This is a genomic window from Burkholderia sp. BCC0097, assembly GCF_902832985.1.
GTDB lineage: Bacteria > Pseudomonadota > Gammaproteobacteria > Burkholderiales > Burkholderiaceae > Burkholderia > Burkholderia orbicola.
Window position 1 is genome coordinate 115,344 of sequence record NZ_CADFDM010000006.1, and the last position, 56,521, is coordinate 171,864.

The window sequence follows — 56,521 nt, forward strand, 5'->3', positions numbered from 1 at the left end:
CTGCGCGATCATCTCTCGGCGCAGTTGCGCGTCACGCAGGCCGGCCCGCGCGATCGCGCGCTCGTGATGTTCCTGATCGAATCGCTCGACGACGACGGCTACCTGACCGCCACGCTCGACGAAGTGCTCGCCGACCTGCCGCCCGAACTGGAAATCGACGGCGACGAACTGAATGCGGCGCTCGCGCTGCTGCACAGCTTCGACCCGGCCGGCGTCGGCGCGCGCTCGGCCTCCGAATGCCTGAAGCTGCAGCTGCTGCGCCTCGATCCGTCCCCCACGCGCACGCTCGCGCTCGAGATCGTGTCGCAGCATCTCGAACTGCTCGCCGCACGCGACTTCACACGGTTGCGCAAGCACCTGAAGGCGAGCGACGACGCGCTGCGCGACGCGCACGCGCTGATCCGCTCGCTGGAGCCGTTCCCCGGCGCCGCCTACGGCAAGGCCGAGGCCGACTACGTCGTGCCCGACATCATCGTGAAGAAGGCAGGCCAGGGATGGCTCGCGGAGCTCAATCCGGAGGTCGTGCCGCGCCTGCGGATCAACAACCTGTACGCGAACATCCTGCGCAACAGCCGCGGCGATCCGTCGGCCGGATCGTTGAAACAGCAGCTCCAGGAAGCGCGCTGGTTGATCAAGAACATCCAGCAGCGTTTCGACACGATCCTGCGTGTCGCGCAGGCTATTGTCGAGCGTCAGAAGAATTTCTTTGCGCACGGTGAAATTGCCATGCGCCCCTTGGTTTTGCGGGAAATAGCTGATACGCTGGGCCTACACGAGTCGACTGTCAGCCGTGTGACAACCGGGAAGTACATGCTGACCCCGTTCGGGACGCTTGAATTTAAGTACTTCTTCGGATCTCACGTCTCGACCGACACCGGTGGCGCCGCCTCGTCGACCGCCATCCGAGCCCTCATCAAGCAACTGATAGGAGCTGAAGACCCAAAATCGCCACTTTCGGACAGCCGCATTGCCGAGCTGCTGGCAGAACAGGGTTTCGTGGTCGCGCGCCGCACGGTTGCGAAATATCGCGAAGCCCTCAAGATCCCGGCAGTGAATCTGCGCAAGTCTCTTTAAGCCTGCTGCCTGCCCGGCGGCAGGCGTGTCCCGGCCACCGCGCACACGGGGAACAGGCCGGACGATCTGTCCGCGATACGCCGCTTCGTGCGGCACGGGCAAGTCGACCGGAGCGCCGCCTCGATGCGGCCGGGTGGCCACTCGCTTGGAGAAGCACTATGAACCTGAAGATCAGTGGACATCATCTCGAAGTCACGCCTGCAATTCGCGAATACGTGATCACCAAGCTGGACCGGGTGCTACGGCATAGCGATCAGGTGATCGATGGCACTGTGATCCTCTCGGTCGACAACCACAAGGAAAAGGACAAGCAGCAGCGCGCGGAAATCAACCTGCACCTGAAGGGCAAGGACATCTTCGTCGAAAGCGCGAACGGCAACCTGTACGCCGCGATCGATCTGCTGATCGACAAGCTGGATCGCCAGGTCGTCAAGCACATGGAGCGCCTGCAAACGCACGCGCACGACCCGATCAAGCTGCAACCGTCGATCGACCAGATCGAACTGCCGCCGCAATAACCGTCACCGCAACACGCACGCCGCCCGGTTCGCCGGGCGTTTTTTTTGCCACTCCGCGCGGAGGTGCAACCGGTCCGTCCGTGCTGCGCCACGCACGCGGCTGTGCTCTATAATGTTCCGGTTATCGCCGGGGGGTGTTGGATGCGGTAGCTGCGTTGCAGGTTGCCATGCCACATGCCTTGATATCGCCGAACATGGAAAATCAGTCCGCCGCCGCAAGGAGACCCCAGGCCGCCCAATCGCCTGCCAACATGAATCGCCTAGCCAAAATCCTGCCCATAGAGAACGTCGTCATCGACCTCTCGGTCACCAGCAAGAAACGCGTCTTCGAACAAGCCGGGCTGATGTTCGAGAATCAGAACGGCATCGGCCGCAGCACCGTCACGGACAACCTGTTCGCGCGCGAGCGCCTCGGTTCGACCGGGCTCGGCGAAGGTGTCGCGATTCCGCACGGCCGCATCAAGGGCCTCAAGCACCCGCTCGCCGCGTTCGTCCGCCTCGCCGATGCGATTCCGTTCGAAGCGCCCGACGGCCAGCCGGTCGGCCTCCTGATCTTCCTGCTCGTCCCCGAGCAAGCCACCCAGCAGCACCTCGAGATCCTGTCGGAAATCGCGCAACTGCTGTCCGATCGCGACGCACGCGAGCGTCTGCACAACGAAACGGATATCGCCGAGTTGCATCGCCTGCTCACTCAGTGGCAACCTTGAGTTGTTCCGGGCGGAATATTTCCCCGTACGAGGCGGCACACGCCGCCGTCCAGGGCCGCCCGGCGCCGGCCCGGCATGGCGACGTCCGTCGCCGCGCGCCCGCACCGGCCCATTGGAGTGACGAGAGTCATGGATACGTCCAGCATCAACGCCCAGAGCATCTTCGACGACAACGCAGCCACGCTGAAACTGAGCTGGCTGACGGGGCATGAAGGCTGGGAACGCGGCTTTTCGGCCGACACGGTCGGCAACGCAACGTCGAGCGCCGACCTCGTCGGCCACCTGAACCTGATCCACCCGAACCGGATCCAGGTGCTCGGCGAAGCCGAAATCGACTACTACCAGCGTCAGACCGACGAAGACCGTTCGCGCCACATGGCCGAGCTGATCGCGCTCGAACCGCCGTTCCTCGTCGTGGCCGGCGGTGCCGCGGCGCCGCCCGAACTGGTGCTGCGCTGCACGCGCTCGTCCACGCCGCTGTTCACGACGCCGATGTCGGCCGCCGCGGTGATCGACAGCCTGCGGCTCTACATGTCGCGCATCCTCGCGCCGCGCGCGACGCTGCACGGCGTGTTCCTCGACATCCTCGGGATGGGCGTGCTGCTGACCGGCGATTCGGGCCTTGGCAAGAGCGAACTGGGCCTCGAGCTGATCAGCCGCGGGCACGGCCTCGTTGCCGACGACGCGGTCGATTTCGTCCGTCTTGGCCCCGATTTCGTCGAAGGGCGCTGCCCGCCGCTGCTGCAGAACCTGCTCGAAGTGCGCGGCCTCGGCCTGCTCGACATCAAGACGATCTTCGGCGAAACGGCGGTGCGGCGAAAAATGAAGCTGAAGCTGATCGTTCAGCTCGTGCGGCGTCCCGACGGCGAATTCCAGCGCCTGCCGCTCGAAAGCCAGACCGTCGACGTGCTCGGGTTGCCGATCAGCAAAGTCACGATCCAGGTCGCGGCCGGCCGCAACCTCGCGGTGCTCGTCGAGGCGGCCGTCCGGAACACGATCCTGCAGTTGCGCGGAATCGACACGTTGCGCGATTTCATGGATCGGCAACGACTCGCGATGCAAGATCCCGACAGTCAGTTCCCCGGCAAACTGGTGTAACCCGCACGCGCCGGCCGCGCAACGCCGACGCGTCGAGCCGGTGCTATGATGAAACGTCAGGATTCTCTGTTCCCATGCGCATCGTCCTCATCACCGGCATCTCCGGCTCAGGCAAGTCCGTCGCGCTGAACGCGCTCGAAGACGCAGGCTATTACTGCGTCGACAACCTGCCGCCGCACGTGCTCCCCGAACTCGCCCGCTACCTCGCGCAGGACGGCCAGCGCCGGCTCGCGGTCGCGATCGACGCGCGCTCGAGCGCGTCGCTCGACGAAATGCCCGGCCTGATCCGCGAGCTGTCCCGCGAGCACGACGTGCGCGTGCTGTTCCTCAACGCGAGCACCCAGGCGCTGATCCAGCGCTTCTCCGAAACGCGCCGCCGCCATCCGTTGTCCGGCTCGCGGTCGCACGATGCGGACGTCGGCCTGCTGTCGTCGCTCGAGGAAGCAATCGAGCGCGAGCGCGAACTCGTCGCGCCGCTCGCCGAATTCGGCCACCAGATCGACACCAGCACGCTGCGCGCGAACGCGCTGCGCACCTGGGTCAAGCGCTTCATCGAGCAAAAGAACAACGACCTGATGGTGATGTTCGAATCGTTCGGCTTCAAGCGCGGCGTGCCGCTCGACGCCGATCTGATGTTCGACGTGCGCGCGCTGCCGAATCCGTACTACGACCACCAGTTGCGCCCGCTCACCGGGCTCGACCAGCCGGTCATCGCCTTTCTCGACGCACTGCCGATCGTCCATCAGATGATCGACGACATCCATGCGTTCCTGATGAAATGGCTGCCGCACTTCCGCGATGACAACCGCAGCTACCTGACCGTCGCCATCGGCTGCACGGGCGGCCAGCATCGCTCGGTGTTCATCGCGGAAACGCTCGCCGCGCGCCTCGCACGCGACGCGAACGTGATCGTGCGGCATCGTGACGCGCCAGTGGATGTCGACGCGTCGTCGCGGCTCGTCTCCGAGGTCGACCGACCCTAGCGACACCCGCCCCCACGCCCGCGCGCCATGTCCTCCCTATCGACCACCCTGATCGACCTGCCGCTGTTTCCGCTGCACACGGTGCTGTTTCCCGGAGGGCTGCTCCCGCTCAAGGTGTTCGAGGCGCGCTATCTCGACATGTCGCGCGCATGCCTGCGCGACGACGCACCGTTCGGCGTGTGCCTGCTGAAGAGCGGGCCCGAAGTCGCGCAGGACGGCGCGGTGTCGGTGCCCGAAACCATCGGCTGCATGGCGCGCATCACCGAGTGCGATACCGGCGAATTCGGGATGCTGTATCTGCAGGCGGTCGGCACGCAGCGTTTCGAGCTGCTGTCGTATCGCGTCGAAAGCAACGGGCTGCTGGTCGGTATCGCGGAGCCGCTGCCCGACGACATCCCGCTCGAAGGCGAACAGGCGCTCGCCCAGTTCGGCTCGTGCGCCGAGGTGCTCGAGCGCATCATCGACGCGCTGAAGAAGTCCGATCCGGAGAAAATGCCGTTCGGCGAACCGTTCCGCCTCGACGATCCGAGCTGGGTGTCGAACCGCCTCGCGGAGTTGCTGCCGCTCGACCTGCGCGCGCGGCAGAAGCTGATGGAGTTTCCGGACGTGGGCGCGCGCATCGACGCCGTGCACCACGTACTCGACCGCCACGGCTGGCTGTAACTGCCGCGCCTGAGCCGCCGCGCATCGCGTGCCGCGCCCGCCCGACGACCTGTCCTGCGCGCGGCCACACGGCACCTTTCCAAACGCGGCCTGCGCCGCGCCCTTCCCGTTCGTTACAGCAGTGGCCCGCTCAGCGCATCGAGCAGCTTGCGCACGGGCGCCGGCACGCCGTACGCGTCGAGCCGGCTCAGCGGCACCCATGCGGTGTCCGCGTCGCGCGCCTGCGACGGCAGGCCACCGCCGTCCGCCAGATCGCTCAGCCGCGGCTCGATCTCGAGCCGGAAATGCGTGAACGTGTGCGTGAGCGGCGCGAGCGGCACCGTGCCGCCGCCGCCGAAGCCGCGTGCAAGCTCCGCGAGCGCGGCATCGCCGTCCGCTTGCGGCAGGCTCCACAGGCCGCCCCAGATGCCGGTCGGCGGCCGTCGCTCGAGCAGCACGGCGTCGCCGTCGCGCAGCACGAGCATCCAGGTCTTGCGCGTCGGCACGGCCTTCTTCGGCCGCGCGGCCGGCAGTTCGCGCTGGCGGCCGGTCGATTGCGCGACGCAGTCGCCCGCGAACGGGCAGCGCGCACAGTCGGGCTTGCCGCGCACGCACAGCGTCGCGCCCAGATCCATCAGCCCCTGCGTATAAGCGCTCACGTCGGCCGGGTTCGCGGCATCGGGCAGCAGCGATTCGGCGAGCGCCCACATGTCGTTCTCGACACGCTTTTCACCCGGAAAGCCCTCGACGCCGAATACCCGCGCAAGCACGCGCTTCACGTTGCCGTCGAGGATCGTCGCGCGCGCACCGTACGCAAACGACGCGATCGCGGCGGCCGTCGAACGGCCGATGCCCGGTAGTTCGGCCAGCGCGTCGGGCGTCGCCGGAAACACGCCGCCGTGTTCGGCGACGACGACCTGCGCGCAGCGGTGCAGGTTGCGCGCGCGCGAGTAGTAGCCGAGGCCCGCCCACAACGCCATCACGTCGTCGCTCGGCGCGGCCGCGAGCGCGGCGACGTCCGGAAAGCGGTCGAGAAAGCGCGTGTAATACGGAATGACGGTCGATACCTGCGTCTGCTGCAGCATGATTTCCGACAGCCAGATCCGGTACGGATCGCGGGTGTTCTGCCATGGCAGGTCATGGCGGCCGTGCGCGCGCTGCCACGCGACGAGACGCGTGGCGAACGTGCGGTGCAGCGGCGTGACGGGGAACGGAGCGGGGGCGATGCGGGGCGGCTTCAAGTTATCGAATTGCGGAAAAGGGTTTCAACGCTGGCACGTCGGGCAGTAATAGGTCGACCGCTGGCCCTGCACGATCTGGCGAATCGGCGTGCCGCAAACGCGGCACGGCTGGCCGGCACGATCGTAGACGAAGCAGTCGAGCTGGAAGTAGCCGCTTTCGCCGTTGCTGCCGACGAAATCGCGCAATGTGCTGCCGCCGCGCTCGATCGCGTCGGCGAGTGTCGCGCGCACCGCGTCGGCCAGCCGCTCGTAGCGCGGCAATGAAACCTTGCCGGCGGCCGTCGTCGGCCGGATGCCGGCGCGAAACAGGCTCTCCGACGCATAGATGTTGCCGACACCGACGACCATGTCGCCCGCGAGCAGCGCCTGCTTGACCGACACCGTGCGCCCGCGCGTGCGCGCATGCAGCAGCGCGCCGGTGAACGCCGGCGAGAACGGCTCGACGCCGAGGCTCGCGAGGAGCGGATGCGCATGCACGTCGCCTGCTTCGCGCGGGTGCCACAGCACGGCGCCGAAGCGGCGCGGATCGCGAAAGCGCAGCACGAATTCGTCGAAGATCCAGTCGATGTGGTCGTGCTTCGCGGCGACCGGCACGCCGGCCGCGGGCAGCACGCGCAGCGTGCCCGTCATCCCGAGATGGACGATGAACCAGCCCGCATCGACTTCGAACAGCAGGTACTTGCCGCGGCGCTCGACGGCGAGCACCTCGCGCGCGCGCAACTGCTCGGCGAGCCCCGCCGGCACGGGCCAGCGCAGCATCGCGGTACGGACGTCGACACGCTCGACGCGGCGGCCCGCGACAAAGGGCTCGATGCCCCGGCGCGTGACTTCGACTTCTGGCAACTCTGGCATGTTTTGCGGGTCTGAGGCTACGGTCTGTTTACATGGGAAACGCGCATGCGCGGCGGCGAGAACGGCCGTTCTCGCGACGCCCCCGAATTAAACACGGGAATGCCCGAAACCGCCCGCCTGGCAGCACGCGAGGCGAGCGATTTCGGGCATTCGCATGGGGATTCCACAGGTAAACGGACCCTATCACGATCGTGCGTGTATTGTAGCGAGCGCGTTACAATCGGTTGAAACATCGAACGGATTTCCATGACTCTGCCCTCGAAGCTGCTTCAGAAGCGCCCCGCCGCCGTGCGCGGCGCGCGCGCCTTCCCGGTCCGCCGTGCACTCGGTGCCGCGCTGTTTGCCGCCTGGACCCTCACCGCCTTTGCGGCCCACGCGCAGGATCCGGCATCGGACGACGCGGAGCCGCAGGGTGCGTTCGAGCATGTGCTGCCGGACGAGCAGAAGAATCTCCCCGGCGTGCCGCTGACGAGCCAGATCGTCTACCAGGTGCTCGCCGCCGAGGTCGCGCTCCAGCGCAATCAGCCGGCGCCGGCCTACCAGACCTACCTCGCGCTGGCCCGCGACACGCGCGATCCGCGCATGGCGCAGCGCGCGACCGAAATCGCGCTCGGCGCGCAGAGCCCGGCCGACGCGCTGTCCGCCGCGAACCTGTGGCGTCAGTACGCACCGGATTCGAACCGCGCGTCGCAGGTCGACGCCGCGCTGCTGGTGCTCGCCGGCAAGCCGGCCGACGCGCAGCCGATGCTCGCGCGCGAGCTGGCCCGCGCGAGCGGCGACACGCGCGGCCCGGCGATCCTCGCGCTGCAGGCGCTGCTGGTGCGCGGCCCCGACCGCGTCGGCGGCCTCGCGGTGCTGAAGGACATGCTGAAGAACGACATGAATCGCCCCGAGGCGCAGCTCGCGATCGCGCGGCAGCAGCTCGCGGTCGACGACAAGGACGGCGCCGCGCAGTCGCTGAAGCAGGCGCTGCAGCTCCGCCCCGACTACCTGCCGGCAGCGCTGATGCTGTCGCAGATGGGGCCGGCGGAACGTGCTGCGGGCATCGCGTCGTTCGAGAAGTATGTTCAGCAGAATCCGAAATCGCGCGACGCGCGGCTGGCGCTGTCGCAGCTCTATCTCGCCGACGATCGCCTCGACGACGCGCAGAAGCAGTTCGAGACGATGCGCAAGCTCGACGCGAAGGACCCGACGCCGCTGATGGCGCTCGCGCTGATCAAGATCCAGCAGAAGAAACTCGACGAGGCGACCGGCTACCTGAAGCAGTACGTGCAGCTCGGCGACAAGCAGCCGAACCTCGACGTCGGCCAGGGCTACATCTACCTCGCGCAGATCGCGATCGACCAGAACAACGACGCGCAGGCGTCGCAATGGCTCGACAAGGTCGACCAGACGAGCCAGCACTACCTGCCCGCGCAGATCACGCGTGCGCAGCTGCTGCAGAAACAGGGCAAGACCGACGAGGCGCGCAAGGTGCTCGACAACCTGCCGATCTCGGATCCGCGCGACGCGGCCGTGGTGGCGCGCACCGATGCGTCGATCCTGTTCACCGCGAAGCGCTATCCGGAAGCGGAGGCGCGGCTCGGGCAGGCCGTCCAGGACTTCCCGGACGACCCCGACCTGCGCTACGACTACGCGATGGCGGCCGAAAAGACCGGCCACTACGCGACGATGGAAAAGCAGTTGCGCGAACTGATCCGCACGCAGCCCGACAACCCGCAGGCCTACAACGCGCTCGGCTATTCGCTCGCCGATCGCAATCAGCGCCTGCCCGAGGCCAGCAAGCTGATCGACAAGGCGATGGCGCTCGCGCCGAACGATGCGTACATCATGGACAGCCTCGGCTGGGTGAAGTACCGGATGGGCGACACGGCCGGCGCGACGAAGGTGCTGCAGCGAGCATACGAACTGCAGCCGAACGCCGAAATCGGCGCGCATCTCGGCGAAGTGCTGTGGAAGAGCGGCGCGCAGGACGATGCGCGCAACGCGTGGCGCGCCGCGCAGAAGCTCGAGCCCGACAACGAAACGCTCGTGCAGACGCTGAAACGCCTGCAGATCAACGGCCTCTGATGCAGATGTTCCCGATGTTTTCCCTGTCCTGCCGCGCGCAGCGCACGCTGGCCGCGGCCGGCGCGGCGCTCGCGCTCGCCGGCTGCGCGAGCACGCCGCCGTCGGCCAATGCACCGACTGGCGCCGTACTGCAAACGGCCGCAACGCATGCCTACCATGGCCGCTTCGCGGTGCGCTACGACGATCGTCTCGGCAACCCGCAGAACGTGTACGGCAACTTCGACTGGCAGGAGCACGGCGACGACGTGTCGCTCGAACTGCGCAGCCCGCTCGGCCAGACGCTCGCGGTCGTGAAGGCGACGCCGCGCGCGGCGTCGCTTGAATTGCCGAACCGGCCGACCCAATATGCGCCTGACGTCGGCGACCTGATGCAGAAGACGCTCGGCTTCGAGCTGCCGCTCGCGGGCCTGCGCTACTGGCTGCTGCCGACCGCCGCGCCCGCGACGCCCGCCGAAACCGTGCGCGACCCGGCCGACGGCGCGCGCATCAAGCAGTTGCGCCAGGACGGCTGGACGATCGACTACCTTGCCTACGCGGATGCCCCGGCCACGGGCGTCAAACGCGTCAACCTCGTGCGCGCGACGCCGCCGCTCGACATCAAGCTCGTGCTCGATCAGTGAGGGGCAGCGCTGCATGAGCGTTTTTTTGTTTCCGGCGGTGCCTAGCCGCCGCCACACTCCTTACGCCATTGTCTAAAGGAGTATTCTCTTTGAGCAGTTCCGTCATGGATTCGACCCGCTCGCTGCGCAACTGCCTGGCGCCCGCGAAACTCAACCTGTTCCTGCACATCACCGGCCGTCGTCCGAATGGCTATCACGATCTGCAGAGCGTATTCCAGCTGCTGAACTGGGGCGACACGCTGCACTTCACGCTGCGCGACGACGGCCGCGTCGCACGCGTCACCGACGTGCCCGGCGTGCCCGAGGAAAGCGATCTCGTCGTGCGCGCAGCCAACCTGCTGAAAGCGCATACGGGTACCGCGCACGGTGTCGACATCGAGATCGACAAGATCTTGCCGATGGGCGCCGGCCTCGGCGGCGGCAGCTCCGACGCGGCGACGACGCTGCTCGCGCTGAACCGCCTGTGGCAACTCGATTTGCCGCGCGCCGAGCTCCAGTCGCTCGCGGTCAAACTCGGTGCCGACGTCCCGTTTTTTATTTTTGGAAAAAATGCGTTCGCAGAGGGTATCGGAGAAGAATTAGCTGAGGTAGAATTGCCGACTCGCTGGTTCTTGGTTGTGACGCCACGCGTTCATGTCCCGACCGCTGAAATATTTTCAGATGAGTTGTTGACAAGAGATACGAAGCCCGTCACAATTGCTGACTTTCTTGCACAGCAAACCAGCGATGCGGAATGGCCAGATAGCTTCGGCCGGAACGATATGCAGGAAGTTGTAACAAGGAAGTACGCGGAAGTTGCGCAGGTGGTCAAATGGTTGTATGATGTGACCCCCGCGAGGATGACCGGCTCCGGAGCAAGCGTGTTTGCAGCGTTTCACAGCAAGCACGAGGCAGAAGCGGCGAAAGCCAAACTGCCCGCCAGTTGGAATGGCGCAGTTGCCGAGAGTCTGAACGAGCATCCGCTCTTCGCTTTCGCGTCATGAAGTTTTACTTTGCCGAACGGCCTACACAAGTTCGGTGAAGTTATCAGTTAAGTGTAGGGGAGTCGCCAAGTTGGTCAAGGCACCGGATTTTGATTCCGGCATGCGAGGGTTCGAGTCCTTCCTCCCCTGCCAAAAATTTTCCCGCATTTCCCGCCCAAGCCTGAAGCAGGTGCACGATGAGCAGCCACAGCCATGATGGCCTGATGGTCTTTACTGGCAACGCGAATCCCGCGCTCGCCCAGGAAGTCGTCAATATCCTTGGTATCCCCCTCGGCAAAGCAATGGTCAGCCGTTTCTCCGACGGCGAGATCCAGGTCGAGATCCAGGAAAACGTGCGCGGCAAGGACGTCTTCGTCCTGCAATCCACGTGCGCACCGGCGAACGACAACCTGATGGAACTGATGATCATGGTCGATGCGCTCAAGCGCGCATCCGCCGGCCGGATCACCGCTGCCATCCCCTACTTCGGCTATGCGCGTCAGGATCGTCGCCCGCGTTCGGCGCGCGTCGCGATCTCGGCGAAGGTCGTCGCGAACATGCTGGAAATCGCCGGCGTCGAGCGGATCATCACGATGGATCTGCACGCCGACCAGATTCAGGGCTTCTTCGACATCCCGGTCGACAACATCTACGCGACGCCGATCCTGCTGGGCGATCTGCGCAAGCAGAACTACTCGGATCTGCTCGTCGTGTCGCCGGACGTCGGCGGCGTGGTGCGCGCGCGGGCACTCGCGAAGCAGCTCAACTGCGATCTCGCGATCATCGACAAGCGTCGCCCGAAGGCGAACGTCGCCGAAGTGATGAACATCATCGGTGAAGTCGAAGGTCGCACCTGCGTGATCATGGACGATATGGTCGATACGGCAGGCACGCTCTGCAAGGCCGCGCAAGTGCTGAAGGCGCGCGGTGCAAAGCAGGTGTTCGCGTACGCGACGCACCCGGTGCTGTCGGGCGGCGCCGCCGAGCGTATCGCCGCATCGGAGCTCGACGAGCTGGTCGTCACCGATACGATTCCGCTGTCGGCCGAATCGCTGGCGTGCTCGAAGATCCGCTCGCTGACGAGCGCGAGCCTGCTGGCCGAGACGTTCTCGCGAATTCGCCGCGGCGATTCGGTGATGTCGCTGTTCGCGGAATCCTGATCGCGAATCGACGGAACGAAGCATGCGCGGAAAGCGAAGCGGCAACGCTTCGCTTTTTGCACAATCGGACGGGATAGACGAAACCCCGGCCGTTTCATCGGGGGCCGCTTGATGGCCCCGTTTTACTGCCTGGTCGCGGGCAGCACATGGAGAATCACATGAAAGTCGTCGCTTTCGAGCGCCAACAGCAAGGTACGGGTGCGAGCCGCCGCCTGCGCAACGCCGGTAAGACCACGGGTATCGTCTACGGTGGCGAAGCAGCCCCGCAAAAGATCGAACTGGATCACAACGCGCTGTGGCATGCACTGAAGAAGGAAGCCTTCCACTCGTCGATCCTCGACCTGGAAGTGGCTGGCCAGTCGCAACAGGTTCTGCTGCGCGACGTGCAATACCACCCGTTCAAGCAACTCGTGCTGCACGTTGACTTCCAACGCGTCGACGCGAAGAAGAAGCTGCACACGAAGGCACCGCTGCACTTCCTGAACGCAGAAGTCAGCCCGGCCGTGAAGCTGTCGAGCGCGATCGTTTCGCACGTCGCGACGGAAATCGAAATCGAGTGCCTGCCGGCCGACCTGCCGGAATTCCTCGAAGTCGACCTGTCGAAGATCGAAGCCGGTCAATCGCTGCACGCGAAGGACATCACGCTGCCGAAGGGCGTCGCGCTGGTCGCGCACGTCGACGCGGAAAACCCGGTCATCGCTTCGGCGACGGTCCCGGCTGGCGCCGTATCGGACGCAGCAGAAGGCGAAACGCCGGCTGCCTAAGCGGCTGCGTACGCGCCCCATCGATCCGTTTCACGAAACGGTCGACGCAACCCGCCGCGGCTTGCCCGGCGGGTTTTTCTTTTTCTGCGCCCAGGCGGCTGCCGCCGCCTTCGAAACGTCATGATCAAACTGATCGTCGGCCTCGGCAATCCCGGGGCGGAATACACCGCGACGCGCCACAACGCCGGTTTCTGGCTGATCGACCAGCTCGCCCGCGAAGCCGGCACGACGCTGCGCGACGAACGCCGCTTCCACGGCTTCTACGCGAAAGCGCGCCTGCACGGCGAGGAAGTCCACCTGCTCGAGCCGCAGACCTACATGAACCGCTCCGGCCAGTCGGTCGTCGCGCTCGCGCAATTCTTCAAGATCCTGCCCGACCAGATCCTCGTCGCGCACGACGAGCTCGACCTGCCGCCCGGCACCGTGAAGCTGAAGCTCGGCGGCGGCAGCGGCGGCCACAACGGCCTCAAGGACATCACCGCGCACCTGTCGTCGCAACAATACTGGCGGCTGCGGATCGGCATCGGCCATCCGCGCGACTTGATCCCGGAAAGCGCGCGCGCCGGCGCGAAGCCCGACGTCGCGAACTTCGTGCTGAAACCGCCGCGCCGCGAGGAACAGGACGTGATCGACGCATCGATCGAACGCGCGCTCGCGGTGATGCCGATGGTCGTCAAGGGCGAACTCGATCGCGCGACGATGCAGCTGCATCGCAACTGATCGCACTGCGCACCGGCCCGGTGCGTCGGCCGTCCGGCGCAACCGGGCGACCCCGCCCGCCCCACCGCGATGCGCACATGCGGTAATCTCGACGTTTTGCCCGACAGGAGCCACGCGGTGAGCCGTTACTGGAGCGACGTCGTTCAGCAACTCGTGCCTTACGTGCCGGGCGAACAGCCCGCGCTCGCGCACCCCGTCAAGCTGAACACCAACGAGAATCCCTATCCGCCGTCGCCGCGCGTCGTCGCAGCGATCGCACGCGAACTCGGCGAGACCGGCGACACGCTGCGCCGCTATCCCGACCCAGTCGCCCGCGGGTTGCGCGAGACGGTCGCGGCCCATCACCGCATCCAGCCCGAACAGGTGTTCGTCGGCAACGGCTCCGACGAAGTGCTCGCGCACGCGTTCCAGGCACTGCTCAAGCACGACCGGCCGCTGCGCTTTCCCGACATCACGTACAGCTTCTACCCGACCTACTCGCGCCTGTACGGTGTCGACACCACGGTCGTGCCGCTCGCGGACGATTTCTCGATCCGCGTCGACGACTATCTCGACGACGCCGGCGGCGTGCTGTTTCCGAACCCGAATGCGCCGACCGGGCGCGCGCTGCCGCTCGCGGACGTCGAGCGGATCGCGGCCGCGAATCCGTCGTCGGTCGTCGTGATCGACGAAGCGTACGTCGATTTCGGCGCGCAGTCGGCCATCACGCTGATCGACCGTCATCCGAACCTGCTCGTCGTGCATACGACGTCGAAGGCGCGCTCGCTCGCGGGCATGCGCGTCGGCTTCGCGTTCGGCGATGCGGCGCTGATCGATGCGCTGAACCGCGTGAAGGACAGCTTCAACTCGTATCCGCTCGACCGGCTCGCGCAGGTCGCCGCGCAGGCCGCGTATGAAGACACCGATTATTTCAACGCCACCTGCCGGCGCGTGATCGACAGCCGGGCACGGCTCACGCACGCGCTCGACGCACTCGGCTTCGAGATCGTGCCGTCGGCCGCGAATTTCGTGTTCGCGCGCCATCCCGCGCACGACGCAGGCGCGATCGCGGCCAAGCTGAAGGAACGGGAAATTTTCGTGCGGCACTTCCGGCTGCCGCGGATCGACCAGCATCTGCGCATCACCGTCGGCACGGATGCCGAATGCGATGCGCTCGTCGCGGCGTTGCGCGAACTGCTGGCCTGACACGGAAGCATCGGCGCCGGGCGGCGCCGATCATCTGAAAGCACGACGCGCGCGCCGATCAATCGAAGCGCGCGCGTCAGCGCAGGATCACGATGCGTCGTCGCCCTTCACGGCGATCAACGCGTGGTACTTCTCCATCAATTGCGCGTGCGATTCGTCATACTGCGGATCGCGCGGAATGCATTCGACCGGACACACCTGCTGGCACTGCGGTTCGTCGAAATGGCCGACGCACTCGGTGCACTTGTTCGGGTCGATCACGTAGATGTCCGGGCCCATCGAAATCGCGCCGTTCGGGCACTCGGGCTCGCACACGTCGCAATTGATGCACTCGTCGGTAATCATCAAAGCCATACTGATCTCACTTCTTCAGGCCGGCGGCCGGCTTCGCAACCGGCCGCGCCGCGTCACGCGGCAGGGCCTCCCATCGCCGTGACTTTCTCGGTCAGCCACTTCTCGACGGACGGAAACACGAATTTGCTGACATCGCCGCCCAACTGCGCGATCTCGCGCACGATCGTCCCCGAGATGAACTGGTACTGGTCGGACGGCGTCATGAACATCGTCTCGACGTCGGGCAGCAGATAGCGGTTCATCCCCGCCATCTGGAACTCATATTCGAAATCGGACACGGCGCGCAGCCCGCGCACGATCACCCGCGCATTGTTGACGCGGACGAAATCCTTCAGGAGCCCGGTGAAACTCATCACCTTCACGTTCGGATAATGGCCGAGCACCTCGTTCGCAATCGTCAGACGTTCTTCGAGCGAGAAAAACGGCTTCTTCGCGCGGCTGTCGGCAACGCCCACCACCAGCGTATCAAAAATGCTCGACGCACGCCGCACGAGGTCTTCGTGCCCGCGCGTCAGCGGATCGAACGTACCGGGATACACGGCGACTACCATGTCGCTCCTCCTGTCATCACGCAAACGGGATGGCAGCCGCGCGATGCACGCGCCGCTGCCGAGATGGGCATGCGTCGCCTTTGGGGCGCGCCGCCTCGTATGGAACGCGCATTATTCATCATTTTCGCGGCGCAGCAAATGATAGTGAACCGCACCGGCCTTGCCCTGCTTCACTACCTGCCAGCCCGCGAGCGCGTCGTGCGCGGCCGGATCGAGTTCCGCCCCCGTTTCGACATACAGCGCGCCGCCCGCCGCGACGAGCGGCGCCGACAGCGCGATCGCGCGCTCGAGCGCGGCCAGGTCGTCGAACGGCGGATCGAGGAACACGACGTCGAACGCGCCCGGCGTGAGCCCGGCCGCGAGCCGCAGCGCATCGGCTTCGGCGATCTCGACCGAACGGGCGCCGAGTTTGTCCTTGATCGCACGCAACTGCTGCGCGGCGCGCGGATGGCGCTCGACCATCACGACGCTCGCCGCGCCGCGCGACGCGGCTTCGAAGCCGAGCGCGCCGGTGCCCGCGAACAGGTCGAGGCAGCGCCGGCCTTCGAGATCCTGGCCGAGCCAGTTGAACAGCGTCTCGCGCACGCGATCGGGCGTCGGGCGCAGGCCATCGAGATCGAGCACCGCGAGCGGCGTGCGTTTCCAGTCGCCGCCGATGATGCGGATCGTGTGCGGCTTGCCGCGACTGGAAGGGGCCGCCGGGCGGCCGGAAGAGGAACGGGACATACGGGATATCGACGACGGAGGGACCGGGCACGCGCAGGGGCGCGCCGCCAAACAGGCGCACGTTACCACAGCGGCGACGCGCACTGACGCGAGGGCCACGCCGCACTGATAAAATGCACGGTTTCGGCCGCCGTGCGCCGCGCCCGCGCGAACGCAGAACGGCCCGTCCGGCGCCCCGCTCTTGGCGGCGGCCCGCCCTCTTCCCGACGCCACACCATGTTCAGTTTCTTCAAACGATTCAAGAAAACGCAGGAGCCCGATCCGGCGGAATCGCAATCGGCCGACGCGCAACAAGCGGACGATGCGTCCGAGGCGGCGCCCGTGCTCGACGCGCCGCCCGCGGCCGACGTGCCGCACGCGCCTGCGCAACCCGCCGCGCCGGCCGTCGTGATGACGGTCACGCCGACCAACGACGGCCGCGACGAAGTCGTCGAGACGGTCGAGATCGTCCCGCCGCCGCTGCAGGACGCGTCCGCGAAGAAGTCGTGGCTCGCGCGCCTGAAAACGGGGCTCGCGAAGACGGGTTCGAGCATCACCGGCGTGTTCGTCAACACGAAGATCGACGAGGATCTGTACGAGGAGCTCGAAACCGCGCTGCTGATGTCCGACGCGGGCGTCGACGCGACCGAGTACCTGCTCGGCGCGCTGCGCGAGAAGGTGCGCGCGGGCCGGCTGACCGATCCGCGGCAGGTGAAGGATGCGCTGCACGACCTGCTCGTCGAGCTGCTGACGCCGCTCGAGAAATCGCTGATGCTCGGCCGCGCGCAGCCGCTCGTGATGATGATCACCGGCGTGAACGGCGCGGGCAAGACGACCAGCATCGGCAAGCTCGCAAAGCATCTGCAGAGCTTCGACCAGTCGGTGCTGCTGGCCGCCGGCGACACGTTCCGCGCGGCCGCGCGCGAACAGTTGGCGGTCTGGGGCGAGCGCAACAACGTGACGGTCGTGCAGCAGGAAAGCGGCGATCCGGCCGCGGTGATCTTCGACGCGGTCAGCGCCGCGCGCGCGCGCAAGATCGACGTGATGATGGCCGACACGGCCGGTCGCCTGCCGACGCAGCTCCATTTGATGGAAGAGCTGAAGAAGGTGAAGCGCGTGATCGCGAAGGCGCACGACGGCGCGCCGCACGAAGTGCTGCTGGTGATCGACGCGAACACCGGCCAGAACGCGCTCACGCAGGTGAAGGCGTTCGACGACGCGCTGGGCCTGACCGGCCTGATCGTCACGAAGCTCGACGGCACCGCGAAGGGCGGGATTCTCGCCGCGATCGCGCGGCAACGCCCGGTGCCCGTCTACTTCATCGGCGTCGGCGAGAAGGTCGAGGACCTTCAGCCGTTCAGCGCGGTGGAATTCGCGGACGCACTGCTCGGCTGAACGCCGCCGGCTCGCATCCCACGGGGCGCCTTCGGGCGCCCCTTTTTCATGCGCGCCGCGGGCGCGCCCCGCTCATTCCGCGTCCGGCTGCGCGCCCGGCTCGGCGGCCTTGAACGCATCGATCGTCGCCGCATGGTCGACGATCCGCTGGATCGTCGGGAAACGCGTCGTGTCGATCGAGAAGCGGTTCGCGTTGAACACCTGCGGCACGAGGCACACGTCGGCGAGCGTCGGCGTGTCGCCGAAACACAGCTTGCCGGTGCGCGGATCGTTCGCGAGACGCGTCTCGAGCGTGTCGAAGCCCGCCTCGATCCAGTGCCGGTACCACGCGTTCTTCGCGTCCTCGGGCACCTTCAGCGTGTGCTTCAGGTACTTCAGCACGCGCAGGTTGTTGAGCGGGTGGATCTCGCACGCGATCTGCAGCGCGACCGCGCGCACGTACGCGCGATCGACCGGCTGCTTCGGCAGCAGCGCGGGCTCGGGATGGGTTTCGTCGAGATATTCGATGATCGCGAGCGACTGCTGCAGCGTCGCGTCGCCATCGATCAGCGTCGGTACGACCCCATCCGGATTCAGTGCGCGGTACGCGTCCTTCAGTTGCTCGCCGCCGTCGCGCAGCATGTGGACGGGGGCATAGTCGAACGGCAGCTGCTTCAGGTTCAGGGCGATCCGCACGCGGTACGACGCGGAACTGCGGAAATAGCTGTAGAGCTTCATGGGATGTCTCTCTTTGGTCGTATTCGGCCGGCGGCGGCCTGGGCGCGGCGCAGCGGCGCGCGTGCCGCCGGGAACCAGAGTGTAGCGCGGCACGATGCGCGGCCGCGCCCGTGCGATACTCGGGGCATTCCTTACCGCTCACCGCGCGGCCCGATGCCGGCCGCCCGCCCCACGTTCCGATGACCGCTTCCCACGATCCCGCCGCCGCTCCGTTCCCTTGCGCCCGCTTCATCAAGGAAATCGGTCGCGGCCCGAACGGCGCGCGCGCCCTGTCCGCCGAGGACACGTTCGCGCTCTACCGCGCGATGCTCGATGCGCGCGTGTCGGACGTCGAACTCGGCGCGATCCTGATCGCCTATCGGCTGAAGGGCGAATCCGCCGACGAACTGGCCGCGATGCTCGCCGCCGCGCAGGCGTCGTTCGAGCCCGTGCACGTACAGGACGCCGCGTTCCGCCCGGTGTCGATCCCGAGCTACAACGGCGCGCGCAAGCAGCCGAACCTCGTGCCGCTGCTTGCGCTGCTGCTCGCGCGGGAAGGCGTGCCGGTGCTCGTGCATGGGGTGGAGCGCGATCCGGGCCGCGTGACGAGCGCCGAGATCTTCTCGGCGCTGTCGCTCGCGCCATCGACGTCGCACGATGCGATCGAGGACACGCTCGCCGAACGCCGCGTCGCGTTCGCACCGATCGACGTGCTGGCGCCGCGCATCGCGCGCCTGCTGTCGATGCGCGGCGTGCTCGGCGTACGGAATTCGACGCATACGCTCGTGAAGATCCTGCAGCCGTTCGCGCCGGCCGGGCTGCGGCTCGTCAACTACACGCACCCGCCGTACCGCGACAGCCTCGCAGCGCTGTTCCGCGATCATCCGGACGCCGCGCTCGGCGGCGCGCTGCTCGCGCGCGGCACCGAAGGCGAAGCGGTGGCCGACACGCGCCGCCAGGTGCAGGTCGACTGGCTGCACGACGGCGTGTGCGACACGCTGATCGACGCCGAGCGTTCGTCGACCGACGCGCCGCCCGTCGCACTGCCCGAGTCGCGCGATGCGGCGACCACGGCCGCGTGGACGGACGCCGTGCTGCGCGGCGAGGTGCCGGTGCCCGATACCGTGGCGCGACAGGTCGCGACGATCGTGCAGATCGCCCGCATCGCGCGCTGACGGCGCGACGACTACCCGCCCCTTTATCCCGACATTTGACACGCGGGCGCATCCTGGCATAGAGTGGCCGTCATGCGTTCCTTTCCGAACCCCCTCCGAATTACCTCCGGCCGCCTAGCGCGGCCGCTATCGCTACGACTAGCCTAAGGCTGTCGTAGCGCCGTGTGCCGTCCGCACGGTCCTCCCAGCAGTTCCTCGCCGTACCCCTCTCGCAGTTTTTACAACCCGAAGTCGTCAGCATTCGTCCGTCCATCCGTCGGCCGATTCGCGAAGATCATCCGCATCCGCGGCGCCATCGCGCGCCGGGTGCGAGGCAGCGCCAACCGTCGCCCATGCCGCCCGTCTTCGCTCGCGACTTGAGACCCGAGGTCCAGAAGATGATGCGCAATCCGCAAGACAAGTACCGTCCGTTCGAGCCCGTCCGCCTCAATGGCCGCCGCTGGCCGGCCCGCACCATCGAGCGTGCGCCCGTGTGGATGAGCACCGACCTGCGCGACGGCAACCAGTCGCTGATCGAGCCGATGAGCATCGAGCAGAAGCTCGAGTTCTTCGAAATGCTCGTCGCCATCGGGTTCAAGGAGATCGAAGTCGGTTTTCCGTCGGCGTCGCAAACCGACTTCGATTTCGTGCGCAAGCTGATCGACGACAAGCGGATTCCCGAAGACGTGACGATCGAGGTGCTCGTGCAGTCGCGCGAAGACCTGATCGCCCGTACGTTCGATGCGCTCGAAGGCGCGCCGCGCGCGATCGTGCACCTGTACAACGCGGTCTGCCCGTCGTTCCGCCGCATCGTGTTCGGGATGTCGAAGAACGACGTGAAGGCGCTCGCGATCGACGGCACGCGCATCATCAAGGCACACGCGACCGCGCGCCCCGATACCCGCTGGACCTTCCAGTACTCGCCGGAAACCTTCAGCATGACCGAGCTGACGTTCGCGCGCGAGATCTGCGACGCGGTCGCGCAGACGTGGCGCCCGACCCGCGACCACAAGATGATCGTCAACCTGCCGGCCACCGTCGAGGCCGCGACCCCGAACGTGTTCGCCGACCAGATCGAATGGATGGACCGCAACCTCGCGTATCGCGACAGCATCGTGCTGTCCGTGCATCCGCACAACGATCGCGGCACCGCGGTCGCGGCGGCCGAACTCGCGCTGCTCGCGGGCGCCGACCGCATCGAGGGCTGCCTGTTCGGCAACGGCGAGCGCACCGGCAACGTCGATCTCGTCACGCTCGCGTTGAATCTCTACACGCAAGGCATCGACCCGGGCCTCGATTTCTCCGACATCGACGCGGTGCGCCGCGTCGTCGAGCGCTGCAACCAGATTCCCGTACATCCGCGCCACCCGTACGCGGGCGACCTCGTGTTCACCGCGTTCTCGGGCTCGCACCAGGATGCGATCCGCAAGGGCTTCGCGCAGCAGCGTCCCGATGCGATCTGGGAGGTCCCGTACCTGCCGATCGACCCGGCCGACCTCGGCCGCAGCTACGATGCGGTGATCCGCGTGAACAGCCAGTCGGGCAAGGGCGGCGCGACGTTCCTGCTCGAGCGCGGGATGGGCTTCACGCCGACGCGCCGCGTCCAGATCGAATTCAGCCATGCGGTGCAGACGCTCGCCGACGCGTCGGGCGAGGAAGTGACGGGCGACGCGATTTGCGCGCTGTTCTCCCGCGAATTCTTCGAGACCGACGGCCCGGCCGCACGTCACGGCAGCGGCGCGCGCTGGCAAAACCGCGAGATCGCGGTGGCGCCCGCCGCCGACGCGACGCCCGACGACGCGGTGCGACGTTTCGCCGCGGCATTTGCGACGGCCGCCGGCGCCGCGATCGACGTCGCGTCGTGCGAACACACGCGCGCCGCGGACGGCCGGATCGCGGTATCGGTCGGTTGCCGGGTTGGCGACGCGCCGCTGCGGCACGGGGTCGGCGTGCACGCCGACGCGGCGAGCGCGGCACTCGATGCGGTCGTCAGCGCGATCAACCGCTCGGCATGGCACTGCACGGATCGACGCGCGGCGGCCTGAGCGCCGGACTTCGATGCAGGGTTGAATGTCAGCGAGCGGTGCGTAACCGCCCGTGCGCCGCGCGATCCGCGCCGCACGGGGCAACAAGAAGCGGCTCAGAAGGCCGCTTCGGTCGGGACATGAAAAGGCGCGCCACCCGCGCTCACGTCTCGGTCGCGCACCGCGTCGCCTGCCACGCGAACAGGCACCAGTGGCCCTGGTCGTGCGTGTGGACGGACGTATAGGCAATCGGGAAGACGAGGCCGCCGTTGTTCGTTTCCATCTCGATCAACGCGCGGCCGGTGACGACGCAGGTCTCGTCGCCGACCGGCAGCACGTCCTGCGACTGGATTTCGATCTGGCGATAGCGGCGGCGGCCGGCGACGATGGCGTCGATGAACTGCTGCTTGGTTTCGCGCTTGCCGTTGGTGTGGACGAAAAACACCTTGTCCGACAGCAGCGCGGCGAGCGCCTCCCCGTCGCCGTCCACCATCGCCCGGAACCGGTCGCGCTCGAGCGCGCGGATCGCATCGACCACCTTCGCCATCGCCTGACTCCTCGGCAACGCGCCCGCCTTGCACGGGCGTACGGATCAGAAGTTGTACTGCAGGTAGAACTGGTGGAAATTTATACCAGGATTCGGCTCTTTGATACCCGCGTTAGACACATGTTCGAAACGGTAGCCGACCTGATACTGTTGCCGTTGGCCGAACTGCACGCCCACGCCACCCGTCGGCGCGAACTGGAACGCGGTCGACAGCGAGAAATTGTCCGAGATCGTCGGATGCGTGAGAAGCCGGACGCCGCCGCCCGCCTCGATGAACGGGCGAATCTGCCCGCTGCTCTTGATGAAACGGAACATCGGCGTGACGCCGAACTCGCCGATGTTGCCGTGGACGTTGCCGCCCGTGTGCCAGTAGCCGGCGTGCCCTTCGACGACGAACGCGAAGTGCCAGCCGCCGATTTCCCACCAGTTCCAGCCCGGGTCCCACACCACGCCGATATCGGCCTTGTCGATCCCCCGACGATCCGAAAACCCGCCGCCCGCCTGGATCCCCCATCGATCCGCGAAAGCCGCACCGGATCCGCCCAGAAGAGACGCTGCCAGCATCGCATGCAGCACCAGCCGGCTGCCGGGCCGGCGATTCTTCTTATTGTTCATCTGACACTCCAACTTTGTGGGTTGAATGGAGCCTGCCGCAACGGCCGGGCCCGAGCGAACTGAATGGTATGGTAAAGGACTTTTCGGATCGGCATCACGAAGCGAAATTGTTTGCTTCCAAAACGACAAAAATCGAAATCGTCTACTGATTCCCCTCAGAAACAACGGCTTACGGAACTTCGTGGCCCCGCCCGTGTCGCAGAATAGGCTATCGACTCAACCGGTTCGATAGAAAAATGGGGAACTCCGATGCCCCCGCCCGCTCTAAGGAATTAGCACTCGTATTGCGGGAGTGCTAAGATGACCCACGGAATCTCATTCGAGACCGGGGTTTGTCCCTGATTCCAAAGGAGTTTTTTAGTGAGCCACGCCCTGACCCTCCCGAACACGCTGAGCCCGACGCCGGCCAAGGCCGAATCGGCAGGCTCGCTGGCGCTCGCAGCCCAATCGATGTTGCCCGGCCAGCTCGGCAACATCGACGCGTACATCCAGGCCGTCAATCGCATTCCGCTGCTGACCGCCGAAGAGGAACGCCGCTACGCAACCGAATTCCGCGAGGACAACAACCTCGACGCGGCGCGCCGCCTCGTGCTGTCGCACCTGCGTCTCGTCGTGTCGATCGCGCGCAACTATCTCGGCTACGGCCTGCCGCACGGCGACCTGATCCAGGAAGGCAACATCGGCCTGATGAAAGCCGTGAAGCGGTTCGACCCGGCGCAAAACGTGCGCCTGGTGTCGTACGCGATTCACTGGATCAAGGCCGAGATCCATGAGTACATCCTGCGCAACTGGCGCATGGTGAAGGTCGCGACGACGAAGGCGCAGCGCAAGCTGTTCTTCAACCTGCGCAGCCACAAGAAGAGCATGCAGGCGATGATGCCCGAGGAAATCGACGGCCTCGCGCAGGAGCTCAACGTCAAGCGCGAGGAAGTCACCGAGATGGAAACGCGCCTGTCGGGCGGCGACATCGCGCTCGAAGGCCAAGTGGAAGACGGCGAGGAGTCGTACGCGCCGATCGCCTACCTGGCCGACTCGCACAACGAGCCGACCGCCGTGCTGGCTGCACGTCAGCGCGACATGCTGCAGACGGACGGCATCGCGCAGGCGCTCGACGCGCTCGACGCGCGCAGCCGCCGCATCATCGAGGCGCGCTGGCTGCACGTCGACGACGACGGCTCGGGCGGCTCGACGCTGCACGATCTCGCCGCCGAGTTCGGTGTGTCGGCGGAACGCATCCGCCAGATCGAAGCGAGCGCGATGAAGAAGATGCGCACGGCCCTCGCCGAATACGCGTAAATCCCGGCGATTTAGAGCGCTTCATCGAAAACCGCTGCCCGACCGGCAGCGGTTTTTTTTCGTCCGTTTTTCCGCTGCTTTTCCCCCGCTTTTCAACGCGTTTCACGCTCCGTTTCTCACCCGTTAATTGAACGGATTCGTCGGGCATTACGCTATTGTCGACGCCATTCCGCATAGCCTTGATCCACCTCAATTTTTACCCCCTGTTTCGCGACGGTCTGCCGCAGCGCAGCACTCGGCATCGGAAAGCAGTCCTTTTAAAATTGGCATGTCAGGCGCAAAAGGATTAAAACAGCTTCACGGCCGTCATAAATCCGACGTAAAGTCGCCCCCAATCCGACGTAAATCGATTCAGGATAATCGCCTTGATCTCGATCAATAAAGAGCCTGCGCCGCCCTCGCGGCCGGCCGGCACGATCGGCTGGCGTGCGCGCATCGCCGCGTGGGCACGCGGCCCCACCCTCGCCCGCGACATCACCCTGGTGCTGATCGTCAAGCTGATCCTCCTGATGTCGCTCAAATACGCATTCTTCAATCATCCGCAGGCCGAGCACATGTCGTTGCCGCCTGCCGCCGTCGCCGAGAAGCTGCTGTCGGTGCCGGTGCCCGCCTCTACCGAGGGAGACCACCATGATAAGTAGTGAAGTCGTCGATCTGTCACGCCTGCAGTTCGGCATCACGGCGCTCTACCACTTCCTGTTCGTGCCGCTGACGCTCGGCCTGTCCTGGCTGCTCGTCATCATGGAAGCCGTCTACGTGATGACCGGCAAACAGGTCTACAAGGACATGACCCAGTTCTGGGGCAAGCTGTTCGGGATCAACTTCGCGATGGGCGTGACGACCGGCATCACGCTCGAATTCCAGTTCGGCACGAACTGGTCGTACTACTCGCACTACGTCGGCGACATCTTCGGCGTGCCGCTCGCGGTCGAAGGCCTGATGGCGTTCTTCCTCGAATCGACGTTCGTCGGCCTGTTCTTCTTCGGCTGGAACCGCCTGTCGAAGGTGAAGCACCTGATCGTCACGTTCCTCGTCGCGCTGGGCTCGAACCTGTCCGCGCTGTGGATCCTCGTCGCGAACGGCTGGATGAACAACCCGGTCGGCGCCGAGTTCAACTACCAGACGATGCGCATGGAGATGACGAGCCTGTTCGACGTGCTGTTCAACCCGGTCGCGCAGGTGAAGTTCGTGCACACGGTGTCGGCCGGCTACGTGTCGGCGGCGATGTTCGTGCTCGGCGTGTCGTCGTGGTACCTGCTGAAGAAGCGCGACGTCGACTTCGCGCTGCGCTCGTTCGCGGTCGCGGCCGGCTTCGGCCTCGCGGCCACGCTGTGCGTGATCGTGCTCGGCGACGAATCGGGCTATACGACCGGCGAAGTGCAGAAGATGAAGCTCGCCGCGATCGAATCCGAATGGGACACGCAGCCGGCGCCCGCGTCGTTCACGCTGATCGGCATCCCGAACCAGGAGGAACAGCGCACCGACTACGCGATCAAGATCCCGTACGCGCTCGGCCTGATCGCGACGCGCTCGATCGACGAACCGGTGATCGGCCTGCGCGATCTCGCGAAGCACAGCGAGGAGCACATCCAGAGCGGGATGATCGCGTACGGCGCGCTGCAGAAGCTCAAGCAGGGCGACACGAGCGACGCGACCCGCGCGCTGTTCGACCAGCACAAGCAGTATCTCGGCTACGGGCTGATGCTCAAGCAGTTCACGCCGAACGTGACCGATGCGACGCCCGAGCAGATCAAGGCCGCCGCGAAGAAGACGATCCCGCCCGTCGCGCCGGTGTTCTTCTCGTTCCGGATCATGGTGTTCCTTGGCTTCCTGTTCGTCGCGACGTTCGTTGCCGCGTTCTGGTTCTGCGCGCGGCGGCAACTGCTGCAGGACAACCGCCGCTGGTTCCTGCGCTACGCGGTGTGGGCGATCCCGCTGCCGTGGATCGCGATCGAATTCGGCTGGATCGTCGCCGAGCTCGGCCGCCAGCCGTGGACGATCGCCGGTGTGCTGCCGACGCACCTGTCCGCGTCGAGCCTGCAGCCGAGCGACCTGTACCTGAGCCTCGCCGGTTTCATCCTGTTCTACACCGCGCTGTTCGTCATCGAGATCAAGCTGATGTTCAAGTACGCGCGCCTCGGCCCGTCGTCGCTGCATACCGGCCGCTATCACCACGAACTCGCCGCTGCCGGCGAGCGGGCCGCGGTCTGAGCACGCCCTCGCAACCGAACAAGGAATCGCTATGGACTATGCAACTCTCAAGCTGATCTGGTGGCTGCTCGTCGGCGTGCTGCTGATCGGCTTCGCCGTCACCGACGGCTTCGACATGGGCGCGACCGCGCTGCTGCCGTTCCTCGGCAAGACCGACGAGGAGCGCCGCATCATCGTCAACACGGTCGGCGCGACCTGGGAAGGCAACCAGGTGTGGCTGATCACGGCCGGCGGCGCGATGTTCGCGGCCTGGCCGCTCGTCTACGCGGCGTCGTTCTCCGGCTTCTACTTCGCGATGCTGCTCGTGCTGTTCGCGCTGTTCTTCCGGCCGGTGGGCTTCGACTACCGCAGCAAGCGGCCGGACCCACGCTGGCGCGCGGGCTGGGACTGGGGCCTGTTCGTCGGCGGCTTCGTGCCGGCGCTGGTGTTCGGCGTCGCGTTCGGCAACCTGCTGCAGGGCGTGCCGTTCAAGTTCGACAGCGATCTGCGCGTGACCTACTACGGCGGCTTCTGGGCGTTGCTGAACCCGTTCGCGCTGCTGTGCGGGCTCGTCAGCCTCACGATGCTCGTCGCGCACGGCGCCGCGTTCATCAAGATGAAGACCGACGGCGTGATCGCGCGCCGTGCATCGATCGCGCTGCGCGTCGCGTCGTTCCTCGCGGTCGTGCTGTTCGTGCTGGCCGGCGTGCTGGTGGCCTCCTATATCGGCGGCTTCCACATCACCCATGCGGCACCGACCGACACCGTCGCGAACCCGCTGCTCAAGGACGTCGCCGCCGGTTCGGGCCTCTGGCTCGCGAACTACGGCGACTATCCGTGGATGATCGCGGCGCCCGTCGTCGGGATCGCAGGCGGCGTGCTGGCGCTGCTGCTCGCCGGCTCGAAGCAGGAGAAGACGGCGTTCTTCTGCACGGGCCTGATGATCGTCGGCGTGATCCTGACCGCGGGCTTCTCGATGTTCCCGTTCATCATGCCGTCGTCGCTCGACCCGCGCAGCAGCCTGACCGTATGGGATTCGACGTCGAGCCACATGACGCTGCAGGTGATGCTGATCGCGGTGATCGTGTTCCTGCCGATCGTGCTGCTCTACACGAGCTGGGTGTATCGCGTGATGCGCGGCAAGGTCACGCAGCAGACGCTCGAAGAGAACACGCACTCGATGTATTGATGCATTGAACCGGGCCGGGGCGCGCAAACGCCCTCGCCCATCGTTTCGCAAGGAGTCGGATCATGTGGTATTTCAGCTGGATTCTCGGTATCGGCGTCGCGCTGTCGTTCGGCATCGTCAACGCGATGTGGCTCGAAGCGCGGCAGAAGACGCAGGAAGCGCCCGTGCGTGCGCGGCGCGACTGACACCCGTCGCCCCCCGGAAGGGAAAAGAACCTCGCTTCGTGCGAGGTTTTTTTCATTCTGGCCGCGCTGGCAGGCGTCGCCCGGCGATGCCAATTTAGCGCCAGATTGATACCACTTGAATACCAATAAAAGGTTTCATAAGATCGTTGGACACGGCCGCTGACAGGCCGAATCCTTCTGGGTGGGGGAGACATGCGAATCCCGTGTGTGGCGTGCGCATGCGCGCCATCTCGACGTCCGTGCGCCACGGCGCGCGCCGTCGTCGCGCTCGTGCGTGGCCAACCGAGCGCCGCCGGCCGTGGCCGCCTCGTCGCCGCGGCGAACGCCATGGGCCGCCGATGAGTCCGCGCACGCCGCCGCGCCGATCCGATCGGCACGCATGCCCGCCGCCCGTTCCGTAACGCACGCTCCCGCGTGCCGAATGCGCGTGGGGCAGCCGTATCGCCCCGCGTGCCGGTATCTCCCGCAGCTCCACTGAAAGACCCGATCGCAGCGACGTCGCGTCACGGCGCCGCTACGCCCCCTTTTTCTCAGGAGTTCGAATGAAGCGTACCTTGCCATCCCTCATTGCCGCCCTGCTGATCGCGGTGTTGCCGCCTGCCGCGATCGCCGCGGTACCGGCGTCGGGCGCCGCCAACGCGAACGCCGGCGCCGCGCCAGCGGCCGCCGCCCAGGCAGCCAGCCTCGCGACGCTGCTGTCGAACGGCCTCGCGTTGCGCGTGGCCGTCGACAACAACCACGCAGCCGCGGCCGGCGTGCCGTGCGCCGATCTCGGCGCCGACGGCGCGGCCTGCGCAACGGGCCGCCTGATCCTGCAGAACCGCGGCCACCAAGCGATCGCCGACGGCGGCTGGAAGCTCTACCTGCACAGCATCCGCCGCCTGCTGCGGATCGACCGACCCGGCTTCGCGCTGCGGCGGCTCACCGGCGACCTGTACGAACTGACGCCGCAGCCGGGCTCGGTGCGGCTCGCGCCCGGGGAACGCATCGAGCTGCCGTTCGTCGCCGAATACTGGCTGCTGCGCTACAGCGACGTGATTCCGCGCCCGTACGTCGTCGTCGACGGCGCGCCGCCGGCCGTGCTGCGCTACAACGACACCGACAACGAGCTGCGCTACGTCGAATCGCTGCCGGCCGACGCGCAGAACAACTCGACCGGCAACGCGCCGCCGGTGGTCGCACGACCCGATCCGGGCCGCGCGCTGCCGAGCGTGAAGCGCGAACAGCCGCTGCCCGGCACGCTCGAGCTGCGCGGCGTCGAACTCGCGCTGCCGGAGCTGCCGGACGCGCAGGTCGCGGCGCTGCGCGAGCGCGCGACGACCCTCGGGCTCGATGGCGCACGCGTGCCGGTGCGCGGCTTCGTCGCACCGCGCCGGCTGCCGGCCGACATCGCGACACCGGGCGGCTACCGGCTCGCGATCGGGCCGCGGGGCGTGCTGATCGAAGGCTACGATCGCGCGGGCCTCTACTACGGCGTGCAGACGCTCTACTCGCTCGCGCCGGCCGGCGGCGGCCCGATTCCGGCGATGCTCGTCGAGGATGCACCGCGCTTCACGCATCGCGGCATGCACGTCGACCTCGCGCGCAACTTCAAGCAGCCGGCGACGCTGCGCCGCCTGATCGACCAGATGAGCGCGTACAAGCTCAATCGCCTGCACCTGCATCTGTCCGACGACGAAGGCTGGCGCATCGAGATTCCCGGCCTGCCCGAGCTGACCGAGATCGGCTCGCGCCGCTGCCACGACCCGAGCGAGACGCGCTGCCTGCTGCCGCAGCTCGGCTCCGGCCCCGACAATCGCTCGGGCGGCGGCTACCTGACGCGCGACGACTACGTGGCACTCGTGCGCTACGCGGCCGCGCGCTTCGTCCAGATCATCCCCGAGATCGACATGCCCGCGCATGCGCGCGCGGCCGTCGTGACGATGGAGGCGCGCTACCGGCGGCTGCATGCGGCGGGACGCGAGCAGGAAGCGAACGCGTACCGGCTGCTCGACCCGCAGGACACGACGAACCTGACGACGGTGCAGTTCTACGACCGGCGCAGCGACCTGAATCCATGCGTGCCGGGCGCGCTCAACTTCGCGTCGAAGGTGATCCGCGAGATCGCGGCGATGCACGCGGACGCGCAGGCGCCGCTGCAGACCTGGCACTACGGCGGCGACGAAGCGAAGAACATCTTCCTCGGCGGCGGCTTCCAGGCGCTCAACGGCACCGATCCGAACAAGGGGCGCATCGATCTGGCCGCGCAGGACAAGCCGTGGGCGCGGTCGCCGGCTTGCACGGCGCTGCTCCAGCGCGGCGAGATCAAGTCGATCGACGAGCTGCCGACGCGTTTCGCGAAACAGGTGAGCGCGGCGGTCAACACGAACGGGATCGGCACGATGGCCGCGTGGCAGGACGGCATCAAGCATGCGAACGGGCCGCAGGATTTCAGCACGCGCCACGTGATGGTGTCGCTGTGGGACACGATCTTCTGGGGTGCGTCGGACAGCGCGCGCGACCTGAGCGGCAAGGGCTACCAGACGGTGCTAGCGCTGCCCGACTACCTGTACTTCGACTTCCCGTACACGCTCAATCCGCGCGAGCGCGGCTACTACTGGGGCTCGCACGCGACCGACGAGTACAAGGTGTTCTCGCTCGCGCCGGAGAACCTGCCGCAGAACGCAGAAGTGATGGGCGACCGCGACGGCAACCCGTTCGAGGTGACGGGCACGGGCCCCGCGCCGCGCATCGAAGGCATGCAGGGCCAGGCGTGGGGCGAGGTGATGCGCAACGACACCTTCCTCGAATACATGACCTATCCGCGGCTGCTCGCGCTCGCCGAGCGCGCGTGGCACCGGGCCGACTGGGAGCTGCCGTATGCGGCCGGCGTGCGCTTCAAGCGCGGCGACACGCATCACGTCGACATCGCCGCGCTGCAGCGCGACTGGGCCGGCTTCGCGACGCTGCTCACGCAACGCGAATTGCCGAAGCTGGAGCGTGCCGGTGTCGGCTACCGGAAGCCGACCTTCACGCTGACGAATCCGTGATCGGCTGAACGGCCAGGCAGTTGAGCGGCAGGCGATGCGGACCCACGCATCGCGTATCGCACACTTGTCGCGCACTTATCGCACACTGCCTTCGCCAAAGCAAAAACGGCTTGCGACGCACACGTCACAAGCCGTTTTTCTTTGACCGCTTTTGTCCGCCGGCCCGCATCCCTCGCGCGGATCGATCAGGCCGGCCTCACCGCATCACGCCGGTTGGGCTGCCGCCCCGCCGCCCGACGGCGGCAGACGCGCACCGAGCTGTTCGGCATAGCGAGCCGCCGCATTGCCGCAGACGATGTGGAACGTGTCGAGCGACACCCATGCGACGTCGAGCGCGCCGAGACGCTCGCGATCGACCGCAGACGGATCGCGCACGACCACGCGCAGGCGCGTGGTGGCCACCGCATCGAGCGACGCGATGTTGGTCGCCCCGCCGAACACCGCGAGCCAGCGCGTCGGTTCCGGATCGAGCGGGCCGGCGGCCGCGCCCGTGACGGGCTGTGCGGCGGCGGCCGTCGCCGTCGCGGCCGCACCGGTCGCGCCGCCGCCGATCGCGGCGCGCATTTCGTCGGCAATGATGTCGGCCTCCGGCCCGATGATCACCTGCACGCTGTTGCCGCCCCGCTTGAGCACGCCGCGTGCGCCGATCGACTTCAGTGCCGGCTCCGATACCTTTTCCGGATCGACGACGGTCAGGCGCAGGCGCGTGGTGCACGCGTCGACGACCGACAGGTTGGCCGCGCCGCCGAGCGCGGCGATGTAGCGTTGCGCGCGCGGTGCGGCGGCAACCGCGGCGGCGCCCGCAGCCGGCGCGACGAAGCCGCCCGATGCGTACGATTCCGCGGCCGCATCGGCCGAGGCCGGCTCACGGCCCGGCGTGGCCATGTTGAACTTGCGGATGAAGAAGCGGAACAGCCCGTAGTACGCGACGCCGTACGCGATGCCGAGCGGAATCGCGATCCAGCCCTTCGTCGACAGCCCGTAGTTCAGCACGTAGTCGATCGCGCCGGCCGAGAACGTGAAGCCGAGCTTCACGCCGAGGATCTGGCAGATCGCGAGCGACAGCCCCGTCAGCACCGCGTGGATCACGTACAGCACCGGCGCGAGGAACATGAAGCTGAATTCGATCGGCTCGGTCACGCCGGTCAGGAACGACGTGAGCGCCATCGAGAACAGCAGGCCGCCGACCATCGCGCGGCGCTCCTTCGGCGCTTCGTGCAGCATCGCGAGACACGCGGCCGGCAGGCCGAACATCATGATCGGGAAGAAGCCGGCCATGAAGGTGCCCGCGGTCGGGTCGCCCGCGAAGAAGCGGTGCAGGTCGCCGTGCACGATCTCGCCGCCGGCCGGCGGCGTGAAGTTGCCGAACACGAACCACGCGAGCGAGTTGATGATGTGGTGCAGGCCCGTGACGAGCAGCAGGCGGTTCAGGAAGCCGAACACGAACGCACCGATCGCGCCCGCCGTCGTCAGCCACTGGCCGGCCGCGTCGATCGCATGCTGGATCGGCTGCCATACGTACCCGAACGCGATGCCCAATATCACGCACACCAGCCCCGTGATGATCGGCACGAACCGCTTGCCGCCGAAGAACGCGAGGTAGTCCGGCAGCTTGATGTCCTTGTAGCGGTTGTACAGCAGCCCCGCGACGACACCCGCGATGATCCCGGACAGCACGCCCATGTTCAGCTTGGGATCGATGTCCTTCATGATCGCGGTTTCGATCAGGTAGCCGATCGCGCCCGCGAGCGCCGCCACGCCGTTGTTGTCCTTCGCGAAGCCGACCGCCACGCCGATCGCGAACAACAGCGGCAGGTTGTCGAAGATCGCGCCGCCGGCGTCGGCGATCATCTTGATGTTGAACACGTCCGGCTGGCCGAGCCGCAGCAGGATGCCGGCGACCGGCAATACCGCGATCGGCAGCATCAGCGCCCGGCCCAGGCCCTGTATTTTCAGAAACGGATTCCCGTTCATTCAGTCCTCCAATCCTTGTCTCGTCGTTAATCGTCGTTAATCGTCGTTGACCTACTTGCCTTCTTCGTCGTGAAACGGGCCGCGAACCTGCCGTCGACGCTCAGTCGAGCGGCCAGACCTCGCGGCTTGCTGCCCTTACTGCCTGTGCCGAATCGAGCGCGAGCAGATCCTGCGCGCGCTGACGGCACAACTGGTAATCGAGACGGCGTACACGCGCCTTGATGCCCGGCACCGACACCGGGTCGACCGACAATTCGGTCACGCCGAGGCCCACCAGGATCGGCACCGCGAGCGGATCACCGCCGAGCGCGCCGCATACGCCGACCCACTTGCCGTGTTTCGCGGCGCCGCGCACCGCGATGTCGATCAGGCGCAGCACGGCCGGATGCAGGCCGTCGGACTGCGCGGCGAGATCGGCCTGGCAGCGGTCCATCGCAAGCGTGTATTGCGTGAGGTCGTTGGTGCCGATCGACAGGAAATCCGCGTGCTGCGCGAGCTGATCGGCCAGCAGCGCGGCCGACGGCACCTCGATCATCACGCCGACCTCGATCGGCTCGGTGCGGTCCTGCGCATGCGCGAATTCGTCGATGCGCTTTTTAAGCCGCACGAGTTCGCCCGCATCGGTCACCATCGGCAGCAGAATGCGCACCGCGCCGAACGGCTTCACCGCGAGCAGGCCCTGCAGTTGATCGTCGAGCAGATCGGGGCGCACCTGCGCGAGACGGATGCCGCGCAGGCCGAGCGCCGGGTTCGGTTCGGGCGGCAGCGTCAGGTAGTCGACTTCCTTGTCCGCGCCGACGTCGAGCGTGCGGATGATCGCCGTGCGGCCCTGCAGCGCGTCGACGATCGACTGGTAGCTCTGCTGGTGCTCGACCGCCGTCGGCGCGGCCTGGCGATGGATGAACATCAGTTCGGTGCGCAGCAGGCCGACCGCGTCGGCGCCGTTGTCGACCGCGGTGTTCGCGTCGTCGAGCGTCGCGATGTTCGCGGCGACCTCGATCGCGCGGCCGTCGACCGTCGCGGCCGCCTCGCCGGCCTGTTGCCGGTTCGCCTCGCGCACGCCGTCCAGGCGCTGGCGCTCGTGCCGCGCGCGTTCGACGTCGAGCGCGGTCGGTGCGTGTTCGAGCCGGCCCGCGCTCGCATCGACGACGACCTGCGTGCCGTCCGGAATCGCGTACAGCGCATCGCCGACCGCCACCAGCGCCGGGATGCCGAGCTGCCGCGCGATGATCGCCGCGTGCGACGTCGCGCCGCCGCGCGCCATCACGAGCGCGGTCACGCGTTGGCGATCGAGCGACGACAGGTCGGACGGCGTGAACTCCTCGGCCGCGAGCACGGCCTCGTCGGGCAGCGCACGCGCGGCGCCATTCGTGTGGCCGAGCGCGCGCAGCACGCGTTTCTCGATGTCGCGCAGATCGGCCGCGCGTTCGGCGAGCAGCGCGTCGTCGAGCTTCGACAGTGTGTCGATCTGCGTGCGGATCGTGGCGCGCCACGCGAAGCCCGCGCCCTTGCCGAGGCTGATCAGGTCGCGCGCCGCGTCGACCAGCGTCGGGTCCTCCAGCAGCACGCGATGCACCGCGAAGATGCCCGCTTCGCCGACCGCGCCGCGCGCCGATGCGTTGCGCACCGTTTCGCCAAGTTCGGCGTCGACCGCCTTCAGCGCCTGGTCGAGCCGGCGGCTTTCGGCGGCGGGCGTACCGGACGCCTGTTCGGGCGGCACGATGTCCGCATCGTCGAGCCGCACCAGCGTGCCGACCGCGATGCCGGGCGCCGCGCATACGCCGGCGAGCGTGTTCGGGTCGAGCGTCGCGCCCGGGGCGTGCGCGATGGTTTGCGGCGCGGGCGATTTCAGCCGCGCCGGCTTTTCTTCCACTTCGCCGTGCGCTTCGCGCAGCAACTCGCGCTCGACCGCATCGACGGCCTGCTGCGCATGCGCGCCGCGGCCGACCAGCTCGACCGTCGCGCCTTCGCCGGCGCCGAGGCCGAGCAGGCCGACGACGCTCGCGATCGATGCCTTGCGGCCGTCGAACAGCACGTCGACGCTCGCGTCGAACCCGCGCGCGGCTTCCCGCGCCCGCGCGGCCGGCCGTGCATGCAGGCCGCCCGGCTGCGCGAGCACGATCTCGCGGCGCACTTCGTTGTGCGCGGCCGCGCCGGCCTGCGCCGCGTGCGCGGCGGCTTCGCCCTTGCCGCGCAGCGCGAGCAACGGCGTGTCGCCGGCCGTCGCGAAACCGCTCGCGCGCTCGACCACTTCGAACGCGTCGGAATTCGCGATCGCGATCACCGACACGAGCGAATGCGCGCGGCGCGCCACCGCGTCCTGGTCGAACTCGATCAACAGCGCACCCGCTTCGACGCGCGCGCCGGCTTCGACGTGCGCGATGAAGCCCTGCCCGTTCAGCTCGACGGTGTCGATGCCGATGTGCAGCAGCACTTCCGCGCCTTGCGGCGTCGTGATCGTCACCGCGTGGCCGGTGCGCGCGAGATGCGACACGACGCCCGCGCACGGCGCGACGAGCCGGCCTTCGAGCGGGTCGACGCCGATGCCGTCGCCGAACATCCCGCCGGAGAACACCGGATCGGGCACGTCGGCCAGCGGGACGATCGGCCCCGTCAACGGGGCAAGCAGGACGATCTGATCGTGGTTGGGGCTCTTCAACTGGGATTCCTCGGCGCGTCTCATCGGCTTTCTCGACTATCAGTGCGTTTCGGTGACTTTGTTCAGGTGGCGCGGCGTGTCGGGGTTGCGGCCGCGCGCGACGGCGAGATCCGCCGCCATCACGTAGAACGAAAGAATGGCGGCGATCGGGTCGAGCGCCGAATGGGCGGACTGCGCGAGCGGCAGCACGGTGCCCGATACGCCGGGCGTCGATACGCCGGGCGTGCCGGGGGGCGCCGCGAGCAGCACGGCGGCGCCGCGTGCGCGCATGTCGGCGGCCAGCTGCAGCAGGCCGGCCTGCTCGGGCCCCGGCGGCGCGAACACGAGCAGCGGATAGTCGCGGTCGATCAGCTCCATCGGGCCGTGACGGACTTCGGCGCTCGAGAACGCCTCAGCCTGGATGCCGGACGTTTCCTTCAGCTTCAGCGCGGCTTCCTGCGCGATCGCGAGGCCCAGGCCGCGGCCGATGACGATCATCCGCTCGACGCCCGCGAGCGCCGCGACGGCCGGCGACCAGTCGAGCCGGCCGGCCTGCGCGAGCACGTCGGGCAGGCCGCGCAATGCGGTGATCAGCGCGGCGTCGCGCTGCCAGTACGCGACGATCTGCGCGGACAGCGACAGCATCGCGATATAGCTCTTGGTCGCGGCGACCGACAGTTCGGGGCCGGCCAGCAGCGGCAACTGGTGTTCGCACGCGTCGGCGAGCGGCGACGGCAGCACGTTCACGGCGGCGACGGTGCGTGCGCCGGCTTCGCGCAGCGCGGCCATCGTGTTGACGAGATCGGGGCTCTTGCCCGACTGCGAGAACGCGAGCGCGAGCTGGTCCTGCACCTTCAGCGGCGCCTGCTGCAGCGTCGCGACCGACATCGGCAGCGACGCGACGGGCACGCCGAGGCGGCTCATCGTCAGGCTCGCGAAATAGCTGGCGGCGTGATCCGAGCTGCCGCGCGCGACCGTCAGCGCGACGGCCGGCGGGTGATCGAGCAATTGGCCGGCGAGCGCTTCGACGCGCGTGGTGTCGGCGAGTTGCGCGGCGACGACCTGGGCGGACTCGCGCGCTTCCTTAAGCATATTCGACAATCGATTCTCCTTCGACGTAGGTCGCGGTGAGGTTCAGGTCGCGATCGAACACCGCGAGGTCGGCCCAGGCGCCGCGCTCGAGGCGGCCGCGATCGGCGACGCCGAGGTAGTCGGCCGCGTAGCGCGACATCCGGTTCGACACGTCGGCGATCGGCAGGCCGAGCGACACGAGGTTGCGCAGCGCCTGGTCCATCGTCAGCGTGCTGCCGGCGAGCGTGCCGTCGGCGAGCCGCACGCCGCCGAGGCACTTCGTCACGTGCTGGCTGCCGAGCCGGTATTCGCCGTCGGGCATGCCGGTGGCGGACGTGCTGTCGGTCACGACGTACAGGCGCGGAATCGCGCGCAGCGCCGCACGAATCGCGCCCGGGTGGACGTGCAGCAGATCGGGAATGATTTCCGCGTATTCGGCATGCGCGAGCGCCGCGCCGACGAGGCCCGGGTTGCGGTGATGCAGCGGCGACATCGCGTTGAACAGGTGCGTGAAACCGCACGCGCCGTGCTTGAGCGCGGCGACCGCATCGTCGTAGGTCGCGAGCGAGTGGCCGAGCTGCACGCGTACGCCGCGCGCGGCCATCTCGCCGATGATCTCGATGTGGCCCGCGATTTCCGGCGCGAGCGTGACGACGCGGATCGGCGCGATCGACAGGTACTTCAGCACCTCGTCGAGCACGGCCGACACGGCCGCGTCGGGCTGCGCGCCGAGCTTGCCCGGGTTGATGTACGGGCCTTCGAGATGCACGCCCAGCACGCGCGCGCCGCCCGGCGTGCGGTTCCGCGCGACGGTGCCGAGGTTCGCGACGACTTCCATCAGCTCGTCGCGCGGCGCGGTCATCGTCGTCGCGAGCAGGCTCGTCGTGCCGAATTGCGCGTGCGTGCGGACGATCGTCTCGATCGCGTCGCCGCCTTCCATCACGTCGGCGCCGCCGCCGCCATGCACGTGCAGGTCGATGAAGCCGGGCAGGATGTACGGCGCGTCGTTCGTCGCGGGATCGACGGGCGTACCGTCGAGCGTGGTGATGCGGCCGTTCTCGCTATCGAGCGAACCGTGAATCCAGCCGTCGGGGGTGAGGATGTTGCCAGTCAGCATGACGTTCTCTTGATGATCGGGTGACGCGAGCGTCCGCGTCGTGATGTGCCAATCCGTTGCGATTCATTGCGCGCGATTGCGTTCCATCGCGATCGCGCGGGGTGTGCGAGGTGTGGGGCAGTCTCGCGCGTCAGCGTTTCAGTTCGGCGACGAAGTCGTAGTAGTCGTCGCGGCAATACGTTTCGGTCACTTCGATCGCGCGCTGGTCGGCGCCGTAGCCGATCCGCGTGATCACCAGCAATGCCGAGCCCGGCTTCACCGCCATCCATTTCGCGATCGCGTGCGTCGCATTCGCCGCGCGAAAGTGCTGCAGCGCGCGCACGACGGTCATGCCGCGCGTATCAAGGTATTCGTACAGCGACGCGCCGAGCGCCTGTGGATCGGGCACCACCGCGGCCGGCAGCGTCGAATGCTCGACGGCCATCACGATGCCGTCCGCGCGGCGCAGCCGTTCGAGCCGCGCCACCGTCGCGCCGGGCGCGAGGCCGAGATGCGTGAGCTCGTCACGGCTCGCGGCGCGCAGTGTGCGCGACAGCCACACCGAATCGGGCACGAAGCCGCGCTGCCGCATCTTCGCGGTGAAGCCGACGAGCCGCGACAGCGGATCGGCGACGCGCGGCGTGATGAAGCTGCCCGCACCGCGCGCCCGCTTGATCAGGCCCTGCTCGACCAGCAGCGCGAGCGCACGGCGGGCGGTGATCCGCGACACGCCGACCGACCCCGACAGCAGCCGCTCCGACGGCAGCGCCTCGCCGGCCCGCCACGCGCCGGCGTGGATCGCGCTCGCCAGATTGCGGGCGAGCTGCAGATAGAGCGGCGTGTCGTCGAGGGGGTCGGGCGCCAGTTCGGACCAGCCGGTTTCCATGTGCCTCCGGGGTGTCGGACGACGGCTCCGGGCCGTCGAAAGTGAACGCATTATATAACCACCATAATACCAGTCAACGAACTGGTATTAGCGTCGCAAAAATCCCCGAGAGCCTTGCCCGGCAAGCGTTTTAGTATCGACAAAGCCTTTGTTTACAACGCAGTGCGGGATAGGGATTTACCCGAGGTGGTATGCAAGGGGACAGTTCGAGTGTGCGGTCCGGCCAGGTTTTGGGCGCGGATATGAGACCGGGATAGAACCAATTTGAGCAACTGGTATGCATCGGTTGCGGGTGTGCCGGTGCGACTCGCGTATCAGTGAAACTCGCGGCTCGACGTGCGCAGGCCGCCGAGCAGCGGCGTCAGATCCTCGAAATGCTGCACGACGAGGTGCCTCACGTCGCTCGCGACCTGCCACACGCCGGACGCCGCGAGCAGCCGCGAATCGAGGGTTTCGCGGCGCTGCCGTGCGAGCAGCTCGGGCCGGACGATCAGGTTCACGCAGCCGGTTTCGTCCTCGAGCGTCATGAACATCACGCCTTTCGCGGTGCCCGGCATCTGCCGCGCGGTCACGAGCCCGCATGCGCGTGCGAGCCGGCCGTCGGGCCGGTCATGCAGTTCGGCCGCGGACGACAGCCGCCGCGCGCGCAGCGCGGGCCGCAGCAGCGCGACCGGGTGGCGGTTCAGCGTGAGGCCGGTGGTGTGATAGTCGGCGAGGATGTCGTCGGCTTCCGACGGCGCGCCGAGCGCGGGTTTCTCCGCTTCGTCGATCGGCGCGGCGGCGAGCAGGTCGCGCTCCGGCGCCGCGGCGACGGCCTGCCACAGCGCGTCGCGGCGATGGCCGGCGAGCGTCGCGAGCGCGTTCGCGGCGGCGAGCGCTTCGAGGTCGCGGCGTTCGAGCTGCGCGCGGCGTGCGAGCGTGTCGACGTTGTCGAACGGGCCGGCGGCGCGGGCGGCTTCGATGCGGCGCGCGGCGGTTTCGCCGAGGCCGCGCACGAGCGACAGGCCGAGCCGCACGGCCGGCTGGCCGTGCGGCGGCAGCTGGCCGGGTAGCGCTTCGAGCGACGCCTCCCAATTGCTGTGCGTCACGTCGATCGGCATGACCTGAACGCCGTGGCGTTTTGCATCCTGCACGAGTTGCGACGGCGGGTAGAAACCCATCGGCTGGCTATTCAGCAGCGCGGCGAGGAAGATCGCCGGTTCGTGACATTTGAGCCAGCTGCTCGCGTAGGCGAGTTTCGCGAAGCTCGCCGCGTGGCTTTCGGGGAAACCGTAATCGCCGAAGCCCTTGATCTGCTCGAAGATCTGCTCGGCGAATTCAGGCGGATAGTCGCGCTCCCGCATCCCGTCGACGATCTTGCGGTGATACTGCTCGAGATTGCCCTTGCGCTTCCAGGCGGCCATAGCGCGACGCAGTTCATCAGCCTCGCCGGGCGTGAAGCCTGCCGCGATCATCGCGATCTGCATCACCTGCTCCTGGAAGATCGGCACGCCGTACGTACGTTCGAGCGCAGGCTTCAGATCTTCCTTTGGATAACTGACTTTTTCGATGCCCTGGCGCCGTTTCAGGTAGGGATGCACGGCCCCGCCCTGGATCGGCCCCGGCCGCACGATCGCGACCTCGATCACCAGGTCGTAATAGGTGCGCGGCCGCAGGCGCGGCAGCATCGACATCTGCGCGCGCGATTCGATCTGGAACACGCCGACCGTGTCGGCGCGGCAGATCATGTCGTAGGTCGCTTCATCGTCCTGCGGGATGTGCTTCAGCGTGAACGGCTCGCCGTTCGGCTCCGGCGGCCCGCGCCACGCGGTGCGCATGTCGAATGCGCGATGCAGCGCCGACAGCATGCCGAGCGCGAGCACGTCGACCTTCATCAGCTTGAGCGATTCGAGATCGTCTTTATCCCACTGAATCACGCGACGCCCATCCATCGCCGCGTTTTCAACCGGCACGAGCCGCGTGAGCTTGCCGCGACTGATCACGAAACCGCCCGAATGCTGCGACAGGTGACGCGGAAAGTTGAGGAGCCGCGCGGCGAGTCGGGCCCATGCCTGGATGAGCGGCGTCTGCGGATCGAGCCCGATCGTCCCGAATTGCTGCAGCAGATCGCGACTGCCGTCGAACCAGCGGTGTCCCTTCGCGACACGATCGACCAGCATCGGATCGACACCGAGCGCCTTGCCGGTTTCGCGCAGCACACCGCGCGGACGGTAGGTCGATACAGCGGCCGCGAGTGCGGCACGGTCGTCTCCATATTTTTTGTAGATGTGCTGGATCACCTCTTCCCGGCGCTGATGCTCGAAGTCGACGTCGATATCGGGCGGCTCGCCGCGCTCCGCGCTGATGAAGCGTTCGAACAGCATCGTGCTCTGCTCGGGATTCACCTCGGTGATGCCGAGGCAGAAGCAAACGACCGAGTTCGCCGCCGAGCCTCGCCCCTGGCACAGGATGTTCTGGCTGCGCGCGTATTTGACGATGTCGTAGACGGTCAGGAAGAACGGTTCGTAGCTCAGCCGCGCGATCAGGTCGAGTTCATAGCGGATCTGCTTCTCGACTTTCTCCGGGATACCCTGCGGATAGCGTTCGGCCGCGCCTGTCAGGGTTTCCTGCTCCAGATAACTCGTCGGCGTGAGCCCCTTCGGCACGATCTCGTCGGGATACTCGTAGCGCAGCGAGTCGAGTTCGAAATCGCACGCATCGAGAATCGCGCAGGTCTCCTCGATCTCCGCCGGCGAATACAGATTCCCGATCCGGTTCCGCGCGCGCAGATGCTGTTCCGCATTCGGCGCCAGCGCATAGCCGCACTCCGAAACCGGCATGCCGACGCGGATTGCCGTCATCACGTCCTGCAGCTCCTTGCACGAGCGCCGGTGCATCGTCACGTCGCCGAGCGCAACGACACGCACCCCGCGCCGCTCGGCCGCAGCGCGAATCTCCTCGCGCTGCGCGCCGTCCAGCGCACGCTGCAACTGCACGAGCCCGAGCCGCGCACGTTCGCCGAACGTCGCGCGAAACCACGCGGCCTGCGCATCGAGCACGTCGGCCCGCACCGGGTACGCGGGCACGAGAATCGCGAAACAGTCGGGCATGCCGCGCAAGTGCGCAAACTCCGCGGGCGGTGCCGACAGCATCCGCGACGTCAGCTTGTAAGTCCCCTTCGGCGACGCCATCCGCCGCCACGAAATCAGTTCGGACAGGTTGCCGTACCCCTCGCGGTTCTGCGCGAGCAACACGAGCCCGAACGCACCGGGGCCCGGGTCGTGGCCGGGCGCGACGTCATCCGGCGTGACTTCGAAGTACGAACCGATGACGAGCGGCAGCCCTTTCGCCTTCGCCGCGACATGCATCCGCGGCGCGCCGGCGAGCGAGCATTCGTCGGTGATCGCGATTCCGCGATAGCCGAGTTCCACCGCACGCTCGACCAGTTCGTCCGCATGCGACGCGCCATGCAGGAACGAAAAGTTCGAACGGCAGAACAACTCCGCGTAATCGGGCAGCCAGCTGAATTCCGCAACCATCTCCGTTCACCCGAACAAGCCGTGCAGGAACCAGTGCGGTTCGATCCCGCCACTGCTGCTCGGCAGTTCCTGAAAAATCCAGTAGCACGCACCGGCTTCGTCCTGCGCAACGTAGTAATCGCGCGCTGCGAGCTGGCCATCGAACCATCCGGCCTCGATCCGCTCCGCCGACGACATCCTCCTCAGCGGCGTATGGAATACCGGCCGCTCGCCACGCATCAGGAGCAGCAACGGCTCGGCCAGCAGCCACGCCGGCCGCGGCGGCACCGCCGACGGCCCGCCGGCTGGCTTGCCGGCCTGCGCATCGAGCGGCAGCCAGCGGTTCGCGGCCTCGGGCCGGTGATCGGCCACCGGCGCCGCGCGCAATACGTTCTCCGCACCCAGCCGCGCGACCAGCAATTCGAACAGCCGCGCACGCGTCTCGCGCGTGCCGCCAGGCTCGGGAAAAAGATCGTCGGCCGGCGGCGCGACCGATTCGACGCGCGTGGCCTTCAGACGCACCGCGATCACGGCGGCCGGCAATTCGACGCGCGCGAGCCGCTCGCCGAGCAGTCGCATGAAGTGCACCTCGTCGCGCACCGGCGCGGCGAATGCAAGCTCGAGCGGCGTCGGCGGCACGGCCTGGCGGCCGCGCTCGTGTTCGAGATCGAACGTCATCGCGGCCAGCGACAGCTGCCGCGCGGCCAGCCAGCCGCACAGCTGCACGACGAGCCGGCGCGCGGCGAACAGCACGGCTTCCGCGTATTCGACGCGCTCCGGCAATTCGAGCCGCACATCGAACACGGGCGGCACCGCCATCCATGCCAGCGGCTCGACCGCTTCGCCGTACGCGCGATCGAGCGCGGCCAGCAGCGCGGGGCCGCAACGGCGCTGCAAACCCGCGCGCGGCAGGCCGCGCAGATCGGCGAGCGTGCGGCAGCCGAGACCGTCGAACCAGCCCGCATACGGACGCGCATCGGGCAGCAGCACGCAGGGCAGCCGGTCGAGCGAGCGGACGAGCGAGGCCCGGCCGGCGACGCGGCGCCGGATGCGCGCCCGCGCCGACGTGCGCGCGAGCAGCCACGCACCTTGCCCGGTCGGCGCGGCGGACAGGCGCGCCGCATAGCCGAGCGCCGCGAGCGTCGCGCGCACCTGGCGGCACAGCGACGGCAACCCGCCGAACAGCCGCAGGCTCGGGCCGACGTCAACGATCAGCGTGGCTTCGTCGCCGAGCGCGACGCACGGCGAGAAACGCAGCAACGCGAGCGCGACAGCGCGTAGCGCATCGGCCTCGCGGGCGGGATCGCGTTCGACGAGCAGCGTGTCCGGCGCAAGCGTGAGCACACCGCCGCGCTTCATGCCCGCGCGCACGCCCTGCCGGCGCGCGGCCGCATCGGCGATCAGCACGACCCCCTGCTCGAGCACCGCGCAGCCTGCCTCGCCAGCCTCGCCGGCCGCCGCGTCAGACGGCGGCGGGGCGCACACGTCGAGCGGCAGGCGCGGCAGATGGATGCCGAGCAAGACGCGCATAGCGGCTCTCCACGATGGGCGACGGCAAATCGAGCACGAGCGGCTCGCTGCGCGCGGGCCCGCGACGCTTGACGATGTCGAGCGACACGCCGCCCGGCACCGGATACAGCACGACGCGCAGCACGGCCGGCGACGGCTGCCGCGCGGCCGATAGCGGACGCAGCATCACGAACAGCGTGTCGCCGGTGCGCGCGGCCGCGAGATGCAGGCGCCGCAGCGCATCGGGCCGCGCGTCCTGCCAGAGCAGCAGCGCGCCGCAACAGCCGGTCTTGAGCGTCTGCTCGGCGGCCCACAGCGCATCGGTGCGGCTACCGGCGCGCAGCCACAGCAGCGTATCGGCCGGCACGCCTAGACTGGCGAGCGCGGTGGCATGCGGCGACTGCGGCGGCGCGACGAGCGCGAGCGGCCGCCGCGCGCTGACGCTGCGGGCGAGCGCGGGCGCGAGCAGCCGCATCTCGCCGCAGCCCGGCTGCGCGGCCAGCAGTTCGACGAGGCCGCCGACCGGCCAGCCGCCACCCGGCAGCTCGGCCGACAGCGGCGCGAAGCCCGTGTCGATCGTGCGCAGGCCGCCGCGCGCGAGCTGCGAGCCGCGCCAAAGGGACGGATGAAGGGATTCGGGAGCAATGGAGGATGCGAGCATGACGCCACCCACAACTGTATGGATATACAGTATATGTCAATGCGTCCGCGCCGCACAGCACCGGTGTAAAACCGGTTTTCGTCGGAAGAAATCACGGAGAAGCCGGCGCGCCCGTCATGCCACGGCGCGCCGGCCCGTCGGCCGGCGGTCAGCCGCCCGTCAGCCGAGCAGCAGCGCGTCGTCGTCGAGCTGCTCGTGCCGCACCTTCTCGAACATCTGCAGCAGGTCCGGCACGTCGAGCCCGCGACGCGCCTCGCCCGACACGTCGAGCACGACCTGCCCCTGGTGCAGCATCACCGTGCGGTCGCCGTAGTCGAGCGCCTGCCGCATGCTGTGCGTGACCATCATCGTCGTCAGCTTGCTCTCGGCGACGATGCGCGCGGTCAGCTCCAGCACGAACGCGGCCGTCTTCGGGTCGAGCGCGGCCGTGTGCTCGTCGAGCAGCAGGATCCGCGACGGCCGCAGCGACGCCATCAGCAGGCTCACGGCCTGCCGCTGGCCGCCCGACAGCAGCCCGATCCGGTCGGTCAGCCGGTTTTCCAGCCCGAGGTTCAGCAGCCGCAGCTTGTCGCGGAACAGCTCGCGCGACGGCCGGTCGAGCGCGGCCCGGAAGCCGCGCCGCGCGCCGCGCGCCATCGCGAGCGCCATGTTCTCCTCGATCGTCAGCGCCTCGCAGGTGCCGGCCATCGGGTCCTGGAACACGCGCGCGACGAGGTGCGCGCGATCCCACGCGGCCTTGCGCGTGACGTCCGTGCCGTCGATCGCGATGCGTCCCGCATCGACGCGCTGGTCGCCGCTGACCGCATTGAGGAAGGTCGACTTGCCGGCGCCGTTCGAGCCGATCACCGCGACGAACTGGCCGTCGGGAATCTCGAGCGACAGCCCGCGCAGCGCGCGCGTCTCGATCGGCGTGCCGGGATTGAACGTGAGTTTGAGATCGTGTGCGGACAGCATGTCATGCCCCTCCGTTCTTGCGCGCGAACAGCTTCTTGCGCGTCGCCGGCAGCACCAGCGCGATCGTGACGAGCGCGGCCGTCACGAGGTTCAGGTCCTGCGCCTTCAGGCCGATGAATTCGCTGTTCAGCGCGAGCGCGATGAAGAAGCGGTAGACGATCGCGCCGAGCACGACGGCGAGCGTCGTCAGCACCAGCCGGCGCGCGGGCAGCAGCGTCTCGCCGATGATCACCGCGGCCAGCCCGATCACGATCGTGCCGATCCCCATCGAGATGTCCGAGCCGCCCTGCGTCTGCGCGAACAGGGCACCCGCGAGCGCGACGAGCGCGTTCGACAACGCCATCCCGGCGAGCGTCGCGCGGCCGGTCGCGATGCCTTGCGCACGCGCCATCCGCGGGTTCGCGCCGGTGGCACGCATCGCGAGGCCGAGCTGCGACGAGAAGAACCAGTCGAGGCCGAGCTTCGCGACCACGACGACGATCGCGAGCAGCGCCGGGCGCAGCACGTAATCGGGCATCCAGTCGGGCTGCAGCACGGTGAAGAGCGTCGGCTCGGTGATCAGCGGCACGTTCGGCCGGCCCATGATCCGCAGGTTCACCGAGTAGAGCGCGATCATCATCAGGATACTGGCGAGCAGATCCATGATCTTCAGGCGCACGTTCAGCCAGCCGGTGACGAAGCCGGCCAGCGCGCCCGCGACGATCGCGATCACGGTCGACGTGAACGGGTCATGGCCGGCCGAGATCAGCGTCGCGGCGACGGCGCCGCCGAGCGGAAAGCTGCCGTCGACGGTGAGGTCGGGGAAGTTGAGGATGCGAAACGAGATCAGCACCCCGAGGGCGACGAGGCTGAAGATCAGGCCGATCTCCAGTGCGCCCAGAAACGAGAACAGAGACATGATGGGGAAATCCTGTTGCTTCCCGGCCGGACGTGTACGGCCGGGCGAAGCGAACGGGCGGCCCCGGGTGGAGGCCGCCCGTCCGGCGATGTCGTCGAGGCCCGGATCGGGCCTGCCAGCGCGGCGTCGGGCCGCGGCTTACTTGATGACCGTCTTCGCTTCCTTCACGAGATCCGGCGACAGCGTGACACCCTGCTTCGCGGCCGCGCCCGTATTGACGAACAGCTCGAGGTTGCTGCTCGTCTCCGACGCGATCGCGCCCGGCTTCTCGCCCTTCAGGATGCGCGCGACGACCTTGCCGGTCTGCCGGCCGAGGTCGCCGTAGTTGATGCCGAGCGCCGCGATGCCGCCGCGCTTCACGCTGTCGGTATCGCCCGCGACGAGCGGGATCTTCGCTTCGTTCGCGACCTTCACGAGCGCTTCGTACGCGGACACGACGTTGTTGTCGGTGTTCGTGTAGATCACGTCGACCTTGCCGATCAGGCTCTTCGCGGCCGGGCCGATGTCGACGGTACGCGGCGCGGCCGCTTCCTTCAGCGTCATCCCCTGCTTCGCGAGGATCTCCTTGAGCTCCTTCACGACGACGACCGAATTCGCCTCACCCGGGTTGTAGACCATGCCGACCGTCTTCGCATTCGGCACGACGCGCTTGATCAGCGCAACCTGGCGATCGAGCGGCAGCTTGTCGGACACGCCGGTCACGTTGGTGCCCGACGGGCCCCAGCCCTTCACGAGCTGCGCGGCGACCGGGTCGGTGACGCCCGAGTAGACGACCGGCACGCTCTTCGTCGCGGCGACGACCGACTGCGCGGCCGGCGTCGCGATCGCGACGATCACGTCGGGCTTGTCGCCGACGAACTTGCGCGCGATCTGCGCGGCCGTGCCCGTGTTGCCCTGCGCGCTCTGGTATTCCCACTTGAGCTTGTCGTCGCCGTAACCTTCCGCCTTCAGCTCGGCGCGCACGCCGTCGCGGATCGCGTCGAGCGCCGGATGGTCGACGATCGACAGCACCTTGACGGTCTGTGCATGCGCGGCGCCGGCCAGCGCGAGTGCGGCGACGCCAGCCGTGATCGAACGGATCGCGAAAGTCTTGAATCGCTTCATGGGTATGTCTCCCCCGTATTGTGTCGGTTCTGGATGATGGATTCCCGCCGCCGTCGGACGGGCGCCGCCCGTGCGTACGAAACGCGGGCGATCGGCTCGCGCATGCTCCGGGAAAGCAGGCAGCGGCGAACGCACGAGGATACCATTTCCGCAGACCACCGCCTGACTCCAGGCTTTCGTGCGATCGGCCGATGCACGGTACCGCCGCGCTGTCACGAAATGCCCGGGCAGCCCGGCTGGCGGCGCTTCGCGCCCGTTCCGGCACAACGCGTCAGCCGCGTTGACAGCTTTACGTTATGCTGTCCGCCGACCCGAGCCACACCATCGGAGGGGACTTGAAACGAACGATTCGTACGATCGCATTCGCGGCCGTCGCGCTGGCGCTGCCCGGTGCGGCATTCGCGCTGACCGACGGCAGTGAGCAATACGACAGCTGCATGCTCAATGCGCTGCGCGAGAGCCGCAACGGCGCGGCGGCGCAGCTGATTCAGCGCTCGTGCGACGCGCTGTACCGCAACAACGCGATGCTGCTGCCGCGCGAACGCCGCTTTCACGAGTGCGTCGTGCAATCGCTGCCTGGCGTGCGCGACAACTACGCGATCCAGCAGATCATGTCGATCTGCTCGCGGCGCGGCGAGATGTAGGCGCACCTGCCGCGCCAATGAAAAAGGGCCTGCGCGATGCAGGCCCTGTTCGTTCAGCGGTCCGACCGGTGAGCGGCGTTCAGAACGACGCGACCATCGAGCCCTTGAACTGCTTCTTGATGAATTCCTTCACTTCCGGCGACTGGTACGCCTTGACCAGCTTCTTCACCCACGGCTGATCCTTGTCCTTCGCGCGCACGGCGATCAGGTTCGCGTACGGGCTCGTCAGCGCCTCGAGCGCGATCGCGTCCTTGGTCGGCTGCAGGTTCGCGGCCAGCGCGTAGTTGGTGTTGATCACGGCCGCGTCGACGTCCGACAGCACGCGCGGCAGTTGCGCGGCGTCGAGTTCGGAGATCTTCAGCTTCTTCGGGTTCTCGGCGATGTCGAGCACCGTCGCGTTGTTGCCGCCCGTGCCGGCGCCCGCCTTCAGCTTGATCACGCCTTGCGTCTGCAGCAGCAGCAGCGCGCGGTTTTCGTTCGACGGATCGTTCGGCACCGCGAGCTTCGCGCCCTGCGGCAGATCCTTCAGCGACTTGAACTTCTTCGAGTACACGCCGATCGGCGAGATGTAGGTCAGGCCCGCGCTGACGATCTTGTAGCCGCGCTGCTTCACCTGGCTGTCGAGGTAGGGCTGGTGCTGGAAGCTGTTCGCGTCGAGGTCGCCCGAATCGAGCGCCGCGTTCGGCTGCACGTAGTCGTTGAACTCGATGACCTTCACGTTCAGGCCTTCCTTCTCTTTCGCGACCTTCTGCACGACTTGCCACACTTCCGAATCCGGCCCGGCGACCGTGCCGACCTTGATCACCTTGTCGTCGGCGTGCGCGCCGGCCGACAGCGTCAGCGCGGCACCGGTGGCCAGTACGGAAAATACCTTCAGGAGACTGCGACGCTTCATCTGTTTCTCGCTTGCTTACTTGAAATGGGGCGCGATACGGGTATGCCCGGACTCGCAGGGAGGGCCAAATGGTGTCACAGGATCGGCGGGAAGTGAAATACATCCCGCTCATATGGGTATGCACCACCGCAGTGCTGGCGGCCGACGCGTCGACTCGGCCGTTAGTTGCATTTCTCGCTCGACGCATCAGCCTCGTCGATCGACCCGCGTCACGCCGCCACCGTCTCGTCGACCGTCTGCTTGCCGAACGCCGCCGGCTCGGCCGCCCGCCCGCCGGCTCCGCGCGGCGACGCGCCGCCGGTATTGCCGACCCGGAACGCGCCGACCGCGTCGCGCAGCCGTGCGGCCTGTTCCTGCAGCGACGCGGCCGCCGCCGCGGCTTCCTCGACGAGCGCCGCGTTCTGCTGCGTCACCTGGTCCATCTGCGTGACCGCGCGCCCGACCTGCGTGATGCCGCTCGCCTGCTCCTCGGACGCGGCCGCGATCTCGCCCATGATGTCGGTCACGCGCGCGACCGCCTGCAGGATCTCGCCCATCGTCGTGCCGGCCTGGCCGACCAGCGTCGAGCCGTTGCGCACGCGCTCGACCGAGTCGACGATCAGTTCGCGAATCTCCTTCGCGGCCGTCGCGCTGCGCTGCGCGAGCGAGCGCACCTCGCCCGCGACCACCGCGAAGCCGCGCCCCTGCTCGCCCGCGCGCGCGGCCTCGACCGCCGCGTTCAGCGCGAGGATGTTGGTCTGGAATGCGATGCCCTCGATCACCCCGATGATGTCGGCGATCTTGCGCGAACTGTCGTCGATCTCGCCCATCGTGCCGATCACGCGGTTCACGACGTCACTGCCGGTGCGCGCGATGTCCGACGCGTTGTTCGCGAGCCCGCTCGCCTGCCGCGCGTTGTCGGCGTTCTGCTTCACCGTCGCGGTCAGTTGCTCCATGCTCGCGGCCGTTTCCTCGAGCGACGCGGCCTGCTCCTCGGTGCGCTGCGACAGGTCGTCGTTGCCGGCCGAGATCTGGCGGCTCGCCGACGCGATCGCTTCGGCCGACTGGCGAATCCCGCCGATCGTCGCCTGCAGCCGCGCCTGCATGTCATGCATCGCGGCCATCATGCTCGTGCGGTCGCCCGCGCGCACCGGCACCGGCAGCGTGAGGTCGCCCTGCGCGATGCGCGCCGCGAGCGCGGCCGCTTCGTCCGGCTCGCCGCCGAGGCTGCCGCGCACGTTGCGGATGATCACCAGCATCGCCGCGCTGATCACGAAGCCGATCACGAACACCACGGCCAGGTGGCCGAGCAGCGTCCGGTAGTAGACGGTGTCGATGTCCTTCAGGAACACACCGCTCGAGATGTTCCAGTCCCACGGCGCGAACCGCGTGACGTAGCTGATCTTCGGCACGGCCGTCTCGCTGTGCGGCAAGCGCCCGCGATATTCGGCGAACCCGCTGCCGGTTGCCTTCGCGGCGTTCAGGATCGTCACGAACAGCGGCTTGCCGTCCGGATCGAGATAGTCGCCGACCTGCGTGTCGACGAGCTTCGGCAGCGTCGGATGCATCAGCACGACCGGCTTCGAATCCATCACGAACACATAGCCCGAATCGCCGTAGCGCATCGCGGCGAGACTCGCGAGCGCGTCGCGCTTCGCGTCGGCCTCGGGCCGCGTGCCGTTCTGCGCGAGCGCGTGATAGGCCTTGACGATGCCCGCCGCCGAGTCGACGAGATTCGCGATGCCTGCCTTGCGTTCGGCGAGCATCGTCGCGCGCGTCTCGTAGGCGCTCCATGCGCCGACGCCCAGAAGACCGATCCATACCAGCGCAAGCGCGAGCCACAGCTTGCGGTTCAAACTCATTCTGCTCATCTGCGTGCCTCTGTCGATGTCGATGCATCCGGCGCGCGAACGGCCTGCCGCGCGCAAACGGTTGCTCTTTCATTTACGGCAACGAGGCTTACATCTTGAATACACGCGAACACGGCGAACCGGAGATCGACAAACGCACCGCCCGCCGGCGCGACAGCCCGCATCCGCTGTGCTAAAAAGACCGGCTGGCCGGCGCGCAAGGCGCCGGCATCATTCCAGGGCCATCCATGTACGTCATCGACATCCACTACACCGCGTCGCTCGAGCGCATCGACGACGCGCTCGAACGCCACCGCGCGTACCTGCAGCCGCAGTTCGACAAGGGCATCTTCATCGCGGCGGGGCCGAAGGTGCCGCGCGAAGGCGGCGTGATCCTCGCGGCCCGCATCGATCGCGACGAACTCGACGCGATCCTCGAAACCGACCCGTTCGTCACCGAGGGGCTCGCCACCTATCGCGTGACGGAATTCCGGATCACGCGCGCCGCGTCGGGCTTCAACGTGCCGGCGCTGCCGTAACGCGGCTTCGGCGCAATACGTGCGCAATACGTGCGCATGCCGACGCGCCGCCCGACGGGCAACGCATGCGCACGACAACGAGAGCGGGAAGACGTGACGGCGCGAAAACGGCCGTCACGCGAAACGCCGGGCGGGGCGTCCGGCGGTTGCCGGTCAGTCGACCAGCAGCTTCAGGTCATGGACCCACGGAGCCGGGCCCTGGCCGTCGCGCACGAACAAGCGCAGCTTGCCGTCGCGATCGAACACGTAGCTCGCGGCCGTGTGATCCATCGTGTAGCTGCCGGGCGTCTTGCCGGGCACCTTCGCGTAGTACACGCGGAAATCCTTCGTGACCTTCTTCAGCGCCGCTTCGTCGGCCGGTCGCAGGCCGATGAACGACGGATCGAACGCGGGCACGTACTGGCCGAGCAGCGCCGGCGTGTCGCGCTCCGGATCGACGGTGACGAACAGCACCTGCACGCGCTTCGCGGCATCCGGCCCGAGCTGCTTCAGCGCTTCGGACAATTCGGCCATCGTGGTCGGGCACACGTCCGGGCAATGCGTATAGCCGAAGAACATCACGACGGCACGGCCCTTGAAGTCGGCGAGCGTGCGGACCTTGCCGGTCGTATCGGGCAGCGAGAAGTCGCTGCCGAACTGCGTGTTGCCGGTGATGTCGAGATTCTGGAATTTCGGCGCGTTGTCGCATCCGGCGAGCAGCAGCGCTGCCGTGAATGCGCACGCGAGCATCCAGCCTTGGCGCGCGCGGCGCCCGAACCGTGATGGGAGCATTGCGTTCAAACCGTGCGGTTACACGCCGAGCAGCGGGCGTGCATAGTGATCGACGAGCAGCGCGGCAAACAGCAGCGACAGATAGACGATCGAGTAGCGGAAGGCCTTGCGGGCGAGTTCGTCCGAATAGTCGCGATGGATCTTCCACGCATACGCGAGGAACACCGCGCCGAGCAGCACCGCGCTCGTCAGGTAGACGGCCCCGCTCATCCCGGAAATGAACGGCATCAGCGTGACCGCGAACAGGATCACCGTGTACAGCAGGATGTGCAGCCGCGTGAACTTCTCGCCGTGCGTAACGGGCAGCATCGGCAGCCCGGCGTTCTCGTAATCCTTGCGGCGATACAGCGCGAGCACCCAGAAATGCGGCGGCGTCCAGACGAAGATGATCAGCACGAGGATCCACGCGTCGCCCGGCACCGCGCCGGTGACGGCCGCCCAGCCGAGCGCCGGCGGCATCGCGCCCGACGCGCCGCCGATCACGATGTTCTGCGGCGTCATCGGCTTGAGCAGCAGCGTGTAGATCACCGCGTAGCCGACGAACGTCGCGATCGTCAGCCACATCGTCAGCGGGTTCGTGAACGTATAGAGCGTCCATGCGCCGACGCTGCCGAGCACGGCCGAGAACAGCAGGATCTGCGGCGTCGTGATCTCGCCGCGCGCGGACGGACGCCACGCGGTGCGGCGCATCATCGCGTCGATCTTCTGTTCGACGAGGCAGTTGATCGCGAACGCGGCGCCGGCCAGCAGCCAGATGCCGACGGTGCCGCCGATCAGCACATGCCACGGCACCATGCCCGGCGTCGCGAGGAACATGCCGATCACCGCGCAGAACACCGCGAGCTGCGTGACACGCGGCTTCGTCAGCGCCATGTACTGGGAAAAGCGGCTACCGGGCGATTGGGAGAGGGTGCTTTGCATGGGGACGGTCACGCCGGGGCGGCGTCGCGCGCAGGCTGCGCGACACGGCCGGGGCGGCTTGAAAGGATGCGAAAGTTTAACATGACGACGAGCAGCAGCAGGATCGCGGCCCCGCCGTTGTGCGCGACGGCGACGGGCAGCGGCCACTGCAGCACGATGTTGGTCAGGCCCGTCACGAACTGCAGCAGGACGACCAGCAGCACGCCGTTCGCGGGCCGCCGCAGCGAGTCGAAGCGGCGCATCTTCAGCGCGAACGCGACCAGATACGCGACCACGACGAACGCGAACGTGCGGTGCGTCCAGTGGATCGCGACCAGCGCGTCCTGCGTGATCGCGTCGCCGTCCTTCGTCATCCCGAGCGCGCGCCACAGGTGGAAGCCGTGCTGGAAGTCCATCGGCGGAATCCACTGGCCGTTGCAGGTCGGGAAGTCGGTGCACGCGAGCACCGCGTAGTTGGTGCTCACCCAGCCGCCGAGCGCGATCTGCACGACCAGCAGCACGAGCGCCGCCAGCGCGGCCGCACGGTAACGCCCGGCCTCGGGGTCGTACGACGGCAGCGGCGTCTGCCGCGCCGCGAGCCAGCCCAGCGTGCCGAGCAGCGTGAGGCCGAGCAGCAGGTGGATCGTGACGATCACCGGTTGCAGCTTCATCGTGACCGTCCATGCGCCGAACGCGCCCTGCACGAGAATCAGCAGCAGCAGGCTCGTCGGCCACCACGGCGACACGTGCAGGGGGCGGCGGCGCAGCCGCGCGGCCCATGCGATCACCGTCTGCGCGATGATCAGCACACCGATCGCCATCGCGAAATAGCGGTGGATCATCTCGATCCACGCCTTCGTCATGCTGACCGGCCCGGTCGGCATCGCCTGGTGCGCGGCCGTGATCGCGGCGTGCGCGATGAACGGCGACGACGTGCCGTAGCAGCCGGGCCAGTCGGGGCAGCCGAGGCCCGAATCGGTCAGCCGCGTGAAGCCGCCGAACATCACGAGGTCGAGCGTCAGGAACGTGGTGATCCACACGAGCTTGCGGAACTTGTCGTCGTCGGCCTTCACCCACACGTACGACAGCGGCAGCAGCGCGATGCACAAGCCGATCAGGCCGAGTTGCAGTAGATACGACATCGGAATGGTGCCTCGTTCTCTCGCCTTAACCGATACTCGACCACTTCAGCAGCTTCGTCACGTCCGACTTGATCTTGCTGGGATTCGGGTCTTTCGGGAAACGCATCATCAGGTTGCCGTTCGGGTCGACCATGTAGATGTGGTCGCTGTCCTTCGTACCGGCATCGGCCGGCAGCCAGGCGGCTACCGCGGCCGGATCGGCGACGAGCCGGCGCGTGTCCGGATACGCATCCAGCACTTTCTGCGGCATCGCGCCCGCATCGCTGCGCAGCCACACCATCGTGATCCGGTGTCGCTCGCCCGCCTGCGTGACGCGGACCTGACGCATGAAATAGAGCTTCTGCGCGCAGGCGTCGTCGCACGCGCTGCGGTCGGTCATCACGAACAGCCAGACCCCGCGCAGCGACGACAGCGGCACCGTCTTGCCGGTTTCGTCGGTGACCTGCAGATCCGCCGGAATCGGGCGTTGCGGCTCGATCAGCGTGCCGTAGTTCGTCGACCCGCCCTTCGGCTTGATCACGTAATAGGTGAAGTACGACGCGATCATCGGCGCGGCGCACACGAGACCCAACAGCACGAGCATCCAGCGGCCGCGCTTGCGGGCCGCGGGCGACATCGGCGCAGCGGCCGAACCCTGACGGGGAGATTGCATGGACAAATCAGACCTCTCGAAACGAACCCGCGGCGCCGGCGCCGCGTCCTGGCATGACGCTCACGCGCCGGCCGACTTCTTCGCCGCACGCCGCGCGGCGTACAGGCCGAAGCCGAGCGCGGCGGCCGCCATCGCCCACCACTGAAACATGTAACCGTAATTGCGCTCGACGCCGGTCGTCGCCGCCGGCCAGTCACGCACGAGCTTGTCGCCGTCGTCGCTCGTCTGCTGGATCACGAACGGCTGCAGCGGCAACCCCGTTTCCTTCGCATACGCGGCGACGTCGAGGTTCTGCCGGATCTTCTGATGCGCGGCCGACCCGCCTTCGCCGAGCTCGAACGCGCGCGACGCGTCGGCGCGTGCGATGCCGACGATCTCGACGTCGCCCGCCGGCGTCGCGAACGGCTCGATCGCCGTGCGATCGGCGATGTTGCGCGGCAGCCAGCCGCGGTTCACGAGCACGACGCCGCCGCCCGTGAGTTTAAACGGCATCACGACGTAAAAACCCGGCTGGTCGTTATACGGCCGATTGTCGAGGAACACCGCCTGCTCGGGCATGAAACGGCCCTTTGCCCGTACGCGATGAAACTCGATCGACGCGAGCGGCACCGGCTGCGCGCCGATGTCGACGGGCGCGGCCCGTTCGTAGCGCTCGATGCTCGCTTGCAGCGCTTCCTTCTGGTGCGCGCGGTCGCGCTGCCAGAACCCGAGACGGATCGTAACGGCGACGACGACGAGGATCAGCAGCGCGGGCAGCCAGCGGATCTTCATCATGCGGCCCGCCCGGCACCTGCGCGAAAGCGAAGTGCGATAATTATCCTCTTCCTTTCGAATTGCCGTCGTCCGGTTCGTGTCATGCACATACTCGTTCCCATCGCCTTCGTCCTCATCATTGCCAGCATGGGCTCGGCGCTCTACTTCATGATGCACGACCGCGGCCATACGAAGCGCATGGTCTGGTCGCTCGCCACCCGCGTCGGGCTGTCGGTGTCGCTGTTCCTGCTCATCCTGTTCGCGAACTGGATGGGCTGGATCCATTCGACCGGCCTGCCGATCGGGCGTTGATGCCGTTGCCGCGCCGGCCGCTGTGACATTTAGCCGCACGGCCGCGCCACCAAGCAAAAGCGCCGCCTGACTGAGTCGCGGCGGCGCCAGGGTGGTATCGCTCGCGGCTTCGCCGCCGCGCCCACGACACCAATGAAAACGGCCCGCGCATCGCTGCGCGGGCCGTTGTTCCATTTACAGCCAGTAGACGACGACGTACAGGCCGAGCCAGACGACGTCGACGAAGTGCCAGTACCACGCGGCGCCTTCGAAGGCGAAGTGATGATCGGGCTTGAAATGGCCGCGGATCATCCGCACCAGCACCACCGCGAGCATCGTGCCGCCGAGGAACACGTGGAAGCCGTGGAAGCCGGTCAGCAGGAAGAACGTCGAGCCGTACACGCCCGAGTTCAGCGTCAGGTTCAGTTCGTTGTACGCGTGGTAGTACTCGAAGCCCTGCAGGAACAGGAAGCAGATACCGAACACGAGCGTCGCGGCCAGCCACGCGATCGCCTTCTTGCGATGATCGTCGCGCAGCGCGTGGTGCGAGATCGTCAGCGTCACGCCCGACGACAGCAGGAACGCGGTGTTCAGCGTCGGGATCGGCCACGGGCCCATGGTCTTGAAGTGACCGGCGAGCGCGGCGGGGCCTTCGTTCGGCCACACGGCGGAGAAGTCCGGCCAGATCAGCTTGTAGTCGAGGCTGCCGAGCTGGTGCAGCGCGATTTCACGCGCATAGAACAGCGCGCCGAAGAATGCGCCGAAGAACATGACTTCCGAGAAGATGAACCAGCTCATGCTCCAGCGGTACGACTTGTCGACGTTCTTGCCGTAATGACCGCCTTCCGATTCGGCGATCGCGTCGCCGAACCAGTGATACAGCATGAAGAGCAACCACAGCAGGCCGAGCAGCGCCGTAAACGGCGCCCAGTCGTGACCGTTGATCCACAGCGCGGCCGACCCGAGCATGACCAGCAGGCCGATGGCCGCGCTGATCGGATGCTGCGACGGATGCGGCACGAAATAGTACGGGGTCTGGTTTTGACCGCTCATGCTTGATTCTCCACTTCAGTCCAATTTGTGTACCGGAAACCGCTCCGGCTTTATTTCTTGCGCGGCGAGACCGCCGCCGCGCTTTCCCGCACGCCGCGCCGGGGCGCCGCGCACTGCATTCTTTCGTCGCCGCGGGCCGCGCACCGTTAGCGCGCTCAACCCACGACGGCACGCACGATCAGGATCAGCACGCCGATGAACACGCCGGCCGCGAGCAACGCGACGATCAGCACGTGCA

Annotated in this window: 52 protein-coding genes, 1 tRNA gene and 1 pseudogene (2 of these 54 only partly in view); 26 read left to right on the plus strand and 28 right to left on the minus strand. The window is 67.4% G+C overall.

The features are described 5' to 3' along the window. The 6 genes from HWX07_RS20985 to HWX07_RS21010 form a co-directional block, all read left to right on the plus strand. Positions 1-1,074, plus strand: partial view of an RNA polymerase factor sigma-54 gene (locus HWX07_RS20985; RefSeq protein ID WP_012329240.1) — the 3' portion only. The gene continues 432 nt to the left of window position 1, outside the view; only the last 1,074 of its 1,506 coding nucleotides appear in the window; its start codon lies off the left edge, out of view; it ends in the stop codon at positions 1,072-1,074. 158 nt (positions 1,075-1,232) lie between these two features. After that, the gene (gene raiA / locus HWX07_RS20990) at positions 1,233-1,592 is read left to right on the plus strand and encodes a ribosome-associated translation inhibitor RaiA (RefSeq protein ID WP_006477786.1); all 360 of its coding nucleotides are present in this window, start codon (positions 1,233-1,235) and stop codon (positions 1,590-1,592) included. Positions 1,593-1,759: 167 nt separating this feature from the next. Beyond that, a complete protein-coding gene (locus tag HWX07_RS20995; RefSeq protein ID WP_011546240.1) occupies positions 1,760-2,299 on the plus strand; it encodes a PTS sugar transporter subunit IIA in 540 nt (179 codons plus the stop codon). A 129-nt stretch (positions 2,300-2,428) separates the two neighbouring features. Continuing rightward, complete coding sequence (gene hprK / locus HWX07_RS21000; RefSeq protein ID WP_006483133.1) at positions 2,429-3,397, plus strand: HPr(Ser) kinase/phosphatase; 969 nt, start codon at positions 2,429-2,431, stop codon at positions 3,395-3,397. A gap of 74 nt (positions 3,398-3,471) precedes the next feature. Continuing rightward, positions 3,472-4,380, plus strand: coding sequence for an RNase adapter RapZ (gene rapZ / locus HWX07_RS21005; protein ID WP_006477783.1), 909 nt, complete (start codon positions 3,472-3,474; stop codon positions 4,378-4,380). Positions 4,381-4,407: 27 nt separating this feature from the next. Continuing rightward, positions 4,408-5,043: an LON peptidase substrate-binding domain-containing protein gene (locus HWX07_RS21010; protein WP_034208417.1), complete on the plus strand. Its 636-nt coding sequence runs from the start codon at positions 4,408-4,410 to the stop codon at positions 5,041-5,043. Positions 5,044-5,156: 113 nt separating this feature from the next. Here HWX07_RS21010 and mutY read toward each other — a convergent pair whose 3' ends face one another. Continuing rightward, complete coding sequence (gene mutY / locus HWX07_RS21015; RefSeq protein WP_011546242.1) at positions 5,157-6,263, minus strand: A/G-specific adenine glycosylase; 1,107 nt, start codon at positions 6,261-6,263, stop codon at positions 5,157-5,159. A 24-nt stretch (positions 6,264-6,287) separates the two neighbouring features. After that, positions 6,288-7,115 (minus strand): bifunctional DNA-formamidopyrimidine glycosylase/DNA-(apurinic or apyrimidinic site) lyase, encoded by an 828-nt coding sequence (mutM, locus tag HWX07_RS21020; RefSeq protein ID WP_006483152.1) that lies wholly within the window; start codon positions 7,113-7,115, stop codon positions 6,288-6,290. A 246-nt stretch (positions 7,116-7,361) separates the two neighbouring features. Between mutM and HWX07_RS21025 the strand changes: the two genes are divergently transcribed. The 8 genes from HWX07_RS21025 (at position 7,362) to hisC (ending at position 14,596) form a co-directional block, all read left to right on the plus strand. Beyond that, positions 7,362-9,185 (plus strand): tetratricopeptide repeat protein, encoded by a 1,824-nt coding sequence (locus tag HWX07_RS21025; protein ID WP_175877537.1) that lies wholly within the window; start codon positions 7,362-7,364, stop codon positions 9,183-9,185. Next, positions 9,185-9,805, plus strand: coding sequence for a lipoprotein insertase outer membrane protein LolB (gene lolB, locus HWX07_RS21030; protein WP_175877538.1), 621 nt, complete (start codon positions 9,185-9,187; stop codon positions 9,803-9,805). Before HWX07_RS21025 ends, lolB begins: the two co-directional genes overlap by 1 nt. Positions 9,806-9,909: 104 nt before the next feature. Further along, complete coding sequence (gene ispE / locus HWX07_RS21035; RefSeq protein WP_175877539.1) at positions 9,910-10,788, plus strand: 4-(cytidine 5'-diphospho)-2-C-methyl-D-erythritol kinase; 879 nt, start codon at positions 9,910-9,912, stop codon at positions 10,786-10,788. A 55-nt stretch (positions 10,789-10,843) separates the two neighbouring features. Further along, positions 10,844-10,920: transfer RNA gene (locus tag HWX07_RS21040), tRNA-Gln, on the plus strand. A 44-nt stretch (positions 10,921-10,964) separates the two neighbouring features. Next, entirely contained in the window at positions 10,965-11,927 is a 963-nt protein-coding gene (locus HWX07_RS21045) for a ribose-phosphate pyrophosphokinase (RefSeq protein ID WP_175877540.1), read from the plus strand. Positions 11,928-12,085: 158 nt separating this feature from the next. Next, positions 12,086-12,691, plus strand: a complete 606-nt coding sequence (locus HWX07_RS21050) for a 50S ribosomal protein L25/general stress protein Ctc (protein ID WP_175877541.1) — start codon at positions 12,086-12,088, stop codon at positions 12,689-12,691. Positions 12,692-12,811: 120 nt separating this feature from the next. Further along, positions 12,812-13,411, plus strand: a complete 600-nt coding sequence (pth, locus tag HWX07_RS21055; protein WP_006477776.1) for an aminoacyl-tRNA hydrolase — start codon at positions 12,812-12,814, stop codon at positions 13,409-13,411. Positions 13,412-13,528: 117 nt separating this feature from the next. Then, the gene (gene hisC, locus HWX07_RS21060; protein ID WP_175877542.1) at positions 13,529-14,596 is read left to right on the plus strand and encodes a histidinol-phosphate transaminase; all 1,068 of its coding nucleotides are present in this window, start codon (positions 13,529-13,531) and stop codon (positions 14,594-14,596) included. Between the two features lie 87 nt (positions 14,597-14,683). On the opposite strand, the gene HWX07_RS21065 is transcribed toward hisC, so the two are convergent. The 3 genes from HWX07_RS21065 to rsmD all read right to left on the minus strand — a co-directional run bounded on the left by HWX07_RS21065 (position 14,684) and on the right by rsmD (position 16,227). Beyond that, a complete protein-coding gene (locus tag HWX07_RS21065; RefSeq protein WP_175877543.1) occupies positions 14,684-14,950 on the minus strand; it encodes a YfhL family 4Fe-4S dicluster ferredoxin in 267 nt (88 codons plus the stop codon). 53 nt (positions 14,951-15,003) lie between these two features. Beyond that, on the minus strand, positions 15,004-15,501 hold the full coding sequence (gene coaD, locus HWX07_RS21070; RefSeq protein ID WP_006477773.1) for a pantetheine-phosphate adenylyltransferase: 498 nt from the start codon (positions 15,499-15,501) through the stop codon (positions 15,004-15,006). 111 nt (positions 15,502-15,612) lie between these two features. After that, positions 15,613-16,227 (minus strand): 16S rRNA (guanine(966)-N(2))-methyltransferase RsmD, encoded by a 615-nt coding sequence (gene rsmD / locus HWX07_RS21075; protein WP_175877544.1) that lies wholly within the window; start codon positions 16,225-16,227, stop codon positions 15,613-15,615. Between the two features lie 216 nt (positions 16,228-16,443). Here rsmD and ftsY point away from each other — a divergent pair, with 216 nt between their 5' ends. Further along, entirely contained in the window at positions 16,444-17,601 is a 1,158-nt protein-coding gene (gene ftsY / locus HWX07_RS21080) for a signal recognition particle-docking protein FtsY (RefSeq protein ID WP_175877545.1), read from the plus strand. 72 nt (positions 17,602-17,673) lie between these two features. Here ftsY and maiA read toward each other — a convergent pair whose 3' ends face one another. Further along, positions 17,674-18,318, minus strand: a complete 645-nt coding sequence (gene maiA, locus HWX07_RS21085) for a maleylacetoacetate isomerase (protein ID WP_175877546.1) — start codon at positions 18,316-18,318, stop codon at positions 17,674-17,676. Between the two features lie 179 nt (positions 18,319-18,497). Between maiA and ybiB the strand changes: the two genes are divergently transcribed. Both ybiB and leuA read left to right on the plus strand, forming a co-directional pair. After that, on the plus strand, positions 18,498-19,472 hold the full coding sequence (ybiB, locus tag HWX07_RS21090) for a DNA-binding protein YbiB (protein WP_175877547.1): 975 nt from the start codon (positions 18,498-18,500) through the stop codon (positions 19,470-19,472). Between the two features lie 377 nt (positions 19,473-19,849). Next, on the plus strand, positions 19,850-21,496 hold the full coding sequence (leuA, locus tag HWX07_RS21095) for a 2-isopropylmalate synthase (RefSeq protein ID WP_175877548.1): 1,647 nt from the start codon (positions 19,850-19,852) through the stop codon (positions 21,494-21,496). 142 nt (positions 21,497-21,638) lie between these two features. Here the strand turns inward: leuA and HWX07_RS21100 are convergent, their stop codons facing one another. Together HWX07_RS21100 and pagL are read right to left on the minus strand one after the other, a co-directional pair. Beyond that, positions 21,639-22,022 (minus strand): nuclear transport factor 2 family protein, encoded by a 384-nt coding sequence (locus tag HWX07_RS21100; RefSeq protein WP_175877549.1) that lies wholly within the window; start codon positions 22,020-22,022, stop codon positions 21,639-21,641. 45 nt (positions 22,023-22,067) lie between these two features. Next, on the minus strand, positions 22,068-22,637 hold the full coding sequence (gene pagL / locus HWX07_RS21105; RefSeq protein WP_011546256.1) for a lipid A 3-O-deacylase PagL: 570 nt from the start codon (positions 22,635-22,637) through the stop codon (positions 22,068-22,070). Positions 22,638-22,997: 360 nt separating this feature from the next. Between pagL and rpoH the strand changes: the two genes are divergently transcribed. The 6 genes from rpoH to HWX07_RS21135 all read left to right on the plus strand — a co-directional run bounded on the left by rpoH (position 22,998) and on the right by HWX07_RS21135 (position 30,526). Continuing rightward, positions 22,998-23,933 carry an RNA polymerase sigma factor RpoH gene (gene rpoH / locus HWX07_RS21110; protein WP_175877550.1) on the plus strand — a complete coding sequence of 312 codons (936 nt, stop codon included), beginning with the start codon at positions 22,998-23,000 and terminating at the stop codon, positions 23,931-23,933. A gap of 359 nt (positions 23,934-24,292) precedes the next feature. After that, positions 24,293-24,574, plus strand: a complete 282-nt coding sequence (gene cydP, locus HWX07_RS21115; RefSeq protein ID WP_175877797.1) for a cytochrome oxidase putative small subunit CydP — start codon at positions 24,293-24,295, stop codon at positions 24,572-24,574. Next, positions 24,564-26,144, plus strand: coding sequence for a cytochrome ubiquinol oxidase subunit I (locus HWX07_RS21120; RefSeq protein ID WP_175877551.1), 1,581 nt, complete (start codon positions 24,564-24,566; stop codon positions 26,142-26,144). The genes cydP and HWX07_RS21120 overlap by 11 nt, the downstream gene beginning before the upstream one ends. Positions 26,145-26,175: 31 nt before the next feature. Then, the gene (gene cydB / locus HWX07_RS21125; RefSeq protein WP_175877552.1) at positions 26,176-27,312 is read left to right on the plus strand and encodes a cytochrome d ubiquinol oxidase subunit II; all 1,137 of its coding nucleotides are present in this window, start codon (positions 26,176-26,178) and stop codon (positions 27,310-27,312) included. Positions 27,313-27,374: 62 nt separating this feature from the next. Continuing rightward, positions 27,375-27,497 (plus strand): cytochrome bd-I oxidase subunit CydX, encoded by a 123-nt coding sequence (gene cydX / locus HWX07_RS21130; RefSeq protein ID WP_006477761.1) that lies wholly within the window; start codon positions 27,375-27,377, stop codon positions 27,495-27,497. A gap of 542 nt (positions 27,498-28,039) precedes the next feature. Further along, positions 28,040-30,526, plus strand: a complete 2,487-nt coding sequence (locus tag HWX07_RS21135) for a family 20 glycosylhydrolase (RefSeq protein WP_175877553.1) — start codon at positions 28,040-28,042, stop codon at positions 30,524-30,526. A gap of 204 nt (positions 30,527-30,730) precedes the next feature. On the opposite strand, the gene nagE is transcribed toward HWX07_RS21135, so the two are convergent. The 11 genes from nagE to HWX07_RS21190 form a co-directional block, all read right to left on the minus strand. After that, the gene (nagE, locus tag HWX07_RS21140; RefSeq protein WP_175877554.1) at positions 30,731-32,500 is read right to left on the minus strand and encodes an N-acetylglucosamine-specific PTS transporter subunit IIBC; all 1,770 of its coding nucleotides are present in this window, start codon (positions 32,498-32,500) and stop codon (positions 30,731-30,733) included. A gap of 100 nt (positions 32,501-32,600) precedes the next feature. Continuing rightward, on the minus strand, positions 32,601-35,183 hold the full coding sequence (gene ptsP, locus HWX07_RS21145) for a phosphoenolpyruvate--protein phosphotransferase (RefSeq protein WP_175877555.1): 2,583 nt from the start codon (positions 35,181-35,183) through the stop codon (positions 32,601-32,603). A gap of 15 nt (positions 35,184-35,198) precedes the next feature. Beyond that, a complete protein-coding gene (locus HWX07_RS21150; protein WP_175877798.1) occupies positions 35,199-36,230 on the minus strand; it encodes an SIS domain-containing protein in 1,032 nt (343 codons plus the stop codon). Next, positions 36,223-37,326 carry an N-acetylglucosamine-6-phosphate deacetylase gene (nagA, locus tag HWX07_RS21155; protein ID WP_027812018.1) on the minus strand — a complete coding sequence of 368 codons (1,104 nt, stop codon included), beginning with the start codon at positions 37,324-37,326 and terminating at the stop codon, positions 36,223-36,225. Before nagA ends, HWX07_RS21150 begins: the two co-directional genes overlap by 8 nt. Before the next feature lie 130 nt (positions 37,327-37,456). After that, positions 37,457-38,191, minus strand: a complete 735-nt coding sequence (locus HWX07_RS21160) for a GntR family transcriptional regulator (RefSeq protein WP_175877556.1) — start codon at positions 38,189-38,191, stop codon at positions 37,457-37,459. 314 nt (positions 38,192-38,505) lie between these two features. Further along, complete coding sequence (locus HWX07_RS21165) at positions 38,506-41,709, minus strand: error-prone DNA polymerase (RefSeq protein ID WP_175877557.1); 3,204 nt, start codon at positions 41,707-41,709, stop codon at positions 38,506-38,508. Positions 41,710-41,715: 6 nt separating this feature from the next. After that, positions 41,716-43,218 carry a DNA polymerase Y family protein gene (locus tag HWX07_RS21170; RefSeq protein ID WP_175877558.1) on the minus strand — a complete coding sequence of 501 codons (1,503 nt, stop codon included), beginning with the start codon at positions 43,216-43,218 and terminating at the stop codon, positions 41,716-41,718. After that, a complete protein-coding gene (gene imuA / locus HWX07_RS21175; RefSeq protein WP_175877559.1) occupies positions 43,151-43,858 on the minus strand; it encodes a translesion DNA synthesis-associated protein ImuA in 708 nt (235 codons plus the stop codon). Before imuA ends, HWX07_RS21170 begins: the two co-directional genes overlap by 68 nt. 159 nt (positions 43,859-44,017) lie before the next feature. After that, positions 44,018-44,812, minus strand: coding sequence for an ABC transporter ATP-binding protein (locus HWX07_RS21180; protein WP_027805337.1), 795 nt, complete (start codon positions 44,810-44,812; stop codon positions 44,018-44,020). A 1-nt stretch (position 44,813) separates the two neighbouring features. After that, positions 44,814-45,710: an ABC transporter permease gene (locus HWX07_RS21185; RefSeq protein WP_011546267.1), complete on the minus strand. Its 897-nt coding sequence runs from the start codon at positions 45,708-45,710 to the stop codon at positions 44,814-44,816. A gap of 138 nt (positions 45,711-45,848) precedes the next feature. Beyond that, entirely contained in the window at positions 45,849-46,814 is a 966-nt protein-coding gene (locus HWX07_RS21190) for an ABC transporter substrate-binding protein (protein ID WP_006486371.1), read from the minus strand. Between the two features lie 335 nt (positions 46,815-47,149). Here HWX07_RS21190 and HWX07_RS21195 point away from each other — a divergent pair, with 335 nt between their 5' ends. Continuing rightward, positions 47,150-47,458 (plus strand): VF_A0006 family four-cysteine protein, encoded by a 309-nt coding sequence (locus tag HWX07_RS21195; protein ID WP_175682886.1) that lies wholly within the window; start codon positions 47,150-47,152, stop codon positions 47,456-47,458. A 79-nt stretch (positions 47,459-47,537) separates the two neighbouring features. On the opposite strand, the gene HWX07_RS21200 is transcribed toward HWX07_RS21195, so the two are convergent. Both HWX07_RS21200 and HWX07_RS21205 read right to left on the minus strand, forming a co-directional pair. Continuing rightward, positions 47,538-48,353 carry a MetQ/NlpA family ABC transporter substrate-binding protein gene (locus tag HWX07_RS21200; protein WP_175877560.1) on the minus strand — a complete coding sequence of 272 codons (816 nt, stop codon included), beginning with the start codon at positions 48,351-48,353 and terminating at the stop codon, positions 47,538-47,540. A gap of 209 nt (positions 48,354-48,562) precedes the next feature. Beyond that, complete coding sequence (locus tag HWX07_RS21205) at positions 48,563-50,203, minus strand: methyl-accepting chemotaxis protein (RefSeq protein ID WP_175877561.1); 1,641 nt, start codon at positions 50,201-50,203, stop codon at positions 48,563-48,565. 227 nt (positions 50,204-50,430) lie between these two features. On the opposite strand from HWX07_RS21205, the gene HWX07_RS21210 reads away from it, so the two are divergent. After that, positions 50,431-50,721 (plus strand): YciI family protein, encoded by a 291-nt coding sequence (locus tag HWX07_RS21210; protein ID WP_006477740.1) that lies wholly within the window; start codon positions 50,431-50,433, stop codon positions 50,719-50,721. A gap of 153 nt (positions 50,722-50,874) precedes the next feature. Here the strand turns inward: HWX07_RS21210 and HWX07_RS21215 are convergent, their stop codons facing one another. From HWX07_RS21215 to HWX07_RS21235, 5 genes and pseudogenes are all read right to left on the minus strand, one after another. Then, positions 50,875-51,492 carry an SCO family protein gene (locus tag HWX07_RS21215; protein WP_006477739.1) on the minus strand — a complete coding sequence of 206 codons (618 nt, stop codon included), beginning with the start codon at positions 51,490-51,492 and terminating at the stop codon, positions 50,875-50,877. A gap of 18 nt (positions 51,493-51,510) precedes the next feature. Next, positions 51,511-52,413: a heme o synthase gene (cyoE, locus tag HWX07_RS21220; RefSeq protein ID WP_006477738.1), complete on the minus strand. Its 903-nt coding sequence runs from the start codon at positions 52,411-52,413 to the stop codon at positions 51,511-51,513. 8 nt (positions 52,414-52,421) lie between these two features. After that, on the minus strand, positions 52,422-53,534 hold the full coding sequence (locus HWX07_RS21225; RefSeq protein ID WP_011546270.1) for a COX15/CtaA family protein: 1,113 nt from the start codon (positions 53,532-53,534) through the stop codon (positions 52,422-52,424). Between the two features lie 25 nt (positions 53,535-53,559). Next, positions 53,560-54,132: pseudogene (locus HWX07_RS21230) on the minus strand (cytochrome C oxidase subunit I); the annotation flags it as partial. Positions 54,133-54,246: 114 nt separating this feature from the next. Next, positions 54,247-54,957 (minus strand): SURF1 family protein, encoded by a 711-nt coding sequence (locus tag HWX07_RS21235; RefSeq protein ID WP_041489328.1) that lies wholly within the window; start codon positions 54,955-54,957, stop codon positions 54,247-54,249. Positions 54,958-55,041: 84 nt separating this feature from the next. Between HWX07_RS21235 and HWX07_RS21240 the strand changes: the two genes are divergently transcribed. After that, on the plus strand, positions 55,042-55,251 hold the full coding sequence (locus tag HWX07_RS21240; protein ID WP_006477735.1) for a twin transmembrane helix small protein: 210 nt from the start codon (positions 55,042-55,044) through the stop codon (positions 55,249-55,251). A 174-nt stretch (positions 55,252-55,425) separates the two neighbouring features. Here HWX07_RS21240 and HWX07_RS21245 read toward each other — a convergent pair whose 3' ends face one another. Both HWX07_RS21245 and HWX07_RS21250 read right to left on the minus strand, forming a co-directional pair. Continuing rightward, positions 55,426-56,283, minus strand: coding sequence for a cytochrome c oxidase subunit 3 (locus HWX07_RS21245; protein ID WP_175877562.1), 858 nt, complete (start codon positions 56,281-56,283; stop codon positions 55,426-55,428). Positions 56,284-56,438: 155 nt separating this feature from the next. Next, on the minus strand, positions 56,439-56,521 hold the 3' end of the coding sequence (locus HWX07_RS21250) for a DUF2970 domain-containing protein (RefSeq protein ID WP_011546273.1). It continues 118 nt past the right edge of the window; 83 of the gene's 201 nt are visible here — the last part of the coding sequence; the start codon falls outside the window, past its right edge; its stop codon occupies positions 56,439-56,441.

What these genes read in the sequence shown, in the direction of transcription:
- HWX07_RS21185 (WP_011546267.1), bottom strand. Translation starts at nt 45,710, where the DNA reads ATGTCTCTGTTCTCGTTTCTGGGCGCACTGGAGATCGGCCTGATCTTC.
- HWX07_RS20995 (WP_011546240.1), top strand. Translation starts at nt 1,760, where the DNA reads ATGCCACATGCCTTGATATCGCCGAACATGGAAAATCAGTCCGCCGCC.
- cydX (WP_006477761.1), top strand. Translation starts at nt 27,375, where the DNA reads ATGTGGTATTTCAGCTGGATTCTCGGTATCGGCGTCGCGCTGTCGTTC.
- HWX07_RS21065 (WP_175877543.1), bottom strand. Translation starts at nt 14,950, where the DNA reads ATGGCTTTGATGATTACCGACGAGTGCATCAATTGCGACGTGTGCGAG.
- rapZ (WP_006477783.1), top strand. Translation starts at nt 3,472, where the DNA reads ATGCGCATCGTCCTCATCACCGGCATCTCCGGCTCAGGCAAGTCCGTC.
- imuA (WP_175877559.1), bottom strand. Translation starts at nt 43,858, where the DNA reads ATGCTCGCATCCTCCATTGCTCCCGAATCCCTTCATCCGTCCCTTTGG.
- pagL (WP_011546256.1), bottom strand. Translation starts at nt 22,637, where the DNA reads ATGAACAATAAGAAGAATCGCCGGCCCGGCAGCCGGCTGGTGCTGCAT.
- ptsP (WP_175877555.1), bottom strand. Translation starts at nt 35,183, where the DNA reads ATGAGACGCGCCGAGGAATCCCAGTTGAAGAGCCCCAACCACGATCAG.
- leuA (WP_175877548.1), top strand. Translation starts at nt 19,850, where the DNA reads ATGATGCGCAATCCGCAAGACAAGTACCGTCCGTTCGAGCCCGTCCGC.
- HWX07_RS21190 (WP_006486371.1), bottom strand. Translation starts at nt 46,814, where the DNA reads ATGAAGCGATTCAAGACTTTCGCGATCCGTTCGATCACGGCTGGCGTC.
- HWX07_RS21210 (WP_006477740.1), top strand. Translation starts at nt 50,431, where the DNA reads ATGTACGTCATCGACATCCACTACACCGCGTCGCTCGAGCGCATCGAC.
- HWX07_RS21010 (WP_034208417.1), top strand. Translation starts at nt 4,408, where the DNA reads ATGTCCTCCCTATCGACCACCCTGATCGACCTGCCGCTGTTTCCGCTG.
- HWX07_RS21225 (WP_011546270.1), bottom strand. Translation starts at nt 53,534, where the DNA reads ATGTCGTATCTACTGCAACTCGGCCTGATCGGCTTGTGCATCGCGCTG.
- lolB (WP_175877538.1), top strand. Translation starts at nt 9,185, where the DNA reads ATGCAGATGTTCCCGATGTTTTCCCTGTCCTGCCGCGCGCAGCGCACG.
- HWX07_RS21215 (WP_006477739.1), bottom strand. Translation starts at nt 51,492, where the DNA reads ATGCTCCCATCACGGTTCGGGCGCCGCGCGCGCCAAGGCTGGATGCTC.
- HWX07_RS21160 (WP_175877556.1), bottom strand. Translation starts at nt 38,191, where the DNA reads ATGGAAACCGGCTGGTCCGAACTGGCGCCCGACCCCCTCGACGACACG.
- nagE (WP_175877554.1), bottom strand. Translation starts at nt 32,500, where the DNA reads ATGAACGGGAATCCGTTTCTGAAAATACAGGGCCTGGGCCGGGCGCTG.
- HWX07_RS21150 (WP_175877798.1), bottom strand. Translation starts at nt 36,230, where the DNA reads ATGCTTAAGGAAGCGCGCGAGTCCGCCCAGGTCGTCGCCGCGCAACTC.
- HWX07_RS21240 (WP_006477735.1), top strand. Translation starts at nt 55,042, where the DNA reads ATGCACATACTCGTTCCCATCGCCTTCGTCCTCATCATTGCCAGCATG.
- ybiB (WP_175877547.1), top strand. Translation starts at nt 18,498, where the DNA reads ATGACCGCTTCCCACGATCCCGCCGCCGCTCCGTTCCCTTGCGCCCGC.
- HWX07_RS21120 (WP_175877551.1), top strand. Translation starts at nt 24,564, where the DNA reads ATGATAAGTAGTGAAGTCGTCGATCTGTCACGCCTGCAGTTCGGCATC.
- HWX07_RS21235 (WP_041489328.1), bottom strand. Translation starts at nt 54,957, where the DNA reads ATGAAGATCCGCTGGCTGCCCGCGCTGCTGATCCTCGTCGTCGTCGCC.
- ispE (WP_175877539.1), top strand. Translation starts at nt 9,910, where the DNA reads ATGGATTCGACCCGCTCGCTGCGCAACTGCCTGGCGCCCGCGAAACTC.
- HWX07_RS21100 (WP_175877549.1), bottom strand. Translation starts at nt 22,022, where the DNA reads ATGGCGAAGGTGGTCGATGCGATCCGCGCGCTCGAGCGCGACCGGTTC.
- HWX07_RS21180 (WP_027805337.1), bottom strand. Translation starts at nt 44,812, where the DNA reads ATGCTGTCCGCACACGATCTCAAACTCACGTTCAATCCCGGCACGCCG.
- HWX07_RS21045 (WP_175877540.1), top strand. Translation starts at nt 10,965, where the DNA reads ATGAGCAGCCACAGCCATGATGGCCTGATGGTCTTTACTGGCAACGCG.
- rsmD (WP_175877544.1), bottom strand. Translation starts at nt 16,227, where the DNA reads ATGTCCCGTTCCTCTTCCGGCCGCCCGGCGGCCCCTTCCAGTCGCGGC.
- pth (WP_006477776.1), top strand. Translation starts at nt 12,812, where the DNA reads ATGATCAAACTGATCGTCGGCCTCGGCAATCCCGGGGCGGAATACACC.
- HWX07_RS21170 (WP_175877558.1), bottom strand. Translation starts at nt 43,218, where the DNA reads ATGCGCGTCTTGCTCGGCATCCATCTGCCGCGCCTGCCGCTCGACGTG.
- HWX07_RS21200 (WP_175877560.1), bottom strand. Translation starts at nt 48,353, where the DNA reads ATGAAGCGTCGCAGTCTCCTGAAGGTATTTTCCGTACTGGCCACCGGT.
- HWX07_RS21050 (WP_175877541.1), top strand. Translation starts at nt 12,086, where the DNA reads ATGAAAGTCGTCGCTTTCGAGCGCCAACAGCAAGGTACGGGTGCGAGC.
- coaD (WP_006477773.1), bottom strand. Translation starts at nt 15,501, where the DNA reads ATGGTAGTCGCCGTGTATCCCGGTACGTTCGATCCGCTGACGCGCGGG.
- HWX07_RS21165 (WP_175877557.1), bottom strand. Translation starts at nt 41,709, where the DNA reads ATGGTTGCGGAATTCAGCTGGCTGCCCGATTACGCGGAGTTGTTCTGC.
- HWX07_RS21205 (WP_175877561.1), bottom strand. Translation starts at nt 50,203, where the DNA reads ATGAGCAGAATGAGTTTGAACCGCAAGCTGTGGCTCGCGCTTGCGCTG.
- cyoE (WP_006477738.1), bottom strand. Translation starts at nt 52,413, where the DNA reads ATGCAAAGCACCCTCTCCCAATCGCCCGGTAGCCGCTTTTCCCAGTAC.
- HWX07_RS21135 (WP_175877553.1), top strand. Translation starts at nt 28,040, where the DNA reads ATGAAGCGTACCTTGCCATCCCTCATTGCCGCCCTGCTGATCGCGGTG.
- hprK (WP_006483133.1), top strand. Translation starts at nt 2,429, where the DNA reads ATGGATACGTCCAGCATCAACGCCCAGAGCATCTTCGACGACAACGCA.
- ftsY (WP_175877545.1), top strand. Translation starts at nt 16,444, where the DNA reads ATGTTCAGTTTCTTCAAACGATTCAAGAAAACGCAGGAGCCCGATCCG.
- maiA (WP_175877546.1), bottom strand. Translation starts at nt 18,318, where the DNA reads ATGAAGCTCTACAGCTATTTCCGCAGTTCCGCGTCGTACCGCGTGCGG.
- mutM (WP_006483152.1), bottom strand. Translation starts at nt 7,115, where the DNA reads ATGCCAGAGTTGCCAGAAGTCGAAGTCACGCGCCGGGGCATCGAGCCC.
- cydB (WP_175877552.1), top strand. Translation starts at nt 26,176, where the DNA reads ATGGACTATGCAACTCTCAAGCTGATCTGGTGGCTGCTCGTCGGCGTG.
- HWX07_RS21025 (WP_175877537.1), top strand. Translation starts at nt 7,362, where the DNA reads ATGACTCTGCCCTCGAAGCTGCTTCAGAAGCGCCCCGCCGCCGTGCGC.
- HWX07_RS21245 (WP_175877562.1), bottom strand. Translation starts at nt 56,283, where the DNA reads ATGAGCGGTCAAAACCAGACCCCGTACTATTTCGTGCCGCATCCGTCG.
- raiA (WP_006477786.1), top strand. Translation starts at nt 1,233, where the DNA reads ATGAACCTGAAGATCAGTGGACATCATCTCGAAGTCACGCCTGCAATT.
- nagA (WP_027812018.1), bottom strand. Translation starts at nt 37,326, where the DNA reads ATGCTGACTGGCAACATCCTCACCCCCGACGGCTGGATTCACGGTTCG.